Source organism: Dysgonomonas mossii (assembly GCF_004569505.1).
In the GTDB taxonomy this organism is placed as follows: domain Bacteria; phylum Bacteroidota; class Bacteroidia; order Bacteroidales; family Dysgonomonadaceae; genus Dysgonomonas.
Window position 1 is genome coordinate 115,344 of record NZ_SPPK01000006.1, and the last position, 45,539, is coordinate 160,882.

At 36.5% G+C, this 45,539-nt stretch carries 37 protein-coding genes (1 of these 37 only partly in view); 17 read left to right on the top strand and 20 right to left on the bottom strand.

What is annotated here, in order from left to right:
* The 6 genes from E4T88_RS15675 to E4T88_RS15700 all read left to right on the top strand — a co-directional run.
* Positions 1 to 823: the 3' portion of an inorganic phosphate transporter gene (locus tag E4T88_RS15675; protein ID WP_135107093.1), read on the top strand. It extends 227 nt beyond the left edge of the window; 823 of the gene's 1,050 nt are visible here — the last part of the coding sequence; the start codon falls outside the window, past its left edge; it ends in the stop codon at positions 821 to 823.
* 185 nt (positions 824 to 1,008) lie between these two features.
* Complete coding sequence (gene rpsA / locus E4T88_RS15680) at positions 1,009 to 2,802, top strand: 30S ribosomal protein S1 (protein ID WP_135107148.1); 1,794 nt, start codon at positions 1,009 to 1,011, stop codon at positions 2,800 to 2,802.
* A gap of 164 nt (positions 2,803 to 2,966) precedes the next feature.
* The gene (locus E4T88_RS15685) at positions 2,967 to 4,361 is read left to right on the top strand and encodes a TolC family protein (protein WP_135107095.1); all 1,395 of its coding nucleotides are present in this window, start codon (positions 2,967 to 2,969) and stop codon (positions 4,359 to 4,361) included.
* Between the two features lie 155 nt (positions 4,362 to 4,516).
* The gene (locus tag E4T88_RS15690; RefSeq protein WP_135107097.1) at positions 4,517 to 5,509 is read left to right on the top strand and encodes an HlyD family secretion protein; all 993 of its coding nucleotides are present in this window, start codon (positions 4,517 to 4,519) and stop codon (positions 5,507 to 5,509) included.
* Positions 5,510 to 5,512: 3 nt separating this feature from the next.
* Positions 5,513 to 6,682: an ABC transporter permease gene (locus E4T88_RS15695; protein WP_135107099.1), complete on the top strand. Its 1,170-nt coding sequence runs from the start codon at positions 5,513 to 5,515 to the stop codon at positions 6,680 to 6,682.
* Positions 6,679 to 7,884 (top strand): ABC transporter permease, encoded by a 1,206-nt coding sequence (locus tag E4T88_RS15700; protein WP_135107101.1) that lies wholly within the window; start codon positions 6,679 to 6,681, stop codon positions 7,882 to 7,884. The genes E4T88_RS15695 and E4T88_RS15700 overlap by 4 nt, the downstream gene beginning before the upstream one ends.
* A 22-nt stretch (positions 7,885 to 7,906) precedes the next feature.
* Here the strand turns inward: E4T88_RS15700 and E4T88_RS15705 are convergent, their stop codons facing one another.
* Positions 7,907 to 8,149, bottom strand: a complete 243-nt coding sequence (locus E4T88_RS15705) for a putative signal transducing protein (protein ID WP_006841975.1) — start codon at positions 8,147 to 8,149, stop codon at positions 7,907 to 7,909.
* 162 nt (positions 8,150 to 8,311) lie between these two features.
* On the opposite strand from E4T88_RS15705, the gene E4T88_RS15710 reads away from it, so the two are divergent.
* From E4T88_RS15710 to E4T88_RS15730, 5 genes are all read left to right on the top strand, one after another.
* Positions 8,312 to 10,474 carry a TonB-dependent receptor gene (locus E4T88_RS15710; RefSeq protein WP_135107103.1) on the top strand — a complete coding sequence of 721 codons (2,163 nt, stop codon included), beginning with the start codon at positions 8,312 to 8,314 and terminating at the stop codon, positions 10,472 to 10,474.
* A 30-nt stretch (positions 10,475 to 10,504) separates the two neighbouring features.
* The gene (locus E4T88_RS15715) at positions 10,505 to 11,158 is read left to right on the top strand and encodes a hypothetical protein (protein ID WP_135107105.1); all 654 of its coding nucleotides are present in this window, start codon (positions 10,505 to 10,507) and stop codon (positions 11,156 to 11,158) included.
* Between the two features lie 15 nt (positions 11,159 to 11,173).
* Positions 11,174 to 11,794: a hypothetical protein gene (locus tag E4T88_RS15720; RefSeq protein ID WP_135107107.1), complete on the top strand. Its 621-nt coding sequence runs from the start codon at positions 11,174 to 11,176 to the stop codon at positions 11,792 to 11,794.
* Positions 11,787 to 12,071: a winged helix-turn-helix domain-containing protein gene (locus E4T88_RS15725; RefSeq protein WP_135107109.1), complete on the top strand. Its 285-nt coding sequence runs from the start codon at positions 11,787 to 11,789 to the stop codon at positions 12,069 to 12,071. The genes E4T88_RS15720 and E4T88_RS15725 overlap by 8 nt, the downstream gene beginning before the upstream one ends.
* A gap of 79 nt (positions 12,072 to 12,150) precedes the next feature.
* Positions 12,151 to 12,396 carry a GlsB/YeaQ/YmgE family stress response membrane protein gene (locus E4T88_RS15730; RefSeq protein ID WP_006841970.1) on the top strand — a complete coding sequence of 82 codons (246 nt, stop codon included), beginning with the start codon at positions 12,151 to 12,153 and terminating at the stop codon, positions 12,394 to 12,396.
* Between the two features lie 84 nt (positions 12,397 to 12,480).
* Here E4T88_RS15730 and rlmD read toward each other — a convergent pair whose 3' ends face one another.
* From rlmD to E4T88_RS15755, 5 genes are all read right to left on the bottom strand, one after another.
* Positions 12,481 to 13,890: a 23S rRNA (uracil(1939)-C(5))-methyltransferase RlmD gene (gene rlmD / locus E4T88_RS15735; RefSeq protein WP_135107110.1), complete on the bottom strand. Its 1,410-nt coding sequence runs from the start codon at positions 13,888 to 13,890 to the stop codon at positions 12,481 to 12,483.
* Positions 13,891 to 14,115: 225 nt separating this feature from the next.
* The gene (locus tag E4T88_RS15740; protein WP_135107112.1) at positions 14,116 to 15,321 is read right to left on the bottom strand and encodes a hypothetical protein; all 1,206 of its coding nucleotides are present in this window, start codon (positions 15,319 to 15,321) and stop codon (positions 14,116 to 14,118) included.
* 12 nt (positions 15,322 to 15,333) lie between these two features.
* Positions 15,334 to 17,838, bottom strand: a complete 2,505-nt coding sequence (locus E4T88_RS15745) for a DUF2339 domain-containing protein (protein WP_135107114.1) — start codon at positions 17,836 to 17,838, stop codon at positions 15,334 to 15,336.
* A 163-nt stretch (positions 17,839 to 18,001) separates the two neighbouring features.
* Entirely contained in the window at positions 18,002 to 19,498 is a 1,497-nt protein-coding gene (locus tag E4T88_RS15750) for a POT-type proton-dependent oligopeptide transporter (RefSeq protein ID WP_135107116.1), read from the bottom strand.
* Positions 19,499 to 19,589: 91 nt separating this feature from the next.
* Positions 19,590 to 20,741: a sensor histidine kinase gene (locus E4T88_RS15755; protein WP_135107118.1), complete on the bottom strand. Its 1,152-nt coding sequence runs from the start codon at positions 20,739 to 20,741 to the stop codon at positions 19,590 to 19,592.
* A 381-nt stretch (positions 20,742 to 21,122) separates the two neighbouring features.
* On the opposite strand from E4T88_RS15755, the gene glyA reads away from it, so the two are divergent.
* The 4 genes from glyA (at position 21,123) to E4T88_RS15775 (ending at position 26,295) form a co-directional block, all read left to right on the top strand.
* Complete coding sequence (gene glyA / locus E4T88_RS15760) at positions 21,123 to 22,403, top strand: serine hydroxymethyltransferase (protein ID WP_135107120.1); 1,281 nt, start codon at positions 21,123 to 21,125, stop codon at positions 22,401 to 22,403.
* 160 nt (positions 22,404 to 22,563) lie between these two features.
* Positions 22,564 to 24,471 carry an LTA synthase family protein gene (locus E4T88_RS15765; RefSeq protein ID WP_260393716.1) on the top strand — a complete coding sequence of 636 codons (1,908 nt, stop codon included), beginning with the start codon at positions 22,564 to 22,566 and terminating at the stop codon, positions 24,469 to 24,471.
* 229 nt (positions 24,472 to 24,700) lie between these two features.
* Entirely contained in the window at positions 24,701 to 25,543 is an 843-nt protein-coding gene (locus E4T88_RS15770) for a hypothetical protein (protein ID WP_228093968.1), read from the top strand.
* An 11-nt stretch (positions 25,544 to 25,554) separates the two neighbouring features.
* A complete protein-coding gene (locus tag E4T88_RS15775) occupies positions 25,555 to 26,295 on the top strand; it encodes an NUDIX hydrolase (RefSeq protein WP_135107126.1) in 741 nt (246 codons plus the stop codon).
* A gap of 39 nt (positions 26,296 to 26,334) precedes the next feature.
* Here E4T88_RS15775 and pdxB read toward each other — a convergent pair whose 3' ends face one another.
* The 3 genes from pdxB to E4T88_RS15790 form a co-directional block, all read right to left on the bottom strand.
* Complete coding sequence (gene pdxB, locus E4T88_RS15780) at positions 26,335 to 27,450, bottom strand: 4-phosphoerythronate dehydrogenase PdxB (protein ID WP_135107128.1); 1,116 nt, start codon at positions 27,448 to 27,450, stop codon at positions 26,335 to 26,337.
* Positions 27,434 to 28,126: an ABC transporter ATP-binding protein gene (locus tag E4T88_RS15785; RefSeq protein WP_135107130.1), complete on the bottom strand. Its 693-nt coding sequence runs from the start codon at positions 28,124 to 28,126 to the stop codon at positions 27,434 to 27,436. The genes pdxB and E4T88_RS15785 overlap by 17 nt, the downstream gene beginning before the upstream one ends.
* An 87-nt stretch (positions 28,127 to 28,213) precedes the next feature.
* Positions 28,214 to 28,720 (bottom strand): ferritin, encoded by a 507-nt coding sequence (locus E4T88_RS15790; RefSeq protein ID WP_135107132.1) that lies wholly within the window; start codon positions 28,718 to 28,720, stop codon positions 28,214 to 28,216.
* A gap of 503 nt (positions 28,721 to 29,223) precedes the next feature.
* On the opposite strand from E4T88_RS15790, the gene E4T88_RS15795 reads away from it, so the two are divergent.
* A complete protein-coding gene (locus tag E4T88_RS15795; RefSeq protein ID WP_135107134.1) occupies positions 29,224 to 30,279 on the top strand; it encodes a hypothetical protein in 1,056 nt (351 codons plus the stop codon).
* Between the two features lie 375 nt (positions 30,280 to 30,654).
* On the opposite strand, the gene E4T88_RS15800 is transcribed toward E4T88_RS15795, so the two are convergent.
* The 11 genes from E4T88_RS15800 to E4T88_RS15850 form a co-directional block, all read right to left on the bottom strand.
* Positions 30,655 to 31,503 carry an RteC domain-containing protein gene (locus tag E4T88_RS15800; RefSeq protein WP_050702664.1) on the bottom strand — a complete coding sequence of 283 codons (849 nt, stop codon included), beginning with the start codon at positions 31,501 to 31,503 and terminating at the stop codon, positions 30,655 to 30,657.
* A 109-nt stretch (positions 31,504 to 31,612) separates the two neighbouring features.
* Complete coding sequence (locus E4T88_RS15805) at positions 31,613 to 32,464, bottom strand: phosphatase PAP2 family protein (protein WP_050702681.1); 852 nt, start codon at positions 32,462 to 32,464, stop codon at positions 31,613 to 31,615.
* 73 nt (positions 32,465 to 32,537) lie between these two features.
* Positions 32,538 to 32,786 carry a hypothetical protein gene (locus E4T88_RS15810; RefSeq protein WP_006801094.1) on the bottom strand — a complete coding sequence of 83 codons (249 nt, stop codon included), beginning with the start codon at positions 32,784 to 32,786 and terminating at the stop codon, positions 32,538 to 32,540.
* Between the two features lie 28 nt (positions 32,787 to 32,814).
* Positions 32,815 to 34,737, bottom strand: a complete 1,923-nt coding sequence (locus E4T88_RS15815; protein WP_135107136.1) for a heavy metal translocating P-type ATPase — start codon at positions 34,735 to 34,737, stop codon at positions 32,815 to 32,817.
* 12 nt (positions 34,738 to 34,749) lie between these two features.
* Positions 34,750 to 34,974, bottom strand: coding sequence for a winged helix-turn-helix domain-containing protein (locus E4T88_RS15820; protein ID WP_050702666.1), 225 nt, complete (start codon positions 34,972 to 34,974; stop codon positions 34,750 to 34,752).
* A gap of 26 nt (positions 34,975 to 35,000) precedes the next feature.
* Complete coding sequence (locus E4T88_RS15825; protein ID WP_050702667.1) at positions 35,001 to 35,342, bottom strand: P-II family nitrogen regulator; 342 nt, start codon at positions 35,340 to 35,342, stop codon at positions 35,001 to 35,003.
* Positions 35,343 to 35,372: 30 nt separating this feature from the next.
* A complete protein-coding gene (locus E4T88_RS15830; RefSeq protein WP_135107138.1) occupies positions 35,373 to 36,569 on the bottom strand; it encodes an efflux RND transporter periplasmic adaptor subunit in 1,197 nt (398 codons plus the stop codon).
* 9 nt (positions 36,570 to 36,578) lie between these two features.
* On the bottom strand, positions 36,579 to 37,832 hold the full coding sequence (locus E4T88_RS18110) for a TolC family protein (RefSeq protein WP_135107140.1): 1,254 nt from the start codon (positions 37,830 to 37,832) through the stop codon (positions 36,579 to 36,581).
* Complete coding sequence (locus E4T88_RS15840; protein WP_135107142.1) at positions 37,829 to 40,948, bottom strand: efflux RND transporter permease subunit; 3,120 nt, start codon at positions 40,946 to 40,948, stop codon at positions 37,829 to 37,831. Before E4T88_RS15840 ends, E4T88_RS18110 begins: the two co-directional genes overlap by 4 nt.
* Positions 40,949 to 41,032: 84 nt before the next feature.
* The gene (locus E4T88_RS15845; protein WP_135107144.1) at positions 41,033 to 41,350 is read right to left on the bottom strand and encodes a DUF6660 family protein; all 318 of its coding nucleotides are present in this window, start codon (positions 41,348 to 41,350) and stop codon (positions 41,033 to 41,035) included.
* Positions 41,351 to 41,479: 129 nt separating this feature from the next.
* A complete protein-coding gene (locus E4T88_RS15850; protein ID WP_050702670.1) occupies positions 41,480 to 41,905 on the bottom strand; it encodes a Fur family transcriptional regulator in 426 nt (141 codons plus the stop codon).
* Positions 41,906 to 42,086: 181 nt separating this feature from the next.
* Here E4T88_RS15850 and E4T88_RS15855 point away from each other — a divergent pair.
* On the top strand, positions 42,087 to 45,539 hold a 3,453-nt coding region (locus tag E4T88_RS15855), incomplete at its 3' end, for a DUF7149 domain-containing protein (RefSeq protein ID WP_228093975.1).

Sequence of the window (45,539 nt, forward strand, 5' to 3'; positions counted from 1 at the left end):
ATTTATAATTCAAAGCTTTGGCAACCCATCTCTGGTTATCATAGCCGGACTGATAGCTGCTATTTCTTGGAACCTTATTACATGGTGGTTAGGAATCCCTTCATCTTCTTCGCATACTCTTATCGGAGGATTTGCAGGAGCCGGTATCGCCGCTTCAGGTTTCCAAGCTGTACATTCAGGCGTTATTGGTATTATTGCGCTGTTCATTGTAGTAGCACCTCTGATTGGTATGGTTTCGGGTAACATCATCACGCTGATCACCCTCCACTTTGTAAAAAAGATAAAACCGGGTAAGGCCGACCGTTGGTTCAAGAATCTACAGCTCATCTCATCCGCAGGACTTAGTATAGGACATGGATTGAACGACTCGCAAAAAGTAATGGGTATCATTGCAGCTGCATTGATTTCATATACAGCAACTACGCCCGACGTTCACCCTTGGTTATATATGAATGACATGAACGATATGCACGACTGGGTGCCACTCGCATGTTTTACTGCGATTGCAATAGGTACAGTTTGTGGAGGATGGAAAATCATGAAAACGATGGGAAACCGTATTACAAAAATCACTCCTATCGAAGGGTTCTGTGCTCAGACAGCAGGTTCTATCACCTTATATATATCCGAAATGCTGCACGTGCCGGTAAGTACAACCCACGTAATCACAGGTAGTATAATAGGCGTAGGATCAGTAAAACGTCTTTCAGCTGTTCGCTGGGGAGTAACCAAAGATTTATTGATAGCATGGATACTGACTATTCCGGTTAGTGCCCTGATGGCTATTGTATTCTATCACATTCTGGGACTGATCGTTCAATAAGAACACTCTCTATAAAATAAAAGCGGATGGTTAAAGTTAATCATCCGCTTTCTTCATTTAAATTTTTCGGTAAAAGCATTGCTTTATACATTGAAAAACAATATCTTTGCACCGCTTTTCGAAGCAAGAATGTTTAACTCTTTAATGATACTGATCAGGACTGGTGCCAGATCTAATTTTGAATGATTGATAATTTAAAAAATGTACAACCGGTTGCAGATTTCGACTGGGATTCGTACGAAAAAGGAGACTCTTACACAGGTAAGAGCAAAGAAGAACTTGTAGAAACCTATGACCAATCGTTGAACAAAGTAAACGACAAAGAAGTGGTAATGGGTAAAGTAACTGCTATGAACAAACGCGAAGTTGTTGTTAATATCGGTTACAAATCAGACGGTATCGTTTCTATGAACGAGTTCCGTTATAACCCGGATCTAAAAATTGGTGACGAAGTAGAGGTATACATCGAAAGCCAAGAAGACAAAAAGGGACAACTTATCCTTTCTCACAAGAAAGCACGTGCTACACGCTCTTGGGATCGTGTTAACGAAGCTCTTGAAAAAGACGAAATCATCAAAGGTTATATTAAATGTCGCACTAAGGGCGGTATGATCGTTGATGTATTTGGTATCGAGGCGTTCTTGCCAGGATCTCAGATCGACGTGAAACCAATCCGCGACTATGATGTATTTGTAGGTAAGACTATGGAGTTCAAGGTAGTGAAAATCAACCACGAGTTCAAAAACGTTGTTGTTTCTCACAAAGCTCTTATCGAAGCTGAACTTGAACAACAGAAAAAAGATATCATCTCTAAGCTTGAAAAAGGTCAGGTACTTGAAGGTACAGTTAAGAACATCACTTCTTACGGTGTATTTATCGACCTTGGCGGCGTAGACGGACTAATCCACATTACAGACCTTTCTTGGGGACGTGTACAACACCCAGAAGAAGTGGTTAAATTGGATGAGAAAATCAACGTTGTTATTCTTGACTTCGATGATGACAAGAAACGTATTGCATTAGGATTGAAACAATTGACTCCTCACCCTTGGGATGCACTTAGCGCTGAGCTTAAAGTTGGCGACAAGGTGAAAGGTAAAGTTGTGGTTATGGCTGACTACGGTGCATTCATCGAAATCGCTCCGGGTGTAGAAGGCTTGATCCACGTTTCAGAAATGAGCTGGGCTCAACACTTACGCAGTGCACAAGACTTTATGAAAGTTGGCGACGAAGTAGAAGCTGTAGTGCTTACTCTTGATCGCGACGAACGCAAAATGTCTCTTGGTATCAAACAATTGAAACCAGATCCATGGGAAAATATCGAAGAAAAATATCCTATCGGAAGCCAGCACACTGCAAAAGTTCGCAACTTCACTAACTTCGGTGTATTTGCCGAAATAGAAGAAGGCGTAGACGGACTAATCCACATTTCAGACCTTTCTTGGACTAAGAAAATCAAACACCCTAGCGAAGTTACTGCTATAGGTGCTGACATCGAAGTACAAGTACTTGAAATAGACAAAGAAAACCGTCGTTTAAGCCTTGGTCACAAACAACTTGAAGAAAACCCTTGGGATGTATTCGAAACTATATTTACTGTAGGTTCTGTACACGAAGGTACTCTTGTTGAAATGGTTGACAAAGGAGCAGTAATCTCACTTCCTTATGGTGTTGAAGGTTTTGCAACTCCTAAACACTTGGTAAAAGAAGATGGTTCTCAAGCTAAGATCGATGAAAAACTTGATTTCAAAGTAATCGAGTTCAACAAAGACTCTAAAAGAATCATCGTATCTCACAGCCGTGTGTTTGAAGATGAAAAACCGGAAGCTAAAGAAGCTGCTGCTGAAAAAAGAGCAAAAAAATCTTCTAAGAAAGAACAAGCTGAAACTTCAACTCAATCTAACGTAGAAAAAACTACATTAGGCGATATAGAAGAGCTTGCAGCATTGAAAGAAAAACTTTCGGGAGATAACAAATAAATATCTTTTTGATATTCTGATAAAAGGGTTCACTAATTAGTGAACCCTTTTTCGTTTAAAGTGTTAAAATAAAAGTGAAAGTTCTCTGTACATTTTGTATATATAAAAAGACTATCTAATTTTGCAGTTTAGTTGCATAAGCAATCAACACATAAAACCACTATATGAATACTAAGAGTTTAGGATTAGCCTTATTTTTCTTTTTTAGTATAGCATCCACAGTTTGGGCACAACAGTTTCTATCGCTGGAGCAATGCCGACAACTTGCAATAGAGAACAACAAATCGCTCAAGATAGCTTCTGAGCAAGAGAGAATAGCATATTATGAGAAGAAGGATGCACTTACCAAATTCTTCCCCGAGATATCGTTTACGGGAGCATATTTGCGCAATCAGAAGAATTTGTACCTCATTCCATCTTCTGCCATACCTACATCCATACCTCTCCCGATAGAGATTCCCGGAATAGGCAATAATATTCCGATAGACGACAAAATCCGTAATAGCATTCATGATCTAGGAAAGGTAGACATCAAAAACGTATGGGCGGGAGGATTTACGCTTACACAACCGTTGTTTATGGGAGGAAAGATCGTTGCTTACAATGATCTGAGATCTTATGCCCAAGACCTAGCCAAAACAATGAAAGAGACTCAGATGACAGAGGTTATCGTGGAGGTAGACAATGCATATTGGCAGGTTGTATCAGTAGCTAATAAGAAGAAGTTGGCTGAATCGTATGTCAAACTCATGCAAAAGATGGACTCTGATATTTCAGCCATGGAGCAAGAGGGCGTAGCCACAAAAGCAGACAGGCTCTCTGTAAACGTAAAACTAAACGAGGCAGAGATGACTCTTACAAAAGCTGAAAACGGGCTGAGTCTTTCAAAAATGCTATTAGCTCAAATATGCGGACTGGAAATCAACGATCAGCTTACTTTAAAAGATGAAAATATAACAAACATTGCAACCGATGAAGGTGTAGATGCTATACCCAACATAGACGAAGCCATATTGAGCAGGACAGAGATAAGAAGTCTCGAGCTAGCCACAAAAATATATGGGAAGAAAGAAAAGATTGCAGTAGCCGAGTTTATGCCGAATGTTGCACTTACAGCAAACTATTTATGGACAAATCCGAACTTATTTGACGGTCTGGAAAATAAATTTGCCGGAATGTGGAATGTAGGAGTACTACTAAAAGTCCCTTTAAATTTTGCTTCTAATTCGGCAAAGCTTAATGTAGCAAAAGCCGAAACACGCATCAAACAATTTGAAATGGAGGATGCAAAGGAAAAAATTAAATTACAAATAAACCAATCAGCATACAAACTGTCGGAAGCAAACAAAAAGCTAAAGACTGCGCAAAAAAACACAGAAAAGGCGGATGAAAATCTAAGATACGCAAACGTAGGATTCGAGGAAGGAGTAATCCCTTCATCGGATGTTATAGCTGCACACACAGCTTGGTTATCAGCTCACTCGGATCTGATAGATGCTCAGATCGACATTATCTTATGCCGAATATACCTGAACAAAGCATTGGGTCGTAAGTTTTAAAAATATCTTATATTTATCTATATATAAGGAACTAAGATGATAAAAGTATACAATTAGGGAAAATAATAAAAAAGTGTCACTTTTGTCACCTTTTAGACCTAAAACAACTGATTAACAAATCGATATATATTTGAAAAAAAGTAACAAATAAAGATATGGATACAGAAAACAAAAAAACAGGTTCTAAACTCATACCTATTCTGATTTTTGCCGCCGTTATTATTCTAGTTGGCTTATACGGTTTCTTCTTCCTCAACCAAGAAGACAACATCATACAAGGAGAAGCGGATGTAACCGAAGTACGTATATCCAGCAAAGTGCCCGGACGTATCGCAAAATATATGGTAGACGAAGGAAGCTATGTGAAAAAAGGTGACACTCTTGCTATACTAAGCATCCCTGACATCGATGCTAAGCTGGCACAGGCAAATGCTGCACAGCAAGGAGCTGCGGCACAAAACCAGAAAGCAATAAAAGGAGCACGCGTAGAGCAAATCCAAGGGGCATACGAAATGTGGCAAAAGGCTAAAGTAGGAACAGACATAGCGCAGAAGTCGTACAAGCGTGTTCAAAACTTGTTTGACAAAGGTGTTGTAACCGCACAAAAGAGAGATGAAGCCGAAGCACAATACAACGCATCAGTTGCAACAGAAAAGGCCGCGAAGTCTCAATACGACATGGCTGTAAACGGTGCAGAAAAAGAAGACAAAGAAGCGGCCTTTGCCTTATTGGAAAGAGCAAAAGGTGCTGTAGCAGAAGTATCATCTTACATCTCTGAAAGCTATCTGATCTCACCTATTGACGGAAAGGTTACGGAAAAATTTCCGAACGAAGGAGAGTTGGTAGGTACAGGGGCTCCGATAATGAATGTTGCTAAACTAGACGATAAGTGGGGTTCATTCAACATCAGAGAAGACCATCTAAAGAACTATAAAGATATAGGTAAGACATTCAAGGCATACGTTCCGGCACTGGATCAGGAAGTAGAGATGACCGTATACTATGTCAAAGATTTGGGATCGTATGCAGCATGGAAAGCCACCAAAACAACAGGACAGTACGATAGAAAGACTTTTGAGGTAAAAGCTCGATTCAACGACAAAGCAATCGATGTACTGCCGGGAATGTCACTTATCATTAAAGAATAACAAATGAGCTCTAAAACCGGTATACTAGCCATATTCAAAAGGGAGTGGATACGTATATCCTCATCCAAAATATGTATATGGGGGATATTCGTTGCTCCGCTATTATCCATGACTATTTTGATGTGGATGATGAGCGCAGGGCTGCCCTCACGTATACCTATTGCGGTGGTAGACCTAGACAATACGACTACAACACGCTCTTTGATACGCCAGTTGGATGCTTTTGAAAAAACGAATATACAGTATAAAAGCCTTTCGTTTAAAGAAGCAAGGCATCAGATGGAGCGAATGGAAGTATATGCTGTACTAACTATTCCGAAAGATTTTACGAAAGATGCAATTTCAGGCAATCGCCCCAAATTGGTTTATTATACCAACAATGCTTTTTTGATATCGGGCTCCCTGCTATTTCAGGATTTGAAAACAATATCTACGCTGGCTTCGGCCTCAGTAGGACTAAAGACTGCAACGGCAAAGGGTTATACAGAAAACCAGATTATGCCGATCTTGCAACCGATTACGATAGACGCTCATCCCACAGGAAACCCTTGGCTCAACTATTCGGTATATCTGAACAATGTTCTCTTGCCGGGTATATTGCAATTGATTATCCTGATGTTTACCGTATCGGCTTTCGGTTCGGAAATAAAAGCGGGTAACGGGCCAAAACTTATGTCTATGGGAGACAACTCCATCATCAAAGTAATGATAGGGAAACTACTTCCATATACGATCATATATATGGGGATAGCGTTATTATTTGTGGCAGTCCTTTATTACATCAATCGATTTCCATTGCATAATGGTTTTTGGCCTATGTTCTTTAATTATGCATGCCTCATTCTGGCAGCACAGGGAGCAGGCGTCATACTTTTGGGAATATTCCGCAATTACCGGTTTGCCCTAAGCATAGCCAGCCTTATAGGAATGGTATCATTCTCCATTACAGGATTTTCATTCTCTACATTGGCGATGGATGGAAGCCTCAGTGCATTGAGCAACTTATTCCCGCTAAGGCATTTTTTCCTTATCTATGTAGATCAGGCGCTAAATGGCATAGCGGTGGGCTACTCCATGTATCATTATGCGGCACTGCTTGGCTTTGTGTTGCTATCAATATTCTTCTTCGGTACTGTAAGAAAATTACTGAAGGATAACGTATATGAGCTATGAAAAGATTACTACTTGACATATATTATGTTTGGATCAACGAGCTAAAGGTCATATTCAAAGACCCGGCGGTTATATTGCTCTTCTTTATAGTACCGTTGGCCTATCCTGTACTGTATAGCTTTATATACAATAACGAAACTGTACATGAGGTAAAAGTTATATTAGTAGATGATTCAAACTCTTCGCTCTCAAGGGAATTTAAAAGAAAAGTAGATGCCACAGCCGATGTAAAGGTAATAGGATACGCCTCGGACATGGAAGAAGCCCGTGAAGCTCTCCGAAGAAAAGAGGCTTACGGGATAATGTATATCCCCAGAGACTTCAGCAAAGACATACATACTCAGCAACAAACGAAAGTCAGCGTGTATGCCGATATGAGCAGTTTGTTGTTTTACAAAGCAATGATACTCAGCGCTACCGAAGTATCGCTGGATATGGGTGCTGATATACGCGTAGTTGAAACCGGAAGCGGAAGTCAGGAAGAAGATGCCACTACCCGGCAAACAGTAGAAAATGAATGGGTTCCGATGTATAATCCACAGAATGGATTTGCAAGCTTCCTTGTTCCTGCGATACTTATACTCATTATACAGCAAACAATGTTTTTGGGTATAGCTACTATTGTTGGCACACACAACGACAAGAAACGATTTACAATAGCATCACACACAGCCCAAGGCAAAAATGTAGGTGCCATAAAGCTAACGATCGGTAAAGCCTTTTGCTATGCCTCTTTATACATGCTGATCTCGGTATGGGTGCTCCGAGTAATACCATATATCTTCAAGTTTCCGCAGATAGGAGACCCACTGACAATTGCAGCATTTCTTATGCCGTTCCTGTTGTCGGCTACATTCTTTACAATGACACTCTCCTACTTCTGCTCGCAGCGTGAATTCGGAATGATGTTGTTTGTATTCACCAGTGTCATATTCATATTTATATCGGGTATATCTTGGCCTTGGACTGAGATACCTACAGCCATAAAGGCGATAGCATACATTGTTCCGTCTACACCGGGCATTCACGGGTTCATTAAAATAAACACAATGGGAGCTACTCTGAATGATGTATGGTTCGAATATATAGCTCTTTGGATACAGGCAGGAATATATTGTATTACGGCAACCATAATGTATAAATGGTGGATACAGAATTACGACCCGGAATACAAAGGAATGATAAGAAAAAGAGTTGAATAAATCTTCAACTCTTCTTCATCTTCTATTGATATTTCTCGAAGTCAAAATCTTCTCGCTTAGCAAAGCCTCCTTCTATAAGTAACTCTGCGGCGCGCCTGTAATCCTCCGATCTGACCTGTAATCTGGCTGTACCTAACCCTGCGGTGTAAACAGTAAGATATTCTCCATTTACAACACAGTCTATGCCATTGTCAATCAGAAATGATTTTGCTATAGCCAAATTAGCTTCAAAGTCAGCGCTTTTTAAAGTAACCAGTTCATCCATAATCTTTAGATTTATTATCCACTTATAAATGTAGATATAATCAACAAACTAGACAAGACGAACAATATTTATTTCAATTATTTATAAAATAATTTGGTTTATAATATAAACCACTTTACATTTACAGAATAAAATATTATAAACCACTTTAAGGAAAAAAATATGATACTCCGGTTAACTCTAATAATAATTCTATTAACGCTATCAGTCAGGGCATTTAGTCAGTCTCAAATACAAGGATATATAAGAGACGAGAATAACAAAGGTATAGCTTTCGCAAATGTTTATATAGAAAACACAGTAGATGGAACGAGTACCGATGAGAACGGACACTTTGTTTTAGAAACTGAAGAGAAAGGGTCTGTTACGCTGATAGCTTCATTTGTAGGATATAAACCGTTCTCTATCACTTCCGATGTTTCGAAATTGAACAACTTAGCTATTAACCTGAAGCCCGACCTAACAAACCTAAATGAAGTAGTCGTTACGGCAGGTAGTTTCCAGCTAAAAGGAGAATCGAATCTGGAAAAAAAGAATGCTATCGATCTAGTTACAGCTGCAGGCTCGGAAGGAGATTTATACAAATCGATAACAAACTTACCCGGCGCTCAAATATCGGGTACAGATGGCAAACTGCAAGTAAGAGGCGGAAGTAGCTATGAGACTCAGACCTATATAGACGAGATGCACGTAATGTCGCCATATACATCCATGCCGGCAAACACAGCTGTGAGGGGAAGGCACTCTACATTTATATTTGATGCGATAAATTTTTCAACGGGAGGCTTCTCGCCGGAGTATACTCAAAGTTTGTCGAGCGTACTGCCCTTGTCGACTAAAGACGAAAGTACTATTACGAAGATAGGAGCGAGTCTAACTAGCGTAGGTTTGGGAACGGGAGGAACAAAATCGTGGGATAAAGGATCAGCTTCTTTTGATGTAAACTATACAAATCTTGAACCATATACAAAACTGATATTCCCTGACGAGAAGCCGGATTGGGATAAGTATTATCAAGGAATATCGGCAGCCAATCAGCTTCGGTTTAAGCTAGGAGACAAAACATATCTTAAAACATATTTCACTTACGACAAAACTCTTTTTAAGAAAAAGGAGACTCCCGCATTCAGCAATATTGACCGCAAACTAGATTTTGATGAAGATAACCTATACCTAAACAGCACATTCAAAAAGCGATTTAGCAATGGGATAAATTACTTCGCCGGAGTAGCTTATTCTTGGAATAAGAAGAATATAAATAATGCCAGAGTACCAAATGACTTGTTTAAGTCGGATGAAAGTGAGCTCCATCTAAAGACAAAGGCAGAGAAACGATTCTCCGGCTTGTATAAGCTAGGAGTAGGAACAGAAGCTCTGATCAGAAAATATGAAATGACTTATCTGGACGAGAAGAGTGTAGAAAGAAAAGTAAATCATAATATCGAAGGATTATTCGTTAGCAATGATTTTAACCTATCAGATAAACTACTCTTAAACGCATCATCACGTATCGAGTATGCTTCGTTAGACAAGTCATTTGCACTACTTCCCCGCATTGCCTTAAACTACAATATAAAGAAAGACATTGTATTATCAGCTGTCGCAGGAAAATATCAGCAGACTTCTCCCAACGAAAATTTGATTTACAACAATCACCTGTCACAAGAGAATACAACGCAATATATACTGAGTGCACAGAATACAATTACAAATTATCGAGTATTCAGGGTCGAAGTTTATCACAAGAAATACAACAAACTGACTACCATATATGACGACTTTTATCACTCTGATGGACATGGATATAGCCAGGGTGTAGACCTAATGTATAAAGATGGGTTCAGAACAGGAAACAAGCAATCCTTAGAATATATGCTATCGTATTCATACAATGATTCGAAGCGAAAGTATGCCGAATACAATGAAAAAATTATGCCGCCATTTACGACAAAACATAACGCATCGGTCATTCTAAGGTATTCGAACGAAAAGTTAAAAAGCATAATCGGAGTAACAAACCGATTTGCCAGTGGACGTGCATATCACAATCCTAATTTACCCGGTGTAATGAACGAAACAACTCCCGCTTATAACTCTTTGGATGTTAGCTGGACTGTATTGGCACACAAAAGGCTAATCATATATGCGAGTGCCTCAAACATTCTTGGCAGAACGAATATATATGGGTATGATTATAATCCGAACCCGAATACATCGGGCAGATATGAAGCAAAATCTATAAAGTCGTATCAAAACAATTTCTTCTTCATCGGATTCTTCTGGACAATAAGTGGAAAAGTAGCATACGATCCGGCAACATTCTAAAATAAAACATTAACCCTTAATTATATTCTTATGAAAACGTTTAAATTTTATCTTTGTATAGCAATACTAATTGCACCAATGGCTTTATCAGCAATAACAAATACTGATTCAACCTATTTGAAAGTAATGGAGAAAACAGTATTAAAATTAGATTCTGCCAAATCAGTAAACGAGTTACAAACAATCCGGAATCAATTCGAACGGATATCTTTGAAATATGACAAAGAATGGCTACCTCTTTACTATGTAGCATACACGGGAATACAAATGACATATTACAACCCAAAGGCAGAAAACAATGAAGCCATTCTCGAAACGGTAAAAGCAAGTCTTGACAAGCTAAATTCATTTACCAATGCTGACAAGTCAGAAGTCAGTACTTTGTATGGGTATTATTACAATGGATTATCGATGACTAATCCGGCAGTAAATGGACAAAAATATTTTAATGATGTAATCAGTAACTATGAGAAGGCTATAAAGCTGAATCCGGAGAATCCGAGACCAATCTTTTTATTAGCTTTTTATGAAAGTTTTTTACCTGACTTTATTCGCTCGAAACGTGATTTTTGTGAAGAGATAAATAAGGCAAAGTCATTATATCAGAAAGAACAAAAAACAATAGAAAAACCGCATTGGGGCGAAGCTTTTATGATACAAATTTCAGAGAAGTGCAATAAATAAAATAATACCGGCATAATGGAAAATAATTTCACCGAACAAGATAGCATGAAGCTTATCAATGAAATGATCTCGCAAGCGAGAAACAATTTTCAGGAAGGAGGCATTAGAACGAGTATATTCAGTGGATATGTGGTGGCTGCAACCGCTTTTGCCAATTTCATCCTCATCCATACATTAGACGATCCGAATCAATCATTCTGGATTTGGCTAACAATGATACCAATGATAATAATATCAAGAATAATAAAGAGGAGATATTCGAGAAGTGCGACAGTGAAAACACATATAGATAAAATAGTAAGACACATCTGGAATGCATTTGCCATATCTGTTGCGATCTTTCTTATAACTATTTATGGAACAGCATACGCCTTACACTCAGGCTTTCTGGGAATCCTTATAACTCCCATTATTTTAACAATGATGGGTGCAGCACAATTTACAACTTCTATCGCTTGCCGATTCAGACCATACCTTTATGGAGCATGTATTTTTTGGGGAGGAGCCTTAGTGTGCACATTAAGTTATATTTTTGCCAGTGGTGATATTCAATTTATTATTTTGGGTATATGTGCTATCCTTGGACTTTGTGTACCGGGGCATATAGCAAACCGTAAAGCCGTTAAAAATGTTTAAAGATCTTGATCCACTCTTACACTCGCAACTGCGACTGGCAGTAATATCATTGCTGCTATCTGTAGAAGAAGCTGACTTTGTCTTTATCCGAGAGAAGACAGGTTCAACTGCGGGTAACTTGAGCGTACAAATAGAAAAATTAAGCGAAGCCGGATATATCAACGTCCGCAAATTCATTGATGGGAAGAAACCCCGCACCGTTTGCAAAATAACTCAAACAGGCATAGATGCATTTGACAAATACGTAAAAAATCTGCAAAGTTATATTAAGAAATAATGCAAGAAGCAAACCATATCTTTATTAAGCGTGTTATAAAAGATAGAGTTCAATTTTATTAACATAAAAATAAAAGAGTATGGAATTCATTTGGTCAATAATAATAGGTATAGCTGCCGGATTTATAGCTGGCAAGATTATGAAAGGCAGTGGCTTCGGACTTATACTAAACCTTATAGTCGGTATTGTCGGAGGATTACTAGGTGGATGGATATTTACGCTGCTCGGGTTGGATGTAAACGGTATTCTCGGCAACTTGGTAATGTCTACTATAGGAGCAATCGTACTGCTTTGGATAATATCCTTATTTAAGAAAAAAGAATAGAGTATAAAAAGAGATAATTCTTAAAAGCTGAGAAAGAGGTATATTCCAACGAGTATTATCTCTTTCTCTGCTTTTAACGAATTCTTATTTCTTCGCCAGCAATACTACATTCTCTACATGATGTGTATGAGGGAACATATCTACAGGCTGTACTCTGTCCACTTTATATTTTTCGTCCAACAAAGACAGGTCACGTGCCTGAGTAGCCGGATTACAACTAACATATACAATACGATCGGGCTCGGCAAAAAGAATTGTCTTTATCACATCATCATGCATACCTGCACGTGGAGGGTCTGTGATAATCACATCAGGGCGTCCATGCTCATTGATGAAGTCCTGTGTAAGAATATCCTTCATATCTCCCGCATAAAACAGCGTGTTATCTATCTTATTTATTTGGGAATTAACTCTCGCGTCCAAGATAGCATCCTCTACATATTCTATTCCTACCACTTTCTTTGCCTTAGAGGCTACAAAGTTGGCAATAGTACCTGTACCTGTATAAAGGTCATATACAAGTTCATCGCCGGATAGGTTTGCAAAATCACGTGCTATTTTATACAAATTATAAGCTTGCTCGCTATTTGTCTGATAAAAAGACTTAGGACCTATCTTAAACTTTAAGCCTTCCATCTCTTCATATATACAATCATTTCCTTTCCATACCAGAACGTCTTGATCTGTTATAGTATCATTCGCTTTCTGATTGACAATATAGAGTAATGACGTTATTTGAGGGAACTCTGTGGCAACAGCCGTCAATAAGTCTTCTTGTTGTTCTTTTTCATCATCATAGAATACAACAATCACCATCAGTTCACCCGTTGTGGATGTCCGTACAATAAGGTTGCGCATCAATCCACCTCTATTTCTTAAATCAAAGAAGGTATAGTTTTTATCATAACAGTATTGACGTATAAAATTGCGGATCTGATTAGAAATGTCTTCTTGTAGCCAACATTTGTCTATATCCAATACTTTATCAAACATACCCGGAATGTGAAAGCCCAACGCATTCATATTATCAAAACTTTCACCGGAATTGATTTGCTCCAAGGTAAGCCATTTTTTATTCGAAAAAGTGAACTCTAATTTGTTTCTGTAAAACTGTGTTTTTTCCGAACCTAATATATGATGAATATCAGGCAACTCTATTTTTCCTATACGCGTCAAATTATCCTCAACCTGCTTTTGCTTATACTTTAATTGCTCCGCATAGGGCAGGACTTGCCATTTACAGCCGCCACAGATACCGAAATGTTCACAGAATGCTTCTGTACGGTTTGGTGAGTATGAGATAAAACGGACAGGCTTCCCTTCCGCATATTTATTTTTCTTGCGGGTTATTTGCAAATCGATCACGTCGCCCGGCACAACGTATGGTATAAACACAACCAAATCATCTACCTTAGCTATAGCTTTGCCTTCTGCGGCTACATCTACGATCTCTACATTTTCTATTAACGGAAGTTCTTTTTTCTTTCTGGCCATTGATCTTTATTTGAGTATAAAATGCGTGCAAAGATAATTCTATTTTTTCGCTTTTTGGTGTTAGCACCCCCCGCTATCTTGATAGCTTTAGAAAAAGGTGACAAAAGTGACACTTTTTTACTTGTTTTTTATTGTCACTTTCCATATTAAAGAGCACATCCATATCAGAGATCACGTATATAAGATAAATTAGAATAGAAGACATAACCTGATTTGGCTTCTGCCCTATTTTTTCTTCATCTCTTTGATAGTCTTGTAACAGACAAATGTCAGGAATAAGCCAATTAGAATAATAACCACCCATAAAAAAAGAGGCTTTTCGATCAGTGACGGCTGCCTTTCAGGAACTGCAACCGGCATATTAATCTGTGAAAGATTCTCCGTTTTAACAATAGGCAAATCTACAGGAATATCATTCTTAAAGTGATCTATATCATAATCAGGTGATGATTTATATCTCATACCAACCTCCAAATAATATTTTTCACCCTTCTCTAGATAAGCGCACAAATAACGATTCAATCCATACACTTTGATTGAAACAATATCTAACGGAAGATTATTATTATTCTCAATAGCTATAAAAGTGTGCTTGCCAAGAGGAAAATAATCGACGATGAAAGAGTTATCCGTTTTGGAAGACAAATCGAACTTTAAAGACTTTTTGTTAATTGTATCAGACAAAAGAACATGTCGCAAATAATGAGCATCGCTTTGTACCGATATCTCCAGTCGATTGATCTTATATGTGTCCTGCAAATCGGGAAAACTGATATATGTTTTCTTGTTTATACTATCCTTAGCTACGAAACGACCCAGATTGATTTCGGAGAACTGTCCATAAATATTTGAGCTTGCATAATTTCCTACCCTTAATATTTTTAACGGACTGTTTTGATCATTTTCAATCGTTATCTCATAATGCTTATAGTTTCCTTGGGGAATATCGAGCAGTAAAGCATCTTCGTTATTATCCGCCTTATGCTCCAGATTGTAGATGTGAGTCTTCTGCTTTACAATATACCATTGCAACAAATCATTACTCCCTCTCACCGAAGCATATTTATTAACGTCGGCACTACGTATAAAAATATAAAAACGACTTATATCATCTAACTTTGTATTATCTATAACAACAATATTAAGACTATCCTTTTCAATATTCTGCTTTAATGAATAGCTTTCAAATCGACTTACTTCCTGCACCGGACTCACCGCTCGAAGAAAATAAGAGATCTCTTTATTTTTACTATTGTATATCCTCAAATCGGATAAGTCAGACGCAACAGACTTCGCTATTATATGCTGATCGAGCTCTATATTATAATACCCTTTTTCTTCTACTGGTTTTACATCAGCACGCCAAAGTGACTGTCCATAGACTTGAAAGACAAAAAGAGAAAGCAGATATGTAAATATTATTTTTTTCATCAGGCTTGGTTTTTATTCCTTATTTTCTTCAATTTTTTCTACTCCATCAGCTTTTACCAATATCTTTATCTTCTGTTGCAAGAAGGATACCGACAGCAGGATAACCCCTAAAATAATAAACGATACGATCCGGCCGGCCTGTGACATATGCCACACATCGTAAGCGTAAAACTTGAGTATAATAATACCAAAGAATATCAGTGATATTTTACGCAACAATACCTCTTTGATATTCAAGCCCCATATCATCAAAATCATTGCTAAAATACCCCATAAGATAGGATAGCCAAAGGTATGGACGTCATACAGTAAGAAGTCATAACTCTCTGCATTCCCAAGCAATGCGATGATGATATGATCGGTTTCTATACTTAATATCACTACACACAAGACAACCAACACCCAGCATATAGAAGAGAACCATTCTTGAGGCAATGATTTTATGTTTCTCACAAGCAGGTAAGCTATATATATAACCGCCGGCAGCGATAGATAGTGTATCAGAAAGTGAACTGTACTATACATTCCGGAAGAAAATATATCGAAGCGCAGGTCTATAGCCATATATGAATAGAAAGCGCCATAACAAATCATAGAAGCAAGCAGTAAAACATAAGTAAAAGCTGCCGACGCTTTTTTCCTGTATATAAAAGCCAATAATGCGACATACAATGCGGTATACGTAGCCATGCACAAATACCTAAAGCTCGAGTAAAACTCAACATCCGTAAAACGTTCTAATTGATAATTTAACTCTAGGAATGGCATTACATAAGCCAAGGTAATAAGAACATATTTAAATACATTGACTACAGCACCGACGGATAATAAATCAAATCCTCGTATTTCGATTTCCATATCAGGATCTTCTTTTCTCAAGATAAACAAACAAATGACAGAAGCAACTATTACCACTATTCCTGTGATAAATATCCTATTCACCAATATTGGTAATTCGGAATCGTAAGAATAAGTTTCGTGAACATCCATCACATAAGATATTACAGTCAGCAAACAGATAACGCCAAAGCCGAACCAAAACACATTAATGCGTGATCTACGCCACAGCAATAACAAGACAACAGCCTCAGCAGCCCAAAACATGGTAATAACATGTCCATTGAGCTGTATCGGAATAGCGAGACTGACAAAAGTCATCACTACAGCTATAATCAGATATATGAGGTTCCGATCCACTTCGCTACGTCGGAATAAGGTAAACATAACAATTGCATTTAACACCGCCAAAGCTATTGTTATCAGCCCCCTTACATCGTATTGACATTGATTCCACACATATAAACAGGCAAGGAATACAAACAGGTTATTGGATAATATAAGAAAACTCTGATAGGTCGTAACCTTTTTTTCTGTCCTCAGGTGATCTATTATAGCCAATAGATAAAACTGCACGAAAAACAATACAGTAAACAGAGTAACAAGTACTAAACTTTGATTTCGATAAGCGGTTAACAACCAACTCCAAAAGAATCCCAAAGTAAGCATATAACACATAATACCTATAAGACGCCAGTTCTTAGCAAAAGAAATGACAAGCATACCTGTATTCAGAATAAATATATAAGAGAACAATACAATATAATTTCCTGCTCCTGTACTTATCATCAGTGGTGATGCAAATCCACCAAGCAAGGAAAATATGGCTAATTCTTTACGGTCATATAAGAGTGAGAGAATAACGGAGAAAACTGTTATGGCTATAAGCAATACAAAAGCAATGGGTTGGCTAAACAATTCATATTCTCTGAATGCCAGTGTAATTGTAATATAAAAGACTGAAATACCACCGCCTACCAGTATCGAAGAAAAAACATGGTATTGTTTTTTGAGCTTATGAGCTATACCAATGATTATACCTCCGGTAAGTAACCCTATACCTACACGTCCAATTTCGTTGATCCAATCTCGGTCTATAGCATACTTCACAAAGAAGGCAATACCCAATACCAAAGTTACAATTCCTATTTTGCTCAGCCAGTTTTCACCAAGCAATCTTTCTATAAAGTTTCGTTCAGGCTCTATAGCCTCCTTTATAGGAGCTGATTCGGATGGTTGAAGTATCCCCTCTCTAACATCTTCTTTTTCATGACTAATAGAGGCTGCAATCGAAGGAACAGTTTGTTCTTTCAGTTCATCGACTACTGATACAATCCCCTCAACAGGCTCGTTATCAGTCATCTTTTGCTTGAACGCAGCTACATGAATATCAGAAAGAGGAGCTTCTTCTACCACCTCCGGCTCCTTGATTTCTGCATTTGTTTGTTTTACGTTCTCTATAGCCGATAGTTCATCAATTGATTCAAACCTTTCTTTTACAGCTTCGAGAGAACCAGCTTCTTTGAAAAAACTTGTTAGTCTGAAGTTAAGGTCATTGAAACTATTGTTCAAATATTCAATATCGTTCCGAATAGAACTTACTTTTACATATATGATAATTGGAAATACAACTATAACGATAAAAATAATGATAACTAATAATATCAGAAAGCCTTCCATAAGATTCTTGTTAAGTTGATGATATCTTTATAATCCTGTAAAAATACATGTAATATCGAACAATCACACTTTTTTATATAAAATATGATAAAATAGAGTTTTTAACAAAAAAATCCCCAGAAAAAATGCTTCTGAGGATTCTGATATTTTCACTATCTATAAATTATTCTATCACTTTCTTTGCATCTATTCGTCTCACGACTATGCCGTAAATAACCAAAGCAATGGCCGAAACTAGCCCTATGGCAAAAAATACATACCAAAGGTAATGAGCGTTGGCAGTAGCTGCCGCATAATCAGCGGCAAAGTTGGTAGAATTGGCAAAGCGCTCCGACAGTGGATCGGGACAAAATCTTTCCAATAAGAAACCGGCAACAATAAAGCTGACCAACGAGGAAACGAATGAATGTAAATGGCTGAACCCAAGATAAAGCCCCTCTTCTCCTTTAGGCGATTGTAATGAGAAGTATTCGAGAAAACGAGGAGAAATAAAACATTCAGCTATGGCCTGAAAAGCGATACCCACAATAAGGGTAAGCGTTACAGGATGTATGGTCGTCAGTCCAAATACAGAAATAGGTTCACCACCCATTATATTTCCAAAGGACATGATCAGTGCTGAGAAAGGTATAATAAACATACCTACCATGATAGACGATAACGGCGAGCGCTTTTTCATTATCGTGGTAATCAGGTTTACCAACAGGAAGACAAAGAAAGGATTTACGTTAGCAATCCATCCCGGAGAAGCATCGGCTCCTACCATACGGATTACATATTTAGGCATAGAGGCATACATCTGCTGCTGTACAATCCAGAAACCGCTGGTGATAAGTATCAAAGCAACAAGGCGTCCGTTCTTACACACCTTTATCAAGGCTTGCCATATCTCCGAAAGGCTCTTACCTTGTCCTGCCGTTTGTGTCGACTTATACATAAAGAAAACAATAACAAGAGCAATTAAAGTCATCGTTCCCGAGAAATAGTTCAAATATACCAACCCTTGATCTCCAATACTTTTGCGAAGCGGATCGACTACAGTCTTACCTGTAAAAGCTCCGATATTCACCATCATATAGAAAATAGCAAAACCTCTTGCTCGAGTTTCGGTAGTCGTTTCTTTAGCCACAGTACCCGAAATCACTGATTTTATAAAAGCTCCACCCACAACAATCAGCAACAGTATAGGAACAATTGTCCATTGTTGCATACTTTCTCTGAGACCTGTAAACGTAGTGTATCTGTCAAAGTTACCGACTCCTAAAGAGGTAAAAAAGGAACGGAAAGTTTCTATTACCAGTCCGCTATCTTTAGCGCCGGACTCTAGTCCTACTGCATTGGCAGCACCATATTGAACAAGCCCCGCACTCTCCAAAAGAGTAGGCACTAAGCCCAGCCCGAAATACCCGACGGTAAGAAGAGCAAAGGCAACCATTATAGCTTTACGGAAACCGATTCTATCGGAATATGCACCAACAAATGTGGGTAAGAAATACAACAATGCAGAAAACGAACCGGCGATAATACCGGCCTCAACATCATTGAAACCCCATACATTGGATAGATATAAGGTTAATGAAATAAAAATTGCATAATACGCTAGCCGCTCCAACAGCTCAACTGTGTTGGCGACCCAAAAGGCTTTTGAGAATTTAGTCATCAGTCTTTATAGAATTATTAAAAATAAATTGAATTGCGACAAAAATAAGAAAATTATCCGATTTAACAGTTAAAAAGTTGTCCGGATGACACTATTCAGCCTTTTTTAACTCAATACAGAATGTTGTCCCCACACCGATTTCTGATGTTTTGACATAAATCCGCCCCTTGTGATAAGACTCAATGATACGCTTCGCCAATGAGAGTCCGAGCCCCCAGCCTCTAGATTTTGTTGTATAACCGGGATTGAAAATAGTTCTGAACTTAGATTTGGGAATTCCCTTCCCTGTATCTTGTATATCGAGGGATACAAACTTCCCTTTTTCAGAAAGCCGATATATTATTTGCCCTTGTCCGCTCATAGCATCAACGGCATTTTTGGTAAGATTTTCTATTACCCAGCTTAGCAATGGCTCGTTCACCTGTGCATAGAGAAGCTTATCTGACAGCTCGACAACAAAAACAACTTTCTTTGATATCCGCTTTTCGAGATAAGCAATCGACCGATGAATTATATCTACCATATTTTGAGATTCTAAGGCAGGAACCGAACCTATTTTAGAAAACCGATCCGTAATCATTTGCAGTCGGTCTACATCTTTCTCCATATCTCTTACAATAGACTGATCCGTTTCTTTGAGTTTCAGATATTCCAGCCATGCCAACAAAGAAGAAATAGGCGTCCCTAACTGATGAGCAGTCTCTTTAGACAACCCTACCCACAGACGATCCTGCTCCATTCTCATAGTAGTAAACAGAGCGAAGAAAGCTGTAATCATAAATATAAACAGCACACCCAATTGAACATAAGGATATAGCTGCAATTGTTTTAACGTATACGAATCATCATAATATATGTACTGATCGAACCCCTCAGCTTCAATGATGATCGGCTCATGTCTTTTCTTAAAAGATTCTGCTCTTTGCTTCAGAAAAATCTGATCGTCAAGCTCGGGGAGATCAATGTTTGCCGAAGTATAAAAATTCTCTTTTTTATCGTATAGTATAACAGGTATCGTCGTATTACTTTTCAGTATCTGAGCAACCAGATTCATATTCATATTTTCAGCATTGCTAGCCATTTCTTTTGTAGCCTCAGCCCAAATCTCAATTTTATTTCTCTCTTCTTTCGACAGATTCTCGACCAAAAAATGTGACACGATAAGAGATGCCACCACAATAAGAAGAGCAATGACTACAAACAGATACCTGAATAGTATTTTATTATTTTCGAATAATTTCATTCAATATATGCTTTATTATACACCTAACGCTTTATACGCCTATTATATTTGATTTTAAACAACTTACCAACATATATCTCACCAAAAGGTGACAAAGGTGACAGTTATTTGTATGTTTTTAAGTGTCACTTTTCTCTTTGCAAAAACACCAGTATATATAGATAAAGTTTAATATTTCTTATATGCGATATACACAGAGACAATATTTTTATCCATTTCCTTAAAGGAAAAATCTTCCTCCGAAAAATTATATATTTTCTGCATCTAAGATACAAACTAGCTTTTACATCAAGAAAATAATTAAAGAAAAGACTACGATATAAATTACTAAAATAGTTACCTTTGCTCGATGATTTATTTACCTCATAATTTTATCAGTTTATGAAAAGAGACACAGCCATTTTTGATATTATTGAAAAAGAGTATCAACGACAACTGAAAGGGATTGAACTTATCGCCTCTGAAAACTTTGTCAGTGAACAAGTAATGGAGGCTATGGGATCATGCTTAACAAACAAATATGCAGAAGGGTATCCGGGCAAAAGATATTATGGGGGATGCGAAATTGTAGACCTTAGCGAACAGCTAGCTATAGATAGGCTAAAAGAAATATTCGGAGCGGAGTGGGCTAACGTACAACCACACTCGGGAGCTCAGGCAAATGCAGCAGTATTCCTTGCTTGTATGCAGGCCGGAGATAAATTCCTTGGACTGAACCTTTCACACGGAGGACACTTATCACATGGTTCGCCTGTCAACTTCTCAGGATTGATGTTTCATGCATTGGAATACAATGTAAAACAAGAGACAGAGCAAGTAGACTACGAGCAAATGGAAGAAGTTGCCCGTACAGAGAAACCTAAAATTATCATCGCCGGAGCATCGGCCTATTCTCGCGACTGGGATTATGCACGTATCCGCAAAATAGCCGACGAAATAGGTGCTATATTTATGGTAGATATGGCTCACCCGGCAGGACTGGTTGCAGCAGGATTGCTTAACAATCCTCTTCCTCACGCACACATTGTGACTACAACAACTCACAAAACATTGCGTGGACCACGTGGTGGTGCAATTATGCTAGGCAAAGACTTTGAAAATCCTTGGGGCAAGAAAACTCCGAAAGGAGAAGTACGCATGATGTCTGCATTGCTAGACTCGGCAGTATTCCCGGGTATTCAAGGCGGGCCGCTAGAGCATGTGATTGCAGCTAAAGCGGTATCATTTGGCGAAGCTCTCGATCCTTCATACAAAGTTTATCAGGCTCAAGTGAAAAAGAATGCGGCTGTTATGGCTCAAGCTTTTATGGATAAAGGCTACAAAGTAGTATCAGGAGGAACAGACAATCACTCTATGCTTATAGATTTGCGTCCAAAATTCCCTGAACTGACAGGAAAGCTTGCCGAAAAAGTTCTTGTAGAAGCCGATATCACCACCAATAAGAATATGGTTCCGTTCGATAGTCGCAGTCCATTCCTTACATCAGGTCTTCGATTCGGTACTCCGGCAATCACTACACGTGGAGCAAAGGAGCCTTTGATGGGAGAAATAGTGGAATTGATAGATACAGTTCTTTCTAATCCGGAAGACGGAAAAGTAATAAAAGCTGTACGTGAGAAAGTAAATGGAATAATGAAAGATTATCCATTATTTGCTTGGTAGAATACTATTCCTGTTTGATAGAACTTAACTAATATACAAAGATAAGAAGCTGTTTAATAAGGCAATTACACCTCATAGTGTTTGCTTTTAAACAGCTTCTGTATGTATTCCGATGAAAAAAATCAAAATAAGCATTCTATATGTATTGTCGATACATATAATGGCATTAATCATAATGTCACTGCAACGTACCTTATTATTACTCACAAATCTGCAACATATAGAAAGTGTAACCTCAAAAGCCAGTTGGATTTTCTCAGCTTTGCTCCGAGGTATTTGGTTCGACAATGTTATAGCATGCTACATCTCAGCATTACCACTCGTAGTTATTTGCATTCTGGGTCTTTTTAATAAAGTAAATAAAATTACGTTCAGTTCATTCAATGTATACTATATACTGATCTATACAGTGGTTTTTGCGATTGGTTTTGCAGACATTCCTTACTTCGCTTATTTCTTCAAACATCTGAACAGTTCTATCTTCAATTGGAATGAAGAAAGCAGTACAACTGCCAAAATGATATTCGAAGAAACATCATATTACATATATATGGGTGTTTTTCTTCTGGTAGTCATCGCTTTTGGATATCTGATTTTCAAATTGAGCAAAAGGCTTTTAAAACTACAGCAAGAAAATATAAAAGGAAAAGAATATTTCATTTACATTCCCACTTGTATTATCCTTGCCATACTATGCATATTGGGTATCAGGGGGCGTTTCGGATACAATCCGATAAAAACAAGCCAAGCTTACTTTTGCAACAATTCATTCTTAAATCAGTTGGGCATAAACCCTTCTTTTTATTTCTTGCGGGATGTTATCGAATCATCGAAAACTCATCATAGCATAGACAATGTTATTTCAGAAAAAGACGCTATTTCATATACACAGAAGTTTTTCGGACTAAATCCGGCTGATGAGCAAAAGTCGCCTATTGCCCGATATATTAAAGCAGAAAGTCCGGCAAAAGAGATGAATATCGTCGTCATACTCATGGAATCGATGTCTGCCGATCTGCTAAAAGTCACAGAAAACGGAAAAGAAATAACTCCATTTCTCAACCAGCTTATAAAGAAATCATATTATTTCGATCATTTTTATTCAGCCGGCACACATACCAATCATGGCATCTTAGCCACACTGTACGGACTACCGGCCTTGTTTGATAAGAACATGATGAAAAATGTAACAATCCCTTTATGCCAGGGGTTGCCAAATACGTTACAAGAGCAAAATTACAAAACGATGTTCTTCATGCCGCACGAGTCCCAGTATGACAATATGAATGCTTTCTTATTGGAAAATGGATTTGAAGAAATATATTCTCAAGAAAACTATCCACCCAAAATGCGAAAAAACAGCTTTGGTGTTGCAGATGATTTTCTACTCAGTTATTCGCTGAACAAAATAAATGAAAAGGCTCCGACGTCATCTCCTTTTTTTGCAACAATACTCACAGTGAGCAATCATCCTCCATATATTGTACCTGAAAAATTTGAAAATGTAAGCACAAAACCCGAATTCCAAATAGTAGCATTTGCAGATGATGCTATACGACAATTTTTTACTGATGCAGAAAAACAAAGCTGGTTTAAAAACACAATATTTGTACTGCTTGGAGACCATGGAAAAATAGTGGGCACACAAACCTATGAAATGCCTCTTTCGCTAAACCATATCCCACTGATCATATACTCTCCGGCGTTTACAGATATGCCCACAACGGTTTCCAATCCGGGAGGACAAGTTGATGTATTCCCTACCATTATGGGTTTACTAGACCGTTCGTACATGAATAATACTTTTGGGGTAGACATGTTCAAGACAAAACGTCCGTATATGTTTTTCTCTTCTGATAATGCGCTTGGATGTATCGATGATAAATACTTTTATACTTATAACTTCAAATCGAAGATAGATGGGTTATATGAATATAGTGAAAATAGTAGCGAGAATGTTCTTTCTCAATTCAAACAGAAAGCAGATAGCATGAACTTATATTCAGCAGCCATGTTTCAAACTGCTAACTATATGCTCAAACATGAACTGACAAGAGTAAAGAAATAAAAAAACACATATCCCATAACGGACTAGACTCCAAACACTCAGCGGCATAGTATTTTCAGACTAAAACATAAATAGCTTTATCACTATCAAATAGGTGGATACCAATACCGTATAGTGTAATATAGACAATTATTAGGCAATAGTAATGTTAAATTAAAAATTAATTTGTAATTTAGCCTAAAATTACATGAGTACAATTTCCCAGAATACTTATACAGAGTGTAGTCCAATGAAAACTTATTATAGAAGTATATTTATACTTTTGTCATTTTTACTATTCGCTTGTACATCTGAAAACGAAGAAGCACAAAGACAATTAAATACAGCCCGACAGCTTTATTCGCAGGCTGAATACGCTTTAGCTAAACAGACTCTTGATAGCCTGAAAGCAAATCACCCGAAAGCTTTTCCACAATTACAGGCAGGGATCTTGCTGTTAGACTCGATTCGCAGAGGAGAGAACGAGCAAATAATAGCGCAATGCGATTCGCTTATATCTTCTTTTGAACCCAAAGTAGAACAAGAGAAAACGAAGTTTAGCTTTCAACAAAACAAGCAATACCAAGAAACAGGAAGCTATATTCCAAAAGAGAGTGTAACCTCATCTATTACATCTACAACTCTTCGTTCGGGAGTAGAAGAAAATGGACAGTTATATATTGAAAGTGTATTTATTGGCGGACAAAAACATAATAAGATAAAGATTTTGTCAAAAGATGGCTCATTCGCAGAGTCTATACCTGTAAACGACGATGGTTTGAACTATCGCTTCTCAAACATGGGCAAAACGTATGAAGTAATCCGATTCTCAGGTAGTAAGGAAAATGGAATTGCAAAGTTCATTTTCTCAAATACCAATAATCCTTTATCGGTCACTTTAGATGGACAAGGAAGGTATACATATACTTTATCGCAACAGGTAAAGTCGGCGATTTCCAAATCGTATCAGTTATCAGTAATGATGTTGCAGCTCGATAGCCTTAAAACAGCTAAAGAGAAAGCCGAATTTCACATCTATTATCTGGATAATAAAAAAGACAGCACAAACACTTACAACACAAAGCTACAATAACTCTAATTTTTATGAAAAAAGAAAAATCTACTGCCGAGCCTCAGAGAAAAGAAAAGGATATTTTCAATCTTAATATCTCGGTCGATTGTACAATATTCGGATTTCACTCAGGAAGCCTCAAAGTTTTACTATGCAAACCCAGTGTCGGCGAAAAATGGATGCTTCCCGGAGGGCTTATAACAAGAGATGAAATACCGGATGAAACGGCACGCCGGATCTTAAAAGCAAAAACAGGGTTAAGCGATACCTATCTGAAGCAGTTCTCATTCTTTGGGAGAAAAGATAAAAAACAAGAAGAAAACGAAAACCCCGAAATACTTAGTGAAATTAGTCTGGCCTATTTTGCCCTTATCAAATCAGGAGATGCACAACTCGTCGAAGATAACGATACTGAACATATCGAATGGTTCGAAATAAATAATATCTCAGATTTACACCCGGAACATAAGATTATTTTTGAAACCGCTCTCTCTACCCTCCGCAAACAAATTGGATTCATACCTATCGGTTACGAACTTTTACCCGAAAAATTCACAATGCCCGAATTAAGAAGTATCTATGAGGCAATATTAGGAAGAGAACTAGACCGTAGAAATTTCCAGCGCAAAATGCTCTCTATTGGCTTTATAAAAGCATTGAATGAAACACGGAAAGTAGGAGCTCACAAATCGCCCAATTTGTACTCTTTCGACAAGAAAAAATATGAGGAAGCTGAAAGACTTGGAATTCAGTTAATGAGCAACAACTTGTAATCGTAAAATAAGGAAATAACCAGGAACATTAATTTATAATTATTCAGCAAAACCGAAGTCCAGAAGGGATTGCCTCACATCAGAAAAAATATCAGCATTTATTTTATAAGCAAAATACTCTCTACGCAAAGGATAGTTATTCCGCTGCTGCTTGAAAGTCGCAGGAGATGCTTTTAGTCTTTCGAAGTCAGACATAGGGTCGTATGTATGCAATATAGCATCAAAGAGAAAATTATCGGAGTTTTTTAGTCCTGTGAGATCTATTATAGGGTTTACAGGATCAGGCGCTATTATGCGAGATAACGGCTCTTTGCTCATCCCATAGAAATCGGCAACAGATTCAAGAGACATACGCGTTGCGTTGGCTTTTCCGTCTGCCGAATAACCTGCTATATGCGGAGTGGCAATATCAACCATCTCCATGTATTCAAGGTCTATATCGGGTTCTTTTTCCCAGCAATCGATAATTGCGCCCGATATAAGGTTGTTAGCTATAGCTATTTTTATAGCCGCTGTATCTACAATGCCTCCTCTCGCCGAATTTATTATAATCGGTTTTCTCTTGAGAGACGAGAAGAACTCGGTATCTGCTAAATGATAAGTCTTATATTCGCCTTCTTTTGTTAAGGGTGTATGGAAAGTGATAATATCAGCTTTATCTATTATTTCATCAAGACTGACAAATAAATCTCTCTGCTCAGCTTTTTGACGTGGTGGGTCATTTAGCAGAACCTTCATACCTAACATTTCGCAAGCTTTCGCTACCTTTTTCCCTACATTCCCTACACCAACAATACCTATCGTTTTATCTTTGAGCTCAAAACCTTTCTGACGGGAGATTCTTATCAATGAAGAAACTATATATTGCTGCACTGAACCGGAATTGCACCCCGGAGCATTATGCCAAACGATATCATGTGCATCACAGTAATCGGTATCGATATGATCATAGCCAATAGTAGCGGAGCATATAAGCTTTACATTCGTATTTTTTAGTATTGCTTCGTCAAAGCGAGTAACAGTACGCACAATTAAGGCATCAGCCTCTTTGATCGCATCGTGGGTAAAAGCAGCACCATCGAGGTAAGTAACGTCTCCGTAATATTCGGCTGCACCTTTGAGATAGGGTATATTTTTGTCAGCTATTATTTTCATTTGTAAGAGTATGAAATGTATTTTCTATAGAATCTATTTCATCTATATTTTTATCTATCAGCAACTTTCCTTTATCTAAAAAGATCACACGAGAGCAAATAGCTTTTACATCAAATAGAATATGAGTAGAAAAAAGTATCATCTTATCTTTCGACAGTTCCTTAAAAAGAGCATTAAGGCTTTCGCGTTGATTCGGATCTAAGCCGGAAGTAGCTTCATCCAAGATAAGAAATTCAGGGTTATGAACCAATGCCTGAGCAATACCAACTCGTTGACGATTTCCTTTTGAAAGAGCCTTTATTTTTTTCTTGTATTCCCTCTCCAGTCCGGCTTCTTCAATAACACGAGAAACAGCATCGTGCCCTACTTTGTAGATGCCAGCAACATACTCCAGATATTCTTTTACGTACATATCTTCGTATAAAGGATTGTCTTCCGAGAGGTAGCCTATGCGCTTTTTAACCGCTAAAGGATTAGAAAGAATATCTTCTCCTGAAAAAGTCACCCGTCCTATATCGGCAGTCATACCACCAGCAAGAATTTTCATCAAGGTAGATTTTCCCGCACCATTTACTCCGAGAAGCCCTACTATATCACTTTTCTGTATCGAAAAATTCACATCAGATAAAGCTACCTGATTTCCATACGTTTTGGATATGTGCTCTATTTGTATCAAATGGATAATTGTTATGATGGTGTAAAAATAATAAATCTCCCCGGAATATTCCGGAGAGATTTACATTTATAATTTAGACATTGTCTTTTAACCTGCTACTGGAGAATAAGATCTTGATTGCAATTCCTTATCCATTGTATAGATTCCAAAACCGTTATCTTTAATCATTTTCAACGCATCGATATAACCCTGTGCTGTAGCCTCTTCCTCTACTTGTTCGTCTACAAACCATTTCAACATACTTTCGGTAGCATAGTCTTTTTCTTCCTTAGCCAACGCCACCAAGTCATTGATTCTCCCTGTTACGATCTTTTCATGTCTCAAAGTTTCTTCAAATGCATGAAGAGGAGATTCCCAAGCCAAATCTACTTTTTCAATTGGCTTCAATTCTACTTTTGCGCCTCTATCAGTAACGTATTTGAAAAATTTCATTGCGTGATCTTGTTCTTCCTTAAACTGGATTTCGAACCAGTTTGCAAAACCCGGTTTTCCGTCTGCTGCAAAATAAGCAGCCATAGACAGATATAAATATGCTGACCAAAATTCAGCATTGATTTGTGCATTTAATGCAGCTTCTAATTTTTTACTTAACATAATTGATGATATTTTTGATGTTAGTTTATTCTTTCAACACTTGTGTAATGGCAATTGTTCAATAGTTCGTCTAATACACAAATATGTTATGCAATATTACAAAATATAATTATTATTTCAAAAACTATTTATAATCATTAATGAGTTATCGAGAAAACCTATTATGTAATATCGGATCAACGACAAGATTATTCATAGCTAAAACACTTCTTTTGATAAACTATTCCGATTTCAGATTGATGAAGATAACTCTAAAGCAGCTACAATATTTATGCATAACAAATGCAAAAAGCCCTAGTATAACTTTATCGGAAGCAACCCGACAAGAATGACCTCAACTTACCTATAAATCCTACTGCTTAGAGGCTTCTTGAATGAACATATTTATAATAATCATTATGCGAAATATAAATTTGAGAATACACTCTAGAACTGAGTGTTGCCTTTTATTTGAATGATATAAAAAATTAGTTAATTTCACAAACCTTTTAAACAACTAAATCATGGAAAATATTATTAATAAATTAAAATCGTGGTTTAAAGAATATTGGATGCTCCTTTTCTTATCCATTTCATGCTTTATTATAGCATATTTATTCAGTGATATACTTGCTGAATTTCGATGGATTTTTTATTATTTATCCCTAATGACACTTTCGCTGGCAATAGACCTTCCCTCTAATAGATTTACCAAAATACTATATACAATTATTATTCTACCATTAATTATATGTAAGATTTTAGAACCCATAGTTCTTTTGTTTATTTGTCTAATTTTTCATTTCAGTGCATATCTTGCAATTCTATCTCCATTGTTATTTCTAAAAAAGGCAGGAGTTATAAATCTCTCTAGCGATGCAATTTTATACATAAGCTTAACATTAGGGTCTATAATAATATTGCTATTTGGAAAACATATTATCCCTTTTGTAGCACGTTCTTTAAAAGATGAACATAGACCATATATGATAAAATTGAAATCAGATTTTATAGAATTATTATTGAACAAAGATACATTTAAAGTAGCTCTGTATTCTTTGTATTTCATTATCTTAGTATTATCTTCAATTTCAACATTTACTCATTTAAATATAGATTTCCTTAGAAAATTTCAAGCATCTATTTTACAATCGTTCGCCACATTCATTGCATTTGAGAGGATTGTGAATAATACAGAAGTACTATCTAAGATTAAAAAAGATTTCAAAAAGAAAATTGTATTAGTTTGGGCTGGCTCTTCTCTACCGATAACACCAACATATTATATAAATATAAAAAAGAATGGCAAAAGTGAAGGTATAAGTTTTGTTTCAAAAAAAGATCATTCTGATTTTTTTACTTCATGGCAGGATTCGTTGACTACAAGCTATGCCTTATGGCGTTTCCATGATTTTGAAAAGAATATGGATATACAAGGTAAAATGCAATTAAAAAGGCTTGTGGAAGAATTGAAACTATTTGAAGAACTAGATTCTCAACCATTCTCTAAAGAGTTACTCGAATATGCACAGATGGCATTAGACAGAGATGCAACATTATACTGCTTTTCTATAAATTAAAATACAAAGAAAACACATGTTAAAAAGGAAGTAAATAGTTTTGAAGTGTTGTGGGCCTATCTATTATTTCTCTCATATGTAAATATTAAATGATCTACTTTCACCTTGTGTATCATATCTCTATAGGAAGTAAATAATCTGATTTTGTAAGTAAAAAACAAAAGAAGTGACCTATTCGGTCACTTCTCTGCGGAAGCGGGGGCTTCTGAACCACACCTATCAACCATATATTATTCAACATGTTACTCGATCAGATCGCTTTGAGGTGAACACTTTAGAGGAAGCTAATTGACAACTGTTGACTGTCCTTTGTCCGCTATTAAGAAGTGTTATTTTCCCATTGACAAATATAGTATTTTTTCATAAAAGTCATATTCATTTATTATCTAATCCACTCATTCTTTCTTCGAGAAATTTAATCATTTTATCTAAAAACAGAGTACGACTACCTTTGCGTTCACGGATTTCAAGGAAAGTATGGTAGAAGTCACCCAGATTAATATTAAAAACGGTTTCGATATATTCTGCCAATTCTTTTATATTCGTATTGCCATTATTGAAACATCCTGCACTATCCCAGGCATAAATCTGTTCAACAAGTTCTGCTTTTTTCGCAGTCCAGCTAAGCCTTGTTTTAGGTAAACTTGATACCTCTTGGATATTTGATTCTATATTTCCTATATGTAAAAGTTTATTGTTGATATATACCGTTAATCTCTCATTGGCTATCATTTTTGCAACCTTAAAATCGAAGCTCGTTGAAAATCTACTATCTCTTTCGAAATAAAAACAATCGAGAATTAACTGAATATCTGGCTTGCCTCTCAAAAAGTAATATTTATCAAGGTGGGTGCTTCCAGAGCGATAATATTGATAAAAATCAGCATTGTTGTCGAAGAAATACTTTATACGACCTAACATACCTTCCAAATAATTTTTCCGATCGATATAACTTCCTGTTGGCATTCTCATCTCCAAATTATATACCTTGCGATGATAAATAAGAATACTAAAAAGTTGAGGTTTCGTCTCTTTAAAAAAGGTGATTTCATCAAGCGTACTTTTAAATGTATAATTTGAAACAAATTCTTTTAATTCATCAAATGTAGACTCCAATAATGAAATAATACTAATAGATTTCTGAAAGATATTACATTCCTCAGAATCAATAAGCTGAATTTCTTTATTGATATTTTCTTTTATATTGCGAATAAATTGCTCCATTGTATTCTGTTTTTTATGTATTAGATTCCTATTTTAGACTAGTCGAAGAAAGAATAAGTCATAATAATCGCTCAAGCCTATAATTAGTTCATATAGGACATGTCTCCAACTACAGAGATAAGGCTATAGCCAGACCTCCTTGTTTTCCATTATAAAAAGGGCTAAAAGAGATTTGTTTGCTAAATGTACCTTTATTCATAAACTTCCTCTGCAAATAGGGATAAAGCCAATAAGCAGCCTTTGTGCTTAGAATACCGAGGCCAGCTCCTACTATAACATCTGCAAACCAGTGTTTATCATTATATAGACGAAATATCCCTGTTCCGGTTGCAATCGTATAGCCTGTTATTCCATACCATATTGAAACATCTTTATATTCCTGCCAAAGAAATTCTGCACCCATAAAAGCTACCGCTGTATGACCTGAGGGAAAAGAGTTTTTCGCTGATTTATCTGGTCTCTCTATCTTTGTTGAATACTTTATTGTATTTACTGATGCTGCCATAAAAAGAGTAGATATTCCTAGAATAAAGGTTCTGTCTTTAAAATTATTTTTACCTTTTATCCCCATTAAATTCAGTGCGTATACACTTCCTGCCGGAACATATTGCGAAATGTCATCTATGGTAAACTTCGAATCAATATGTTCTGTTACTTCATGCTTTACCTGCCTGTTAAGCAAATAATTATGCTCTATAGCTGTTTCAAATACACCATAAGCAATTAAAGCCGAAGGAATAATTAATTGCTTATATGAAAACTTAAGCTGTTTTACAGGTTTTATCTTGTCAGAAATGACTGTATCTACAGAAATGAAATTAGTAGAAGGTATATCACTGCCCTGAATCGAAAAATCGATGATTGGGTAGTTGCTTTGTAGTGTATCATTATCTACTGTATCCGCTTTTACCGATTGGAATAAGAGCAAGAAGAAGACAATACAAACCAATATGTTATTCATTGTTTTTTTATAATAATAAGATTCGTTTGGCTGAGCTAAAGAGTTGTGTTCAGCCAAACGAAATTTTGAAAAATTACTTTCTGAAAATATAATTAGCTATAATCCATGTGTTAAACCCAAACACTACCATATATGGAATCGGATTAAAATGATTTGGACAATGTTCACTCTTACATCTGAAGAATATAAGCCATACAATTATTCCCATCAAAGCACCTATAGATATACTTATCAGAGAAAGATATCTTTTTATAATGGGATTCAGTTTTGATGGAGTTTCTTTTCTTGCTGCTAATCTTCTTATACGTCTCTTTTTACTCATGACGATAATAGTGTTAGTTACAAGACTTTCAGAACCTCATTTTTAATATTCTAACAGCATTTAGTATTGCTAGCAGAGAGACTCCAACATCAGCAAAGACCGCTTCCCACATGGTTGCCAAACCAAAACTACCTAAAATAAGTACGATCAGTTTAACCGAAAATGCCAATATTATATTCTGTACAACCACTTGTCTTGTGACTTTAGCTATTTTAATCGAAGTTGCTATTTTGGATGGTTGATCTGTCTGAATAATTACATCGGCCACTTCGATAGCAGCATCACTCCCCATTCCGCCCATTGCTATTCCAACATCACTTAATGCCAGTGAAGGAGCATCATTTATACCATCTCCGACAAAAGCAATCACATTATTCCTATCAGTTTTCAATTCTTCTATATGACGAACCTTATCTTCAGGTAAGAGGTCTCCATAAGCATTGTCAATACCAAGGCTGGATGCAACATTATTCGTTATGGAAGATTTATCCCCACTCAACATTACAACTTGTTTGATTCCGGATAAATGCATATCTGAAATAGCAGTCTGTGCATCATCTTTTACCTCATCCGCTATTGTTATATAGCCCACATATTCTCCGTTAATAGCTGCAATCACGATAGTCTCAACTATAAATTCAATTGTTCTGTCATAGGAGATATTAAATTTCTGCATCAACTTAGCATTGCCCACCAATACTTCTTCTCCATTTACGATCCCTTTAAGTCCATGCCCTGATATTTCTTCCACATCTGTAGCTGTATAATTATCTGAAATCTTTGCAAATTGAACAATTGCTCTAGCAATGGGATGATTTGAGAATTTCTCCATGGCAGCAACAATAGCGACAAATTCCTCTTGCTTATCTTCATCGACCGACGCAACTTTCTGCACATTGAACACACCTTTGGTCAAAGTACCTGTTTTATCCATCACGACTGTATTGACTTTAGTCATTAAATCGAGATAGTTAGCTCCCTTGAAGAGTATGCCTGCTTTAGAAGCTGCTCCGATTCCGCCGAAATAGCCTAAGGGTATGGAGATAACCAATGCACACGGACAGGAGATTACCAAGAATACCAATGCACGGGATAACCATTCGCTAAATATATAGTCGCTCACCACAAAATAAGGAATGACTGTTATAAAGAGAGCTAACAGGAATACAATCGGAGTATATATTTTGGCAAACTTGCGAATTAATAACTCTGTTTTTGCTTTTCGGGAAGTTGCATCTTGCACCATTTCTAGGATTCTGGCAAGAGAGCTATCCTGATACTTTTTAGCAACCTTTATTTCAATCACTTTATCAAGATTCAACATTCCTGCTAGTACGCTTTCGCTGGCTGAAATAGTTTTCGGTTTGCTTTCCCCTGTTAATGCTGCTGTATTAAAGCTTGCTGATGATGTAAGCATTATTCCATCCAAAGGGACTTTCTCTCCGGCTTTTACCTGAATAACTTCGTCAATTTCTACTTCTTCAGGAGATATTGTTTGATATGAATCATTTCTATAAACAGTTGCTGTGTCAGGACGTACATCAAGCAATGCCTTAATGTTTCTTTTGGCTCTATTCACAGCCGAATCTTGAAACAATTCTCCAATCGTATAAAATACCATTACAGCTACTCCTTCGGGATATTCGCCTATAATGAAAGCTCCAAGTGTAGCCATTCCCATAAGGGTAAACTCAGTGAAGAAATCCTTTTCCTTGATCGTTTCAACGGCTTCCCTAAAAACGGGAAAGGCAACTGGGATGTAAGCTATAATATACAACCCTAAACGAAGATAGCCGTTAAATATATCTGGAATAAAATTATCCATCGCAATACCAACAAGTAGCATAAGTAAACTTATTGAAACCGGGATATATTGCTTCCAGTTATTTTCAAACATCTGCGACTCGGTAGAGTCGCAAGATGTGCATTTATAATTATTCTCTGTATTCATTGCTATAAGTATTTAATAATACATTTCACTCGTAGAGCTATTCAACTCAAGATAGAGTATTTCATTTTTGTAAATGAACTGGATCTTATTCTCTCGAGATAACCATCCTAATGCCAAACATATGTTTTTATCATTATATCCGGTCAGTTCTCCTATTTGTCTTATGGATAACGCTCCTTCATTAGACAATAATTGCCATATTACTCCGGCATTTATTCCAATATCATTTTTCAACATCTTGACTCTATTAAAAAATTTAATAACTAATCAAGAAGCCACCTGTCATCAGGCAATCCGGTTCTGACTCTGATTGCTCTTTCAACATCAGAGACATAGATTATACCGTCTCCAGAATTTCCTGTTTTACCATATGTTGATATTATCGTAATTATTCTATCCACATCATCATTGTTACACACAATCTCAATCTTCGCAACTTTACTATTGGTAAGTGCAAAATTCATGGATAAAGAAGCATCTTCACTTTTTAAATGCCCTGTGCCTTCAGCCATTGAAACAGTAAGATTTGGAAATCCTGCATCTAGTAGTTCTCTTAGAATATCATTAACCTTAAACGGTTTAATAAAAGCTTTTATCTCTTTCATGTGATTTTATTATTTAATGTTTCAAAAAGATTAATGACCATGTTCACCATGATCTGTACTCATCGATGCTAAATAAAATGCATTGGCTTTAACGATAGTCACACCCTCTTCCAGTTTATTTACCGGAGTTATCTGTGTATATCCTAGTTCGCTTATACCTGTTAATACCTCAATCCTTTCAAAATGATAAGTTTTTGTACCTTCTTCATTAGCTTCTTTCTCTAACACAAATATGTATTTCTTTCCTTCATTGCTAATAATAGCATCATTGGGTACAGCATCAGTTTTTTGTTTTCCAACATTAATCAATCCCGTTACATACATACCCGGAATTAATTTAATATCTGTCTTACCTTTTATATTTGCATGAACGATAATTGCCTTGGTATCCCCTTCGAAAGACTTGTTGATTTCATAAATCTCACCTTTGAGATTAACACCGGGTTGGTTGGTGAGGGTAATATCCACTTCCTGTCCGGTTCTTACCATATTAATATCTTTTTCAAAGACTTTAACATCGCAGTGTATACCTGCATTATCGGTAATACTCATTAGTGGAGTTTGCATATCGACATAACTTCCGGTACTGATATTGATTTTGCTGACAGTTCCTGAAATAGGAGTTTTTATCGGAATTTGAGTAACCATATTACCTGAAGAAACCTGTTCGGGGCTAATGGATAATTGTCTTAGCTGCTTTTCCAAACCTGTTAGCTGCGCTTTAGTTATCTCGTAATTAGCTGTTGCCTGTTGCAAAGTTTTTTCAACCCCTGCACCTTGAGTCGATAAATCTTTTTGTCTCCTGTATTCTTGATCGGCAATCAACGCCTCTTTTTTAGTTGTCAGATAATTTTTTTGCAACTCCACTATTTCCGTATTTTCGAGATAGGCTACAGCTTGTCCGGCACTCACGGCTCGACCTTCAATCACCATTACCTGTTTGATGATCCCTCCTAACAAAGAGGTTACCTCCGCTTTTTTCTGTGGATCCAAGGCCATTTCGCCATTTACTCGAATAATACTATTTAAGTCTCTCTGTTCAATTTTGCCAAGTTGAATATCCACAGCTTTCATTTGTGATTCGGTTAGCTCTACTTCTACCGATTCGCCACCATGAGATTCTTCTGTACCTTCTTTTTCTTTTTCTGCCTCATTTTTAGGCTTCTGTCCACATGACCCTAAAAATATAAGAGACAAAGCAATTATCGCTATATATATTGTTTTCATAATTTTTTGTTATTTATTTCCTTGCAGGTAGTTTAACATAATGATTGTTTGATTGTAGTCATTGATAGCATTTGCATATAGTAAATGTATCTCTACTGCGGTTTTTAAATTCTGGATATACTCGACATAATCTATTTCTCCTTTTTCATATGAAACCTGTGATATGCGTGTTATATCTTCTGCTTGTTTGCTGCCACGAAGTGAATAATAGTCCAAAGCATTTTTAGCCTTGGTATATTCATTCAGATAAGTCTGATAATTCTTACGCATAGTAAGCATAACCTCTTCCTGCTGAACCCTTGCTATTTCGACTTCTTTTTTAGCAGCTTTTGTTTTGGCTCTTTGTTCTCCAAAAAACAGAGGAACACTTATTCCTACTTCAAAACCCATGAAATTACCTTTGTCAAAATGTTCTCTTTGTAAATCATATGGATTAAATCCTTTGATAAGAAACTGGTTTTTCAATGCAAAATTGAAACTGGGCAGATATCCTTGTTTAATCACACTGAGGTTCCTTTCGCTTATGATCTTTTTATTAGCATAAACCTCTCCAAGTGGAGTTTGCTCTGGATTAAAATCATTAAAGGGATAGGCTGCATCCAAAACAGTCAAAGTAGGCTCAACAGGTTCGACTGCCTCATCCGTATTCATCCAGCGTTGTAAGATTAGTTGTATGCTCTGATAATTCTTTTCAGCCTTTTGTAACTCAATTCTGTTTTCATTATAGAGTCGTTCAGCATTCATCTGTTCCAAACGTCCTGTTTCCCCTGATTTCAACTTTGCATTGGCGAGGAATAAGAATTTACCATAAATACTGTCCTGTTCCTGTAATATTTTGATATTTTCCTTTGCATAAAGCAATTGATAATATGTTGCTGATATTTCTTTTACAAGTTCATTGCGTGTAACGTCCAAATTACTTCGTTCCAGATTCGTTTCGGCTTTCAATAAGCCTCTGCGAGAACCATACACTGTAGGGAACTCAAAACTTTGGCTTAATGATATGCTATTATCAGGACTTCCTCCTGATGTTGGGTCCTGACTTAACGAAAAGCCTGTTTTATCAATATTAAAAGCAGTTCCTTGTAAGTCTTTTGCTCTTTCAATTGAGATACGACCCGACTTCATGGTCAGGTTGTTATCTATCGCCGATTGAATGCATTCCTCCAATGATTTTGTTGTGTTTTGCCCAAATAAAGCTGGAGCTAAAACAACAGTCATTGTTATGAATACAATAGTCGATATTATTCTTTTTGTTTTCATTCCTGTTTATTTTTAGTAAATGTTTTATAGATAGAAGGTAACACAACCAATGTTAGAGCCGTTGCCGTTAATAGTCCTCCTATTACCACTGTTGCGAGAGGTCTTTGCACTTCGGCTCCATCGCCTGTAGATAATGCCATTGGCAGGAATCCTAATGATGCGACAAGCGCAGTCATGATGACGGGACGTAAACGAAGCATACACCCTTCGATTACTCTCTCACGAATATTTGTCATTCCTTCTTTTTCAAATATGTTGAATTGCCCAATCAGAACAATACCATTCAATACTGCTACGCCGAACAAAGCAATAAACCCGACACCTGCTGAAATACTGAAAGGCATGTCACGTAACCATAGAGCCCAGATACCTCCAATAGCCGAAAGTGGTATAGCAGAGAATACAAACAAGGACTCTTTTACACTTTTCAATGTGGCATATAGAAGAAAGAGTATTAATAACAATGCTAATGGAACGGCAACCATCAATCTGTCTTTTGCTTCTTTCAGATTTTGAAATTGTCCTCCGTATGTATAATAATATCCTGCCGGTAGTTTGAATTCTTTGTCTAATATATTCTGAATATCAAACACAGTGCTTTGGACATCACGTCCTCTGACATTAAATCCGACATAAATTCGTCTCTCCCCATTTTCGCGTGTTACCTGTGCAGGCGCATCTTCATATTTAATTTCAGCTACCTGAGAAAGAGGGATTGTTCCTCCTGAAGAAAGGGGCAGATATAGATTTTCTAATGAAGAGATATTATTTCTCAGATCATTATCCATTCTTAATACCAAATCAAATCTACGGTCTTCCTCAAACACATATCCAGCCTCATTTCCGGCAAATGCTGTTTTAAGTACCATATTGGCATCTTTGACTGATATACCATATTTCGCTAATTGATCTCGATTATAAGTAACCTGAACCTGAGGTAATCCGGTAACTTTTTCAACAAACGGATCGCTCACTCCATCTACTTTTTTTATCAAAGAGGCTATCTTATTGGCAGATGCGCTAAGTACTTCCAGGTCATTCCCATAAATTTTAATGGCTACATCCTGTTTAATACCTGTCACTAACTCATTGGTTCGCATTTGTATCGGCTGTGTCATTTCCACTCCTAATCCGGGTATCTCTCCGATAGCTTTTTCCATCTTTTCCATCAGCTCCTCTTTGGTTTTGGCTGATGTCCATTCTTTTTTAGGAATTAAAGCAATCATCATATCCGCTCGTTCAATAGGCATCGGATCAGTAGGGATTTCAGCACTACCAATACGGCTTACGGCTTGTTTTACTTCAGGAAACTGTTCTTTGAGTATTTTTTCAGCTTGAGAACAGCTTTTAATCATCTGTGACAAGGACGTTCCCTGAGCCATACTTATTTCTGCCGCAAAGTCGCCTTCTTCGAGATTAGGTATAAATTCGCCCCCCATTCTATTAAACATGAATACACTGACTGCAAATAGTGCAACCATACTTATGATTAGAGTTTTGCTCCAATTCAAGCTTTTGGTTATAATAGGACGATAGAAATTGTTAAGCTTATCCATTAGCTTATCTGAGATATTCCGCTTGTGCTCAGTTTTCTTACTTAAAAACAATGCACTTGCCATAGGCACATAAGTTAGAGATAGAATAAATGCACCCAATATGGCAAAGAACACTGTCATAGCCATTGGCTTGAACATCTTACCTTCTATACCGACCAAAGTGAAAAGTGGAATATAAACAATCATGATAATGATTTCTCCAAATGCTGCACTATTCCTTATTTTAGAAGCTGAATCAAATACTTCCTGATCCATTTCTGCCTGTGTCAGCAACCTCCCTTTATATCGGTCTTTCATGACTCCTATATGATGACAGACGGCCTCGACAATGATGACCGCCCCATCCACAATCAATCCGAAGTCGATAGCTCCGAGGCTCATCAGGTTTCCACTTACACCAAACACACGCATCATACCAAATGCAAACAGCATAGATAGTGGTATTACGGAAGCTACTACCAATCCGGCTCTGTAATTTCCTAAGAAAAGTACAAGAATGAAGATAACGATCAATCCTCCCTCTATCAGGTTTTTGGTAATAGTATTCGTTACTCTGTCTACCAATTGTGTCCTGTCAATAAACGGCTCAATAATGACTCCCTCCGGTAAGCTCTTTTGTACCTGAGCCATACGCTCTTTTACATTTTTTATTACCTCTTGAAAGTTTTCACCCTTCAACATCAGGGTAATACCTGCAACAACTTCTCCGTCTCCATTTCGGGTTACAGCACCATAGCGTGTTGCATTTCCATACTGTACTTTTGCTACATCCCGAACAAGGATAGGAGTACCATTGACTGTTTTAATCGGTATTTTTTCTATATCTTCCAAAGACTTGACAATACCTAACCCTCGTATGAAATACTGATTACTGTATTGTTCAATGTAGCTCCCTCCTGTATTTTCGTTATTGTTTTCAAGTGCAGTATACAATTCAGGGATTGTTATATTTACAGCATTGAGTTTATCCGCATTAATGGCTATCTCGTATTGTTTTACAAAACCTCCCCAGCCACTTATCTCTGCTACACCTTCTGTACCTGAGAGTTGCTTTCTAACGATCCAATCCTGCATGGTACGCAAGTCAGATATACTGTATTTATCCTCATAGCCTTCTTTTGCCCGTATTGTATAGTGATAGATCTCTCCTAATCCGGTAGATATAGGAGCTAAACTAATCTTACCTACTCCTTGAGGAATAACTTCCTCCGCTTCTTTTAGTTGCTGGTCTACCTGCTGACGTGCCCAGTAAATGTCAGCATCTTCTTTAAATACAATGGTTATAACGGATAAGCCACTTCGGCTGATACTTCTTCTTTCTATAACTTTGGGAATATTGGCTAAAGCCATCTCTAAGGGAGTAGTAATAAACTGCTCCACTTCCTGTGCTCCTAAGGATGGAGCCTGAGTAATGACCTGCACCTGATTATTGGTGATATCAGGGGTAGAGTCGAATGGTAATTGAGACAGGGAATAAGTCCCCCAAATAATGAGGGCTACAGTCATGACTCCAATTACCAATTTATTCTCTATCGAGAATTTAATCAGTTTTTGAAACATAATTTGAATATTAAAATATAACAATAGGATTGTACGATACATCTACCTTTAGACGTATCAAATTGGATACAAGAATGTTATATTTTAAGCCTTAGGAGGTCTCCAAAGACTATCCAGATGAGATGAAGTTTGGTTTTCATTATAAATAGCAATCTTCTTGACCGGAGTACTATCTATATTTCGCAGGTCAAAGCTGTTTTTTGCTATAAAATTGGGATTGTGAAAGCTGGAACATGCGCAAAACGGAGTACATATTTCCTGAGCAGAATCGCTTTCACTATGAGCTGTTGAAACTTGTTCTGTCTTATCTTGTAAAGAATCTATAGTCTGTATATTGCAATTGCATGGAAGCAAGGCAAGACACAGAAAATAAATACTTATTATAAAGACAAATGGTCTCATTTTGTTTTTCTTTATGCTACAAATATAAAAATAAATTCATGCAACTCAGTTGCAGATTTCTATTATTTGTTAAAAAGAGGTTTAAAATCGATCTATATATTATTAAAAGAGAGACATAGAGAGCAAATATTATGAATTAATAAGCCTATTGCATTGACCGCAATATCCCTTAATTACAAGGTTTACACTTTCTATTTGCATAATGGGTGATAATTGAAATCTTGGAATAGATATATTATCCAGACAGAATGCCTTTTTACAATAATTACAATAAAAATGAGCGTGCATATCTTCAATACTACAGTGGCAATCTCTACTGCATACAGAATACTTAACAGAACCAGAGCCATCATCAAAGCTATGTATTAATTGATGTTCATGAAATAAATGTATTGTTCTTGATATTGTAGATTTATCTACGGTATCAAGTTGAGATTCTAAATCTGACAAACTAAATGCTCTGTTAAATTCAAGCATAGCTTTTAGTACCAGTATGCGAATAGCTGTTGGCTTTATATCCCGCTCTTCTAATAGATTTACAAAAGAGTTACTCATAATCCAATATTTTTAGAGTAGAGTTTATAAAGTTATATCTTTTATTGAAAAAACTCCTCCTATTTCTGGCTTTAGTCTTCACATGCTCTCATTACATATTTCTAAACAAAAAGGATACTTTACATTTTATATGTTATATTTTTGTGTTTAATAAAAACGTATCTATATATCATACAATATTATGAAAACTCCTAAACAAGCTTTAAATCCAGCATTTTTAAAACAAAAACCGGATCGCAAAGAAATAGAATTGTTTAAACAAGAGTTTATTTCTCTGTTGGATAAAATAAACGATACTGAATCGGAGGAGTTTCATAAAAACCTAATTATAGATTTCCTAAATTCCGTTTACTATAAAAACAATCACTATATTAATACATATGGTAGAACAGATTTAGTTATTCATAACGAGAAAGATACTAAATCACCTGTTGGTGTCTTGATAGAAGTAAAGAAGCCAACTAACAAGAGTGAAATGATCAGCAAAGAAAACCTCAATGCTAAAGCATTTCAAGAATTGGTTCTTTATTATCTCAGAGAACGTAAGGCAAACAAGAATCTAGAACTACGATATTTAATTATTACGAATATCAACGAGTGGTTTATTTTTGATGCTCAAGACTTCAAAAAACTATTCTATGATGATAAGAAATTTGTAGACTTATTTGAACAATTCCAAAATAAACGTTCGGATGATTCATCTACAAACCACTTTTACAAGGAGATCGCATCGCCTCAAATAGAGAAAGTGAAAGATCAAATCCCATATACTCATTTTGATATTAGGGATTATGATAAAATTATGCGTAATAAGGATAAGGAGGACGATAGAAAACTAATTGCTCTTTATAAGTTTTTATCTCCGATTCATTTACTCAAACTATCCTTTGCTAAAGATTATAATGAGTTAAACAAAGAGTTTTATGCAGAGCTTTTACATATACTTGGCTTAGAAGAGGTCAAAGAAAAGTCTCAAAAATTTATTGTTCGAAAGTCTCAAGGAAAAAGGGATAATGGTTCAATTATTGAAAATGCGATAAACGAATTAGATGCTATGGATAAATTATCTATGCTATCTAACATAAAACAATATGGAAACACCTATGAGGACCAATTATATAATGTAGCTCTAGACTTAAGCATTACGTGGGTCAATCGAGTCCTGTTTTTAAAATTGCTAGAAGCTCAAATTATTAAATATCACGACGGGAATAAAAAATATTCTTTTCTTTCAACTGATAAAATTGAAGGGTATGATGATTTAAATAGTTTATTCTTTCAAATATTAGCTCGCAAAGAAGACGAGCGGCGAGATGGAAATTTAAAAGAAAAATTCTCTCATGTTCCATATCTGAATAGCTCTCTTTTCGAACCAACGGAATTAGAGGGTTATACTATTGCGATTAGCGGACTTCAAGATAAAGCAAAAATAGAATTATACTCTAAATCTGTATTGAAGATTAAAGGACAAGTTGATAAGAGGCTTACTCCTTTAGAATACTTATTGAAATTTCTTGATGCCTATGATTTTAGCAGTGAAAGTTCAGAAGATATACAAGAGGAAGATAAAGCATTGATATCAGCGTCTGTTCTTGGATTGATCTTTGAAAAAATAAACGGATACAAAGATGGCTCTTTCTTTACTCCAAGCTTTGTTACTATGTTTATGTGTAGGGATACTATAACTCGCACTGTTATACAAAAATTTAATGAGACTAAAGGTTGGGAATGCAAAACAATCATAGATCTACATAATAAAATCTCAGATATAAAAGAAGCGAATGAGATATTCAATTCTATTCGGTTGTGTGATCCAGCTGTCGGATCAGGTCATTTTTTAGTTTCAAGTCTAAATGAAATGATCTATTTAAAATCAGAACTCGGTATTCTTACGGATAGAGAAGGAAAATTATTAAGAGGCTATAAGATTAGTGTAGAGAATGATGAGTTGATAGTCAGCGATAATGAATATGGTATATTCAAGTACAACCCTCACCATCACGAGAGTCAGCGTGTACAAGAAACATTATTTCATGAGAAGCAAACCATAATTGAAAACTGCCTATTTGGCGTTGACCTTAATCCAAATTCTGTAAAGATCTGTCAACTTCGTCTATGGATCGAACTTTTGAAACATACCTATTACATAACTAAGACCAATAGATTAGAAACTCTACCTAATATTGATATTAATATCAAATGTGGAAATTCACTAATTAGTCGTTTCGGCTTAGACGAAAATTTAAAACCAATTCTTCGAGGGCTGAATATCTCAATTTCAGAATATAAAGAGGCTGTTAATAATTATAGGAATGCTCACAATAAGCAAGATAAAAAACGTTTAGAACAATTTATCAAAGAGATTAAAACTAATCTAAAAACTGAAATTAGCAAAAACGATAAGAATAGTAAGTCCTTGTTTAAAGCAAAAAAAGAATTATCCGATTTAACAGCACCAGATTTATTTGAGCGAACACCCAAGGAGAAAAAAGCTTTACAAAAGAAAATAGATTTAGCTCAAAAAGCTGTTGGGAAATACTCTGCTATTATTGAAGAAATCAAGAACAATAAAATATTTCAAAATGCATTTGAATGGCGTATCGAATTTCCAGAAGTGTTAAATGAGGATGGTGACTTTATTGGATTTGATGCTATTATTGGTAACCCTCCTTATATCCAACTTCAATCAATGGGAGAGATAACCGATATCTATAAAAAGATGGAGTTTGAAACTTTCGAACGTACAGGAGATATCTATTGCTTATTTTATGAATTGGGGAATAATATTCTTCGACAAAATTATTTCTTATCATTTATTACTTCGAATAAATGGATGCGTGCTGGATATGGGGAAAGTATGCGCAGATATTTTGTGGAGCAAACGAACCCAGTCTTATTGATTGATTTTGCGGGTATAAAGGTGTTTGATGAAGCTACTGTGGATGTAAATATCATGACTTTTCAGAAAGCAAATAATCAGCATAATACAGAGAGTTGTCTAATTAAAGGCTTCAATTCTGATACAATGAAATTGAGCGATTATATTAATCAATCAGCTACTATCTCTTCATTTGGAGAAAGTGCAATTTCTTCGTTTGTTATATTGTCTGATATAGAGAAGCGTATAAAAGAAAAGATAGAAAGAGTCGGTACTCCTCTGAAAGAATGGGATATAAATATCTACCGAGGTATTCTTACAGGATATAATGAAGCATTTATTATTAATGGAGAGAAGAAGGCAGAATTAGTCGCCAAATCATCAAAAAACGCCGAAATTATACGCCCGATTCTTCGTGGCAGAGACATAAAACGATATGGATATGAGTTTGCTGATTTATGGTTGATATGCACATTTCCATCTCTTAATATTGACATAGAAGAGTATCCTGCAGTCAAAGAACATTTATTATCCTATGGATACGATAGATTGAAGCAAGCTGGAGAGAACGGTTCTCGTAAAAAAACGAATAATAAGTGGTTTGAGACGCAAGATAGCATAAGTTATTGGGACGATTTCTCTAAGCAAAAAATAGGTTGGGGAAACCTCAGTCTGAATAGCCAATTTACATTAATAGATGAAGGTTATTATATTAATGCTCCCTCTGCTTTTTTTTGTTCAAATGATTTATATTTA

Excerpts from the sequence above, each read along its gene's own strand:
- E4T88_RS15685 (WP_135107095.1), top strand. The coding sequence starts at position 2,967 with ATGAATACTAAGAGTTTAGGATTAGCCTTATTTTTCTTTTTTAGTATA.
- E4T88_RS15690 (WP_135107097.1), top strand. The coding sequence starts at position 4,517 with ATGGATACAGAAAACAAAAAAACAGGTTCTAAACTCATACCTATTCTG.
- E4T88_RS15695 (WP_135107099.1), top strand. The coding sequence starts at position 5,513 with ATGAGCTCTAAAACCGGTATACTAGCCATATTCAAAAGGGAGTGGATA.
- E4T88_RS15700 (WP_135107101.1), top strand. The coding sequence starts at position 6,679 with ATGAAAAGATTACTACTTGACATATATTATGTTTGGATCAACGAGCTA.
- E4T88_RS15705 (WP_006841975.1), bottom strand. The coding sequence starts at position 8,149 with ATGGATGAACTGGTTACTTTAAAAAGCGCTGACTTTGAAGCTAATTTG.
- E4T88_RS15710 (WP_135107103.1), top strand. The coding sequence starts at position 8,312 with ATGATACTCCGGTTAACTCTAATAATAATTCTATTAACGCTATCAGTC.
- E4T88_RS15715 (WP_135107105.1), top strand. The coding sequence starts at position 10,505 with ATGAAAACGTTTAAATTTTATCTTTGTATAGCAATACTAATTGCACCA.
- E4T88_RS15720 (WP_135107107.1), top strand. The coding sequence starts at position 11,174 with ATGGAAAATAATTTCACCGAACAAGATAGCATGAAGCTTATCAATGAA.
- E4T88_RS15725 (WP_135107109.1), top strand. The coding sequence starts at position 11,787 with ATGTTTAAAGATCTTGATCCACTCTTACACTCGCAACTGCGACTGGCA.
- E4T88_RS15730 (WP_006841970.1), top strand. The coding sequence starts at position 12,151 with ATGGAATTCATTTGGTCAATAATAATAGGTATAGCTGCCGGATTTATA.
- rlmD (WP_135107110.1), bottom strand. The coding sequence starts at position 13,890 with ATGGCCAGAAAGAAAAAAGAACTTCCGTTAATAGAAAATGTAGAGATC.
- E4T88_RS15740 (WP_135107112.1), bottom strand. The coding sequence starts at position 15,321 with ATGAAAAAAATAATATTTACATATCTGCTTTCTCTTTTTGTCTTTCAA.
- E4T88_RS15745 (WP_135107114.1), bottom strand. The coding sequence starts at position 17,838 with ATGGAAGGCTTTCTGATATTATTAGTTATCATTATTTTTATCGTTATA.
- E4T88_RS15750 (WP_135107116.1), bottom strand. The coding sequence starts at position 19,498 with ATGACTAAATTCTCAAAAGCCTTTTGGGTCGCCAACACAGTTGAGCTG.
- E4T88_RS15755 (WP_135107118.1), bottom strand. The coding sequence starts at position 20,741 with ATGAAATTATTCGAAAATAATAAAATACTATTCAGGTATCTGTTTGTA.
- glyA (WP_135107120.1), top strand. The coding sequence starts at position 21,123 with ATGAAAAGAGACACAGCCATTTTTGATATTATTGAAAAAGAGTATCAA.
- E4T88_RS15765 (WP_260393716.1), top strand. The coding sequence starts at position 22,564 with ATGGCATTAATCATAATGTCACTGCAACGTACCTTATTATTACTCACA.
- E4T88_RS15770 (WP_228093968.1), top strand. The coding sequence starts at position 24,701 with ATGAAAACTTATTATAGAAGTATATTTATACTTTTGTCATTTTTACTA.
- E4T88_RS15775 (WP_135107126.1), top strand. The coding sequence starts at position 25,555 with ATGAAAAAAGAAAAATCTACTGCCGAGCCTCAGAGAAAAGAAAAGGAT.
- pdxB (WP_135107128.1), bottom strand. The coding sequence starts at position 27,450 with ATGAAAATAATAGCTGACAAAAATATACCCTATCTCAAAGGTGCAGCC.
- E4T88_RS15790 (WP_135107132.1), bottom strand. The coding sequence starts at position 28,720 with ATGTTAAGTAAAAAATTAGAAGCTGCATTAAATGCACAAATCAATGCT.
- E4T88_RS15795 (WP_135107134.1), top strand. The coding sequence starts at position 29,224 with ATGGAAAATATTATTAATAAATTAAAATCGTGGTTTAAAGAATATTGG.
- E4T88_RS15800 (WP_050702664.1), bottom strand. The coding sequence starts at position 31,503 with ATGGAGCAATTTATTCGCAATATAAAAGAAAATATCAATAAAGAAATT.
- E4T88_RS15805 (WP_050702681.1), bottom strand. The coding sequence starts at position 32,464 with ATGAATAACATATTGGTTTGTATTGTCTTCTTCTTGCTCTTATTCCAA.
- E4T88_RS15810 (WP_006801094.1), bottom strand. The coding sequence starts at position 32,786 with ATGAGTAAAAAGAGACGTATAAGAAGATTAGCAGCAAGAAAAGAAACT.
- E4T88_RS15815 (WP_135107136.1), bottom strand. The coding sequence starts at position 34,737 with ATGAATACAGAGAATAATTATAAATGCACATCTTGCGACTCTACCGAG.
- E4T88_RS15820 (WP_050702666.1), bottom strand. The coding sequence starts at position 34,974 with ATGTTGAAAAATGATATTGGAATAAATGCCGGAGTAATATGGCAATTA.
- E4T88_RS15825 (WP_050702667.1), bottom strand. The coding sequence starts at position 35,342 with ATGAAAGAGATAAAAGCTTTTATTAAACCGTTTAAGGTTAATGATATT.
- E4T88_RS15830 (WP_135107138.1), bottom strand. The coding sequence starts at position 36,569 with ATGAAAACAATATATATAGCGATAATTGCTTTGTCTCTTATATTTTTA.
- E4T88_RS18110 (WP_135107140.1), bottom strand. The coding sequence starts at position 37,832 with ATGAAAACAAAAAGAATAATATCGACTATTGTATTCATAACAATGACT.
- E4T88_RS15840 (WP_135107142.1), bottom strand. The coding sequence starts at position 40,948 with ATGTTTCAAAAACTGATTAAATTCTCGATAGAGAATAAATTGGTAATT.
- E4T88_RS15845 (WP_135107144.1), bottom strand. The coding sequence starts at position 41,350 with ATGAGACCATTTGTCTTTATAATAAGTATTTATTTTCTGTGTCTTGCC.
- E4T88_RS15850 (WP_050702670.1), bottom strand. The coding sequence starts at position 41,905 with ATGAGTAACTCTTTTGTAAATCTATTAGAAGAGCGGGATATAAAGCCA.